Genomic DNA, 49,985 nt, shown 5'->3' on the forward strand with positions numbered 1-49,985 from the left:
TGTTCCGGCTCTCTTTTAGCTCTGCTTCTCTAAAAGCGAGTTCGAATCCATTTGAATTGCTGGATTTCTATTCCGGCACCCTGTCTAAGTTCCGAAGGGGACACGCTACTTCAACATAAACCAGGGCTTATCGTAGGAAGGATTCTTATAACCTAAAAATAGACTGAAGTGTTCAGCGTAGATAAGATATTTAGAGTGAACTGGATAAGGCGTCCAGAAAAATACTCGGAAAAATCTTGAAATTAATGCTCAGGAGAACACCTGAAATAAAATGTTCAGGCAGAACTATCCAACTTTGAATTTTTAAAAAGATAACGGGTTAGTAAAATGAAGAAAAGGGATCAGGCAGAAAGTGCCACAATGGCTTCTGCCAGATCTCCGTTTGAGTTCTTCAGGGCTTTTCTGGCATCTTCTTCGGAGACGCCGGTCTGCTCCATTACGAGTTTGATGTCTTCGGCAGGGATTTCCAGAGATTTTGGGACTTCCTTTGCATCACCTACAATCTGATATGTTTCCGAACCCTGGACTGTCATTATAGTGACATTTGCGTTCTCAATAATTATATTAGAGTTCGCAGTCTTTATAATAACCTCTTCAATGTCCTTAAGCTCCTTAACATCAATCCCCATCTGCTTCATCATCTGTTTCATTTTAGCCGGGTTCGTCCCTCGGCCTCCCATTCCTGGAAACATAAATTCCCTTCTCCTTTGTTTTCATTTTTTATTTGCTTCTTCAGGTTCGGGTATTTTTTCATGTCCCTGTGAGTTTTTTGCTTTTATTTAATGGCATCCACCACAGGTACCGCATCCGCCACCGGCACCGAGGTTGCGGATAAGGAAGCCTTTTCCGTTTTCATCTTCAACGTAATCAATGCTGCCTTCAGTGAAGCTGCTCTCGATGTCTTTTGCCATTACCAGCTTAATTCCGTTGCTTTCCATCGTCACATCGTCTTCCTTCACTTCATCATCAAGGGCAAGTCCGTACTGGACTCCACTGCAGGCTACTCCAGCAACAAAGACCCTGAGTGCAAGGTCAGATTTTCCTTCCTGTTCCAACAGTGTTTTCAGTTCTGCAGCAGCTTTTTCTGTTACTTCAATCATTTATATATACCTCTTTTTATTTTTGATAATTTTAAAATACTGAAGACCTTTATTTTCTATAAAATGTCATCCGTTACAGCTTATAGATAACTCATCAGCGTTATATAATCTTGCATCTAATACATATAACGCTTATGCGAGATGGCATCTCTTTTATCTGAAAAATTTTTATCAAATAAGTCTTCGAAGGGCAGATTCCTTCTCCTGGAAATCCGTTTTTCTCCCAAGACCTACATATATTTCATATCTTATATATTTTTCTTCCAATACTTTTTCTTCCAATCTTTTTCCAGGTCTCTCTTAAAGGAATTCAGCATCTTCATCTATAGGTTCTTCAAGCACGCTGGCATTATAAGCATTGATCTCAAGGGAATTCCTTTTACCCTTTACTTCCCACACAGGAATATATACCAGATCCATGTCAAGTTCTATTTCATCGGCTTTTGGGCTGATGCTCTTCTGTTCATAGATAATTGCCTGCCCTTCCAGATTGTTAAAGCGCATCTCACGTGTATTTTCCTGTATTATTAAATCAAGAAGGATCTTCTCTGCCTGTTTTTTATCTACATTAGGCCGCTTTACCTCATACTGCACTGCCGGAATCCTGGTCGGATTCCCAAGACCTTCTATATCAATATTTTCTTTTGACTTGTTCAGAGCATTAAGATAGCCATCCCCTTCTCCTGTAATGCTCATCACTTTTGATCTGAACCGTTTTTCTGCCTCAACACTGTAGGAATACTTCCAGAAAGGTACAAATTTCAAAACCGCGTCTTTAGGGCTGCTGATATAGGGTTTTGCAATGATAATTGCCTGATCTTTAGATATCCTGGGTTCTACAGATTGTATGTTCAGCATATCATACGGCTCAATTCTGGAAATTTCGCTGTTTTCCAGTCGCTGTAAAGGTTTTCTCTCCTCAACTGGCTTTGGCAGGGTTCTGGGCTCAAAAGAGATTTTTTCTGTTTCTCTCGCCATATCTTGAAGTGGTACAAGTCTTCCATCGGAGTAAAGCTCCTGTCTGAAGCCTTCCTCTCCCCAGTTTTCTCTGGTGAGTTCAGGGGTAGTTTCTACCTGGTTCTGGGATTCTTTTAAAGGTATTTCAGATTCCGTCTGATAAGCACTCGATTTTCTTTCCATATTTGCCAGAACTGCCCTTCCGATCTGGAGAGCTAGTTCGTCTCTGTCCCATATGTATATTCCGAGTTCAGCTGCGTAGTCATTCAATTTTCCCGACATTTTCTGGGTCATCACATAGATTCCGGTACAAGCTTCTATCTTTTCAGAAAAAGATTTTATCTCCTCGTAGTCTGGTTTCAGGGCGCACATGACATAAGCTTGATGCCCATTTTTCTCTACACGGATATCAGACTGGCTGGATATTATTACATTGTATCCGGATGATTTGAAGATATCAACAAGGATTTCTAAAAGGTCTTGATTCATGATTCTCACTTTTTTATGTCCTGTACAACTAAAATAGTTTATGTTTACAATTGAAATATAATTATCTTAAAACTTATTATACTGTATACTTCTTTCTATGTTTAAACCCCTCCTTCCAAACATACAACTATATAATAAATCAAATCCTAATCATGTATGTATGAGTGGGATCAGGCTTGGAGCAGATTCATTTTCTACTTATGAAGAAGGTATAAAAAAAGAATGGATTATAGGGAACGGGCTTGGAGGATATGCTTCATCAACAGTCATTGGAGCAGATACAAGGACTTATCACGGACTACTTGTAGCAGCTCCGGAAAATTCTCCAGGAAGGATTTTGTTACTTTCTTCTCTCGATGAGGAAATTTCTATCAATGAAGAAGTCTATCGACTTGCAACCCATAAATATCCAGGCACTGTTTCTCCTATGGGTTTTAATTATCTTTCCAAATTCATTCTTGCCCCCTTTCCCCTCTGGGTTTACCAGCCCGACGTTTTTACCGTGAAGAAAAAGGTCTTCATGGTTCATAATAATAATACGATCTGTATTGTTTATGATGTCAGATCCAGAAAAGAGGGAGCTTTGCTAAGAATTTTCCCTATGGTAAACTCAAGAGATTTCCATTCCACTACTCGCTCCGGAAACCTTTCCTTTTATCAGGAAGCCGATTCTACAGGATTAAAACTGGAAAGTTCGAATGGTTTTTCTTTCTCGCTTTTGTCTAATCTCCAGTACCATCGTAATCCAATGTGGTACTACAATTTTGAGTATGATGCTGAAAAGGATCGCGGACTTGCCTTCCAGGAAGACAACTTTAACCCCGGTTATTTCGAAAGCAAACTCAAATTGGGAACTTCCCGTTTTTTTATTGTTGCTTCAACCGAGCATATTTCTTCTCTTACTCTTGAGCAAGTTGAGGAACTCTATACAAGGGAGGTTTATCGACAGAATCTTTTTGCTTTTAATTCCAGGCTTACTGAACCTTTCGCCCTTAAGCTTCTCAGGGCAACTGACTCTTTTATTGTTAAGAATCCCTCTACAGGCAAGAAGTCGGTGATTGCTGGATATCATTGGTTTGCTGACTGGGGACGGGACACCATGATTTCTTTACCGGGTCTTCTTTTAGTTCCCCATCGATTCGATGAAGCCAGGTCCACTCTCAAAAACTTTGCAAGGCACTGCCGGAGGGGATTGGTTCCTAACACTTTCCCGGCTCTCGGAGGAGAGCCAGTATATAATACAGTGGATGCTTCTCTCTGGTTTATTCATGCCCTTGGCCGATATTTCGCATACACAAAAGATTTACTGTTTCTCTCTGATGTTTGGGATACTGTAGAGAGTATTATAGATAATTACCGTAAGGGTACAGATTTTGGAATTGGCATGGACTCTGATTATCTTATTCGACAGGGCCCTCAACTGACCTGGATGGATGCTAAAATAGGAGATAATCCGGTGACCCCAAGGGCAGGTAAAGCCTGTGAGATCAATGCCCTCTGGTATAATGCTCTGAAAACTGCTTCCAGACTCGGAGGTCTCCTTGGCAAAGAAACTGCTCCATATGAAACTCTTGCAGCCGGGGTGGCATCTAACTTTGAAGACGTTTTCTGGAATCCGGAGACTAACTGCCTCTATGATGTCGTGACTGAGGATGAGGCGGGAAATCATATTAAAGATCCGTCGATCCGCCCTAACCAGATTTTTGCAGTAGCGCTCCCTTACACAATGCTTTCTTCTGAGAAAGAAAAGGCTATTGTGGACAGGGTGGAAAAGGATCTGCTCACGCCTTTCGGGCTCAGGACACTTTCAATGGATAATCCCTCTTATAGGGGACGCTATCAGGGAGGGCCTCAAATAAGGGACATGGCCTACCACAACGGAACCGTCTGGCCCTGGCTTCTTGGGTCCTATGTCAAAGCCTACAGGAAAGTACACAACTACTCAAAAGAGAGCCTTGAAGCTATGCGTTCCCTCCTCAAAGGTTTTGATATGCATCTTGAAACGGCAGGTGTCGGCACTATTTCCGAGGTATTTGATGGGGATTTCCCTTACTCTCCCGGGGGCTGCATTGCCCAGGCCTGGAGTGTTGCAGAGATTTTAAGGGCGTATGTTGAGGACGTTCTTGGGATCAAACCGTGAGAACAGAACTTCTGGTTTTTTCAGAGTTTTTTTTTAAAAAGGAAATATTTTGTCCCTTTAAGGGACATGAATTTTGACCTACTTTCTTTTAGATGCTCATTTTTTTGGAGTTAAGAAGAATATGTTCCTGTTTCGGATATTTCTTCTCCGTCCCAAAGTATTTCAGGATGACTTACATCGTTGACTGTGAAGGTGAATCTCAAGGTGGTTCCTTTTATGTACTTGACCTCATCTGAGTATACTGTCACAGTTCCCTCGTTGTTTGTAATGTCAAAATCTATATCAGAGGTTGCCTCGCTCCACTTGCCTGATACGGTAGCTCCTTCTACAGTGGCAGGGGTTTCGTCTGTGGTTTTGATGGTAATGGTTGCCTTTGCGTAAACAAAGGTATTCTTTCCGGCTTTTCTGCTGATTGGTGTTATCTCAACACTGGAAACGCTGATTAATTTGTCATTTGTATCTGTTCCTATAGTTACGGTAGCTTCATCGGTATCTGTTGCTCCTCCGTCATCGGTTACGGTGAGGTTGACGGTATAGGTTCCATTAGTAGAGTAGAGGTGTTCTGGAGCCTCGCCTGAGCCCGTGCTTTCATCCCCGAAGTCCCATTCATATGATACAATATTCCCGTCAGAGTCAGATGAAGCTGAACCATTAAATGTTACTGCAGTTCCTATGGTTCCAGTGTACGGCCCTCCTGCTTCGGCTAATGGCTGGATGTTTACAGTCGGCTGGCCTTGAATGGAGTCAAGGGCAGCTTTTGCGTTTACAATCCCATATCCATAATACTTGTCCCAGCCCGAAGTGCCTAGATCTGTCGCCGTATTTTGTATTGCAGTCCTTACTTCATCAGGTCCGTTTGCTCCTTCAGATATCAATAGTGCGGCAACACCTGATACATGTGGAGTTGCCATGGATGTGCCCTGGAAGAACCAGTAGTTGAAGTCTATCGGGTCTTTAGTTGTGGTGTTGAATGTATTCTGAAGGATTCCGTCCTTGTACCCATCCCCGTTTTGGTCTACTGTCATGTCTCCCCCCGGGGCCATGACATCCAGAGCATAGCCATAATTTGAATAATATGCGCGCTTTCCATCATATCTCGTGGCCCCAACTGCGATGCATTTTTCATAAGCTGCTGGGTAGCTGACAACGCGAGTATTGTCATTTCCGGCTGCAGCAACGATGGTAACTCCATTGTTGTATGCGTAGTCGAGAGCAGCATCAAGGGCCGGGCCCGGATAGTAACTCGGGGGAAAACCCAGGCTCATGCTTATGACATCCGCGTTGTTATTGGTTGCGAAATATATCCCGTCAATAAGTTGCTGGAGGGCTCCACTTCCGGCTCCGTCAAGCACTTTAACAGGCATTATAGAGCAGTCATATGCTACACCTGCAACACCATCTTCATTGTTGGTACTCTGGGCTATGGTTCCGGTGACATGGGTTCCATGCCCGTTATCGTCGTTCGGGTGTTCATCGTTATTGACAAAGTCGTAACCTTGAACAAAATTTGTATTCGCAAGGTCCGGAGCTACAATATAAGGGTCGTTATTTTCATATGCAACTCCCGTGTCAAGTACTGCAACAATTGCTCCATCTCCTGTAGAGATGTCCCATGCAGGTTCAAGGTTGATCCCACCACCCACTCCGGTTTCGAAGGCTTTGAAATTCCACTGTAAATAGTAATATTCATCATTGGGTACCATAAATGCGCACATGATGGCGTTGGGTACGGCATATTCAACATTCGGGTTTTTGCTGTAGATCTCTGCCATCTCTTCAACGGTTTTTGTCTTTGGGATTTTCAATATCTTGAATCCCGCGTAAGGGCTGGTGTAAGTTGCCTGCGTCCCGTGTCCGGCATTGATGTTTTTTATCTTTTCTTCGGAGACGCCGGGATTGAACTTCACAAGGATTTCTCCGGGTACATATTTCTGGTCCCCCTGCACGTCGATAGTCAGCTTCTCATAAATATCGTAAGATTTGCTGTCCACTGTATCCAGTGCAGAGACTGGAATAATTGACCCTATAAGTAATCCGTATAGTACCAATAGGGGCACAATTTTACTCCTAAGTCTGAAACTCATCTTCTCATCCACGGGTTTTATATATAGTTGTTATAAATCTGTTTTTGTTATATATTGAGCTTGTTTCAAAACTACCTCTAATCCTTCCATGCCAATTTTTCGGAGTAAAGAAATCAAGATCATCAAGTCAAATGGAAAATCTGCTTTAGATAAAAACATGAATAATCGGGATTTTGAAACTAGCTCATTAAGTGCCAAACTTTGTTTCTTCCATAAACTTTTAAGCAGAATACAATATATATCTTCGCAAATTTTATTACTTGTTTTACATAATTGGAGTATTATCATCCTTAGTCAGAATTGGGGATTTATTCTCAGGATGGTAGACCTCTCTTTTTATACTAGTTTGGCAATCTATCCCCCATGATTGACTTTGATACCCTGAAATATGAAAACGGCCTGATCCTTGCCGTAGTTCAGGACCAGGTTAGCAGGGAGGTTCTGATGTGCGCCTATATGAACCGGGAAGCCCTTGAAAAGACTGTAGAGACAGGAATCGCTCATTTCTGGAGCCGTAGCCGGAAGCAACTCTGGAAAAAAGGGGAAACGTCGGGAAATTTGCAAAAAGTGAAGGAGATCCGGATCGATTGTGACATGGATTCCATTCTCCTGTTCGTTGAACAGATCGGAGGAGCCTGTCACATGGGGTACAGGTCATGTTTCTACCGAAATCTCGAAGGAGAGGTTGTAGGAGAAAAGGTCTTTGAGCCTGAGGACGTTTACTGAGCCTCCCTTATATTGTTTCCCTTATATTGCTTTCCTTATATTGCTTTCCTTATATTGCTTCAGTTTTTTTTTCTGAATGTAATATTCTATTTTTTCAATTTTTTACATTTTTCGTCCCTTGTTATGTTTGATTTTTTGAAACACCTATTGTCTTCCTTAAAACTCTGTTCTGAAATGTCTTCATCCTTAAATACAGTTATCTGTTATTCCTTTTTGAACTCACTCAGGACACGTTAACTTTCCTTTTTTCTCACATTTCTCGCCAGAAGAACTACGCTTTCCATGAGCTATTTCCTGGAAAAAATATTGGAGTATATTTTCAGGGGGTGTTGAATAAAAACATAGTTTTAAATAACTTATCATAATTTATCATAAAAAAGCTTTGAAGCCTGAAAACAGAGAGCCTGATTCGGGATAGAAATTCCAAACGGGATTCCGTGCGCATCCCCACATAAAAGAGGTAAAAAATGCATCTACCAAACCCCCATAAACAGCACCCAAGAGTCAGCAAAAAGGCATGGATATCCGAAACTGCAGTAATAATCGGAAACGTAAGTATTGCAGATGATGTATTCGTCGGGCCCAATGCAGTCCTCAGGGCAGACGAGCCCGGATCATCCATAACCGTTCACAGCGGCTGCAATGTACAGGACAATGTCGTGGTCCATTCCCTCTCACATTCCGAAGTGCTGATCGGCAAAAATACTTCCCTTGCCCACGGCTGCATTGTCCACGGGCCCTGCCTGATTGGAGAAAGTTGCTTCATAGGGTTCGGGGCAGTGGTGTTTGACTGCAATATTGGGAAAGATACGCTTATTCTCCACAAGGCCATTGTTCGTGGAGTAGAAATTTCTTCAGGCAGGATGGTACCTGATGGGGCCGTGGTCACCAGCCAGGACTGTGCTGATGTTCTTGAGGATATCACAAAAGACCTGACCGAGTTCAAAAGATCGGTTGTCAGGGCCAATATTGACCTTGTGGAAGGTTATCTAAGACTCAGAGAAGAGAGCTGAAGGAAAAATACTGTAAAAGGTAAAAATTATACCATCCGGAATTATCCCTTAGGAAGAAAAAGAAGTGGTTCAGATAGAATGTATCTGACCAAAATTAAAGGTATTTTCCCTCCAGCTTTTCCAGAATCTTTTTTCCTTTATCTGTAAGCATGTATTTTTTCCAGGTCGTTTTCTCAGGAGTCAGGCACTCGATTAAATCCCTTTCCTCAAGTTCTTTTAAAGCGCGACTGATATTTTGTGTAGACCTGCTTGCTTCATGGGCGATATCCGAAGCCCTCACTGCATTATGCCTTTTCATGGACTCCATAAGTATCAGGCGGCGGTCAACGCTGATAACCCACTTTATCAGTTCGTCTATAGAGTTTTCAGTCATGTAAGTCAGATTCTCCAGCAAAAGCTTCCTACTGAGATAAGCAGTCGCATAATATTTAAAATTTAATCACTCTGTCACGCAATCTAGACAAGTTCTTTTCTCTAATTTTAAAGCTTTTCTGCAAGCTCCCTGTTTTTCACTGCCATTAGCTGGACAGCTGGAATTGCGGCATTATCCCCTTCTTCCGATCTCCATGCAGGCGAGTGTAACAAAAAAGACGTAAGATGACAAATATCTGTTGCACAGAAATCCATAAAATAACAAAAAAGTAAAAACAAAAAAAAGAAAGGAGGAGTTCAGGCAAACTTTGCAAGAATTGCCTTAATATCCTCAAAGACCACATTTATATCCTTTGTACCATTAAGAGTGACAAGGATAACTTTTTCTTTATAGTAGTTGATAAGCGGCTGGGTCTGCTTTTTGTAGACATCCAGGCGGTTCTGGACGGCTTCTGCAGTATCATCGACGCGCTGGAAGATCTCGCTGCCGCAGCTGTCACATATGTTGTCTTTCTTTGGCGGGTTGGAGGTTACGTGGTAGCTTGCTCCACATTTGCACATCAAACGCCCGCTTATTCTTCCTACAAGCATTTCGTCAGGTACCTCAAGGTTGAGGACGACATCGATGGGCTTGTCAATTTCATCAAGGATTGCTTCCAGGGCATCAGCCTGGGGGACAGTCCTCGGGTATCCGTCAAGAATGAAACCTTTTTTGCAGTCTGCTTCTGTCAGGCGGTTTTTAATTATACCAATAAGCACCTGATCAGGGACAAGTTCTCCCTTGTCCATATATGCTTTGGCTGCAAGGCCCAGTTCCGTTCCTTCTCTAACATTTGCCCGCAGTATATCCCCTGTGGAAATCTGCGGAATTCCATAGAAATCAACCAGTTTTTTGGCCTGGGTACCTTTGCCAGCACCCGGGGGGCCGAAGAGTATTATGTTCATTCGAAGATCCCCTTTTTGTGTCCTTTTATTTGATTGTTTTCCTTTCTGACCGATCTTTTTCAGTTATCTCTGCAGTTAGAGGTTTACCCGCCCTTACTGCTCCCCGAAGAAGGAACGAATCATCGGGTGCATCTCCATCATCTGCTCGGAAGCGATATCCTCGTACAGACGGTACACAATGCTTACTGTAAGCAGCAGTCCGGTACCTCCGGCACTTCCGAGAGTACCGAGTAGACTTGCAACCAGGGTGAGAACCCCAATGAAAGCTCCTCCTATCACGGTAACCTTTGGAATATAGCGCTGCATAACCTTTTCAATACTGCCGATGTTCCGCCTGAAACCAGGGATCTGCATTCCGGAATTGAATATCTTCTGGGCTGTGGGCTTTGCACCCATGCCTGTGGTTTCTATCCAGAAGAGGGCAAATATAATCCCGCCTCCGATCAACATTATGGCATCCATGAGGACGTGAAGGGTAATCTGCCAGGTAGCTGGAGCAGCTACCCCATAGGCTGCAAAGGATTCCCTCACAAGGGACGGTATCCAGTCATATGGGCTGTGTATGGGAGCCAGGTAATACATGATTCCGTTCAGTGGCTTTGAGCCGCTGAATTCTCCGAGGAAGGTAATCCCTCTGCCGGAAAGGATGATCCCGACCATCTGAACGTTAGCCTGAAGAGCCCTGACAAGGATCATGGGCAGGACTGATGCGTATATGAGTTTGACAGGGAAGCGTCCCCTTGCCCCTCTAACCGCACTGTGGGCGAGAGGGATCTCAATTCTTGTACTCTCTACATATACAACAAGCAAGAAGATGAGAACCGTGCTCACGAGAGCGAGGATTCCTCCTCTGACCAGCAGGAACATCAGACCTTCACCGGAGAAGAGATAGTCTGCCCCGGTGTTCTGGGCAATGTAAATCCATTTGGGAATGAGTCCGACAGGAAGCCCTTCCTCAAGTTGCCAGTTAAAGATACCTGTAACGATCTGCTGGGAGATTCCTGCAACGATGAAAAGCCCAACTCCTGACCCGATACCCCACTTGGAAATCACTTCATCCATGAAGAGGATCAGCATGCCTCCGATAAAGATCTGGACAAGGAGCAGTAAAGTGATCACTCCCAGGCCTACACCAAGAGTAGAAGCAAGCCCCGGATCCGGCTGGATGTATCCGCCAAGAAGCTGCGGTAGAGCTTCCAGAAGGATCATGACAATGACAAGGAACTTCTGGGCTCCCTGAAAGAATGCCTGATCTTTGGGGTTAGAAAGGTCCATTTTTATAATGTCTGCCCCAACAAGAAGCTGCAGAATAATAGAAGCCGTGACAATTGGCCCGATACCGAGAAGGACTAAAGATCCAGAAGCCCCGGCAAAGAAGGCACGGTAAGATTCAAAAAGGTCAACAGAATCCTGAGACATTCCGAAGAGCGGCACATTTGCAAGAGCAAAGTACAGCACCAGAACTCCCAGAGTCCACCAGAGTTTATCCTTAAAGTGGACGTGTTTTTCCGGACTTGCTACTGCGGGTAACTTGTTAAAAAACGGTTCTAATGTATCCCTGAGAGTCATCGATTACACCATTCAAAATATACATTTATTTAGACTATAATAAATATTAGATTATGTTTTACCGTAAGATAAAAGGTATATAGCACATCTAATATAAAAAGTTACTAAAAGAATGAAATAAGTAGGGTCGGGATGACACTACTTATTCGGCATCGATGCAACTTCCACCAGCGTTTTCTATTTTTTCGCGGGCAGATGCTGAAAATTCCTCTGAAGTGACCACAAGGTTCTTCATGACACGTCCGCTTCCAAGTACCTTCTCGATTCCGAGATTTTCAAGGTTAATGTGGTATGCGCCGTCCTTAACTTCCGCAAGCCCTTCTTCAACAAGATAGGGGGCAAGTTCGTCGAGCTCTCCAACATTTACTATGGAAACGTCCTTTGATATTCCATCAGGGCGCTTGAATCCGTGCTTACCGTAGCTGTACCCACGCATCATAGCTCTTACGAAGTGGTGTTTACAGCCACCGGCTTTCCCACGGCCTCCGCGGTTTCCGGCTCCACGCCTGTTTTTATGGGTCCCGCCTCCGCAGGTCCTGGACCCTCTGAACTTCTTAGTATCCATTTAAACCACCTTATCTCATCTTGTGCAGAAGCACGTTGATATTTTCATCGTGGTTTCCGAGTACGCCACCCTGCTGTACTGTCCTCTTAATCCCAGCATGTCCTTTTCTGGCCGGGTGAAGCCTGAAAACAGGCTTCAGTTTTGGGACATCCTTAAGGGAGGCTTTTCCCTCGACAACGGCTTCTGCAAAGGCCTGTATGGAATCATAGTCCGTGTTTTCACGGATGTATTCTTCTGTGAGGCGGGTGTCGCCTTCAAGCCTTCCGCGGTTTTCAAGGACTTCTGCAAGGATTTTTGCATCAATCTTTCCGTATGCAACGTAGTCCTTCACTTTCTGGACCATACCATTGTAATGAGGGTTTTCCGGCACAAACACACAGTGGTTAATTTTGTGCAGGCGGAGCATCTTCATGGTATCCTCAATGGTATAGCGTACGTTGACCGGACCTCTCATTCTCACAACTGCATACATCTTAGACTTCCTCCTTACCGTAGTACACAGGCAGCCTTATAATGTTGACCTGGTTGAGGGCATCGTAGGTAGCCTTTGCGAAGTTGAGGGTTGTCCTGGTAGTTCCGAAGGTCTTGGTCCATACGTCTTTAATACCGGCTTTCTCGAGCACTTTGGTTGCAGTGTTTCCTGCGGCAATCCCGAGTCCTCTTGGAGCGGGGATGAGGGTCACACTTACACTGCCTGCCTTCCCTGTAACCTCGTAAGGTACGGTGTGCGGCAGCCCACAGGCACATTCCCAGGAACCGCAGCCTCTGCGGATATAGGTAATGTTAAGTTTTGCAGCGTCGATTGCCTTGCGGATTGCAGGTCCGACCTGCACGTCCTTTGCCTGTCCAAGCCCTACATAGCCGTTTCTGTTTCCTACGATTACGGTTGCTCTAAACTTTACACGACGTCCGGAGTCAGTCATCCTCTGGACCATGTTGATGTCGAGCACCTCGTCTTCCAGGTCAGGAAGCAGCATATCAATTATCTGGGGTTCCCTGATAGGCAGGCCTGACTTGATCGCCTCGTCCATGGAAGCAACCTGTCCTTCAACGACTAATTTTCCAAGCCTGGTTTTCGGAACCCATTCTTGATCGAATGCCATTTAATCACCTTAACTAAACTCAGCAAAGATTTTCTCTTTGGTTGCTTCAAACTGCTCTGGCAGGTCTGAGCTCTCTTCTCTGTATTCGGCTATGTGCTCTCCGCGGATCCTCTCGTCCGATGGGAACACTTCCGGGCTGCAGGGGATTTCAAAACCAGCGTCTACCATCCCTTTGAGGGCGGCATAGACTCTGGAACCTGCAGAGGAAGCCTGGAGGCCTATGTCCAGAATTCCACTTTCATAGCCCTTCTGCAAACTCTTCAGCCCAAATAAGAGCCCTGTAAGGTATGCAGCCGTTGTGTTTCCGGTAGCTCCTTTGTAACCGTACTTTGCAAGTTCACTCGAAACGGCTGAGGAATAAGTTATGTCCCCATCGAGAGTTGGAGCTATTAACTGGATCTGAACGTTTCTTGCACTCTTTCTGACAACCACACGGTCCTGCTTTGAGATTAATAATTTAAGGCGGAGGTGGTAGTTGGTGCGTCCTTCTCTTCTTCTTCTAAAAGGAACCTTATATCTTGGTCCTGTTGCCATCTTCAGCTCCTCCTGATTATTCTTTCTTTAATAGTTTTTCGGACTCAAGGTGGGAGTTAAGGTGGGAAACGCTTCTGTATTCTCCGCCTTTTGCCTTTCTGTAGAGTCTACAATACACTGACTTATCAAGTGCTCCGTCTGTACGCAGCTCCTTGAGTCTGTTTCTAAGAGCCCGGATCTTTTTCATCCACAGCTCTTTACTTGGGGTACGGGCTCCTTTCTTACCCTTTCTGGACCCATGTCCCTTGCAGTGCCCATACTTACGTTTGACATCACGAGCTCTGGCTCTGCCTCTGCTGACTCCTTTTACAGGCTTTGCCTTAATGGTGCCTTTCTCAATGAGTCCGCGGATATCTTCTCTTGTGATTGCGGAGGCGATTTCTTCGGATGCTTCGGGGTTAAGCCATACCCTGTCAAGCCCGCATTCAAGAACTTTGGAAGCCAGCTTCCTCTGGTTGAACAGGTCTGACATTTTATTCACTCCTTCCAGGGTTCAGCACTTTAATCCCCAATTCTTCAGCTTTTGCGAGAATAATGGCTTTCTTTTGTGCGCCTATTGTCCTTGCTATCCTGATAGCCTCGAAAGACGGGTCAACAAGCTCAAGCTCCGCAATGCTGGAAATAAGAACATCAGAATAACCCGAGGGGTGCAGACCTTTGACTGCAGCAGGGCTTCCGTATCCTACCTGGGCATGAGCACCTTTTGAGACATACTTTCTGCGCTGTTTGCCCTGCAAACCTCTCGGACGCCTCCAGTTGCTGTCAAGCCTTTTGAACTTGTGGCTACAGGTTCTCTTGAACTGGGGCTTCTTCCCCTTCTGAACCTTTCTCACATTGAATAAGCGCTTGGATTCAGGATCCATATCAAGGGCGGAAACTGAAGTACTTTCAACTTCATTGAATTCTTCTGCCATCATAACCACCTCAGGGCTTCTGCACTATGTAGATTCCATCCTGGAAGATCCTTGGATCGAATCTCTTAATCTTGGTTTTCTGTTCTATGTTTGCGGCAGTCTGCCCGACATCTTCCTTGTTGATTCCGGTAACTATGACCTCGCTCCCGCTTACCTTAACCTTTGTCTCGCCAAGTATCTTAGCAACTCTTGGTTTCTTTTCTCCAAGGAAGTTCCCGATTACGAAGGTTTTACCTTCAACTTTTACCTGCATCGGGAAGTGAGCGTACACAATGGTCATCTTACACTCAAAGCCTTCATTCACGCCTGTGATCAGGTTTTTGATGTGAGAGGTAAAAGTACCTACCATGGCTTTCTGCTCTTTCCTGGAGGATTCTGCATCCACCAGTACTTCTTCTTCCCTGACTTCTATCCTGATTCCGGGGTACCACAACTTTCTTTCGACAGTTCCCTTCGGACCCCTGGCAGTGAAGACATCCCGAGAGAGAGAGACGGAAACTCCTTCAGGAATCTCTATTTTTCTTGCAATTTCCTTAACCATTTCCTGTTCCCTCCTCAGTACACATAAGCAAGAAGCTGCCCACCGATCTTCTTGTCACGGGCCTCGTACTGAGACATGACCCCGCTTGAAGTGGTTACTATAAGGGCACCAAAGTTCTTTGCTGGCAGGAACTGCTTTTCCCAGCGTTCAAAGCTGGCAGTTCCGACGGAGTAACGCGGCTTTATTGCACCGCACTTGTTGATTCTTCCCACAAGGGCAACGCTATAGATTCCGGCTTTTCCATCGTCGATAAACTCGAAATCGCCAATGTAGCCGAGATCCTGCATAACCTTCAGGACGTTACCAATGTTTTTTGAAGCAGGCCTGATAATACAGGAGCTCTTCCCAATGACTTCTGCATTCTTGATGGTGGAAAGGGCGTTTGCAAGAGGATCAAGTAATACCATTTAAATCACCTTACGAATACTTCTCAAAGCCCATCTCGTGGGCAATCTCTCTGAAACAGTGCCTGCAGAGGTAAATGTCGTATTTGCGGACGAGCCCCTGTTTTCTTCCACACCGTTTGCATTCGTTTACTCCTCTTCCGGACTTGTTTATTGTATCTGTCATTTACATGACCTCCACGCCATAACTTTCGTTAAGGAAGGTGATCGCATCGTCCACCGTGACCCTGTGGCCAGTCGGGATCTTCCGGAGTGCAATTCTCCTCTTGCAGATCCTTTCTCCCGGGCGCTTGAGTACAACAGTTACATCCATTCCGAAAACCCCTATGTTAGGGTCGTATCTCATACCCGGAAAGTCAGTATGTTCTTCAATTCCGAAAGAGACGTTTCCGAGGGAATCAAACTGGGACCTGCTCAGGGTCTTCTCGATGATTCCGAGAGAGGTCTCAAGGAACTTCTGGGCTGTCTGGCCCCTAAGGGTTACCTTGCAGCCGATGGGTTCGCCTTTTTTGATTGCGAAAGCAGGAAGAGTCCTTTTGGCAAAGCACCTTATGACTCCCTGCCCTGTGATGGTCCGGAGGATTTCTTCGGCATTTACCAGGTGCTGGCCACTTTCTCCAACACCCATGTGGACAATTACCTTTTCGACAACCGGTGTGCGCATAGGATTACTCACTCAGCTCACCGCCAAGCCGGATTTCAGGTTTGTCCTTGCCAATAACGATTACGTAGTCTTCGATTGTTTCGAAATCGGTTTCTCCGGAAATCATTACTGTGTTGTGCCTGGAACTCTTAACTTCCCGGATCTCCATAATCTTTCCGGTTTCTCCTGAGTGCTGGCCACCTACAACCATTGCAAGGTTTCCTACCTCAAACTTCAGGTGTTTTACTACCTGTTTGTCAGGAATGGAAAGAATCAGGGAGTCCTTTGTCCCGTATTCATTGGAGCCAATGATGTTGGTTCCGTCATTGAGGTTAAGCTGTACTTTTCCTCCCTTGACGGTTGCCTTGTTGTTGATCCTGCAAAGCTTGTTTACGTTAGTTTCGTTGAGCTTGTGGAGGGTCAGACGTCCCTTTTCATCCTGGAGCATCCTGTATGCTTCATTTACGAGAGGGAGTGTAATTACATCAAAGAGACCTACCGGGAACCTGAGGTCTTTCCGGGGAATTCCATCTACAAGGACTTTTCCTTCGGAGAGAACCCTTTTACCTTCTCTGCTGTTGTCAACAAGTTTGAGGATGTCACGGATGATGATCCCGAGCGGAAGACTGCGTGCCTGGCTGTGAGGCCCTGGGCGGGTAGTGGAGATCCACTTATTGCCTTTCTTCCCGACCTTCCAGCTCTTTGGAACTGATAATCTTTTCTGGTGTGTCACAAAATCACCTGCCTCACTTCTTAATGCTTGACGCTCTGCGCCCGTCCTTCATTTCCAGTTTTGTGATCATGACGTTTGAGGGATTTACGGGCCTTGGGACTTCGGTACCATCCACTTTTGTGGAAATAACTCCGTCCACTGTGATTGTGCCGTCCATAAGGGATACGGACTGGACTTTTCCTTCAGTGCCCTTGAAGTCTCCGCGCATGACCTTTACTGTGTCACCAGTGATGACTGCAGCACTTCTTGTGCCGTACTGTTTGGTAAGTCCCTCACTGAGTCTTGCACCCATGTATTTCTGCCTGATATGGAGAGGTGCGGTGTATCTTGCCTTTCTCTGTTTTCTTGGCTGTTTGGATACCATTGCAATCACCTCAGACAATAATGGATGCTGTAGTCCCGATCTTTGGGAACCTCTCAGCTACTTCCCTTGCCACTGGACCTTTTATGTCCGTGCCTTTGGGAATTCCGTCTTCGTCCGTGATTACCATGGCGTTGTCCTCAAAGGACACGTGTAGCCCGTCAGGACGGCGGAATTCCTGCTTCTGGCGAACCACCACTGCGAGGAGAACCTGTTTCCTCATCTCGGGTGTGCCTTTCTTTACAGAGACGACGCACATGTCTCCAATTCCTGCGCAGGGCATTCTGTTTTTGACCCCTCTGTACTTCTTGACAGAGATAATCTCAACGACCTTGGCTCCGGTGTTGTCCACACACGGAATCTTGGCGCCTGCGTTTAGAGCCCTTGGGATGCTTGAGCGTATGCCTTTCATTTGGGCACCTCCGCTTTGACCACCACATAGGACTTGGTCTTGCTGATACGCCTGCATTCTGCGATCGTGACGATATCGCCAACTTTTGCGGAAATGCAAGGCGGGTTGTGTGCGTGAACCTTCGAGCGTCTCTTCTCGTATCTCTGGTATTTCGGCACCATTTTCATGTATTGCCTTTCAATGACTACCGTATTGTCCATCTTGCTGCTGACCACGGTACCCACAAGGATCTGACCTCTTACAGGAAGTGTTCCGTGGAAGGGACAGTATAAGTCTTCACATTCTTCTGATGGCGCCGGTATATTCAATCCAATGTCTCTTGCCATGAGTTTAGCCCCATTTACGTAACTTTTTGATGTTCTTGATCCGATTTTCGGGCTGTGAGAGCAGCAGGTTTCCCTGAATATTTACGAATGTATCGGATCTGCGGCCTTTTTCGGAGAGCTCGGCAGGGATCCGGAAGATAAATTCCGAATCCGCCTTGGGAATCTTCAGTTCCCGGGACTGGGAGTTTTCTACAACAAGCATATTTTTCGTCTCGTTGATGACTCTGCCCCGGATTCCTGTCAATGATGGATTAGTGGAGTAAATCACCTTAATCTCGAGCCCTATCAATTCGTGATAGATAAGGGTCGAAGGCAGGATTTCCACTTTAGATATCATTTAGCTCGTGCTGAATTGTCTTTATACGGGCAATCGTTCTCCTGATCTCTCCGATTCTACCCGGATTGTCAGGAGCCCCGCCCGCAGAGGTAAGAGCTCTTTCCCGGATAAGTTCGTTGCTCAGGTTTTCGAGTTCGTCAGCCCGTTCTTCGATTGTCATAGTCCGGATTTCGTTGGTCCTGAGGATTGCCATTATTCCTTAGCCTCCTTGTGGACCCTTGCCATGGGGTGCCAGTAGTCATAGCTCTCATGCTTGTGCTGCCAGACCCCATTGACCTGTCTTCGGACTTCTTCTGAGCCTTCAACATAGATAAGTTCAGCTTCTTCAAAGTCTTCGGATACCTCAGGCTGGGTTTCTTCCTCAGCTTCTTCAGGTTCTGCGACTTCGACTACCTCTACTGCTTTCTCAGGTGCTGCTGCAGGAGCTTTAGGTTTTGCCGCGATTTCCTTTTTAGGGGCTTCAGCGGGTTTCTCAACCGGTTTCTCTACAGGCTTTTCAGCGGCGGGCTCAGCGATAATCTCGCTTGCTTCCTTAACCCTGAAGGAGTCAGGCAGGACAATGTCAGGTTGAATGATCCTGACTTTGCAGCCAAGGGTTCCGAGCTTTTTAACTGCTACTGCAAACCCTTCGTCTACTACTTCTTGTACAGGGTGTCCGGAATGCTTTACGTGCCCGTTAACGAATTTTTCGACTCTTGACCTTGCTCCGGTAAGCTTTCCGGAGATTACGACTTCACAGCCAAGGGCACCTGCGCTCATGACTGCTCTGAGGGTGTTGTGTCCAGCTTTCCTGAAGTACCAGCCTCTCTCAATGGAAGATGCAAGCCTGGATGCCATCATCTGGGCATTAAGTTCAGGTCTCTTGACTTCCTGAGCGTCAATCTGCGGGTTTTCGAGGTTGTATTTGGTTGCAACGTCACGGGTAAGTTTTCTGATGACCTTCCCGGCTTTCCCGATTACCATTCCCGGCTTTTCGGAGTAAATAATAATCTGGGTGCCCATGGGGGTCCTGTTGAGCTCCATGCCGCCGTATCCAGCCCTGTTCAGCTGTTCTGCAAAATACTCGTCCATGGAGGCTTTAACATACCCGTCATTTACGAACTTTCTCTCTATTGCCATTTAGCGCACCTCGGAGAGGATCATCTCGATGTTTACAGTTTCCGTGTCTTTGGGCGTTGCTCTTCCTCTTGCCCTCGGCATGAACCCATGAATTACTCTTCCGCGCTGAATAGCAGCATGGACGATGTACATGTTTGCAGGTTCAAGGCCCTTGTACTCGGCGTTACTCTCCGCATTTTTGAGAACCTTTAAGATCTCTTTTGAAGCGCTGATAGGGTATCTCCCTCCAGCCATGGGACCTTTCCTGTGACCGGCCCCTTCGGAGTGTCTCTTGAAGGGTACTGCTTGCTTCAGGGCAATTACGTCCTCAAGGAATTTCCTTGCTTCAGCGGCTTTCATGCCCTTAATCTTGCTACAAACCTCACGGGACTTCTTCGGGGAAATATGAAGTTCAGAACCCATTGATTTAGAGGTAGTTTCAGGGTCTCCATTGATTGAATAGTTTATTCTTGCCATTCCCTTCACCTCATTTCAGCGGTACGAACTTGCTTGAACGGGTTGCTCCCACACCGGCACTGCCGTGGTTAACTTTTGGTCTTGTGGGTGCGAATTCTCCGAAGCGGTGCCCGATCATTTCAGGCTGAAGTTCCACACCTACAAACTGTTTCCCGTTGTGGATTTCGATAGCTGTTCCAATCATTTCTGGAAGGATGATCATGTCCCTGTGATGGGTTCTGACGTTCTTTCCTTCCTTGAAATCGTGCAGGACTTTTTTCTGCCCGTCTGTGAACCCGCGTTTGATGCTCCTGCGCTCTCTGGAAGGCAGAAGTTCTGCAAACTCTTCAAGACTCAGTTCCTGAAGTTCTGAGACGGTTTTCCCGCGGTAGGTGAATTCACCCTTTCTCTTCGGTAACCTTGATGATGATTTTTTTACCATAACGAATACCCCTCATCAGCGCTTCATTCCGGTCCTTCTTGCTGCAATCAGTCCTACCTTTCTTCCGGGTGGGGCGTTTCTGCTAACAGTTGTGGGCTTTCCAGGGTGCTTCCAGGCACCTCCACCGAACGGGTGGTCACGTGGGTTCATAGCAACACCTGAAACCCTTGGGTACTTTGCAGCCCTGGTTTTCATCTTGTGGTACTTTTTCCCGGCTTTGAGCCAGGGCCTGTCCACTCTGCCACCGCCGGCAACAATCCCGACTACTGCCCTGCATTTGGGGTTAAGCCACTTTATGTTACCGGAGGGCATAGCCACCGCAGTCCTGGTTGGTTCGTGAGTCACAACGGTTGCATATACTCCGGAGGAACGGACAAATTTGCCGCCGTCGTTTGGCTTTGATTCGATGTTGCAGATGAAGAAACCTTCAGGCACATTTCCGATAGGTACAATGTTCCCTGGCTTAACCTCGGCATCGTCTCCGCACTCGATGATGTTCCCTACTGCAATGCCTTCGGAAGCAAGAAGGAAAAGTTCCTCTCCGTTTTCAAAGGCAACTTTTGCGATAGGGGCTGAACGGGCAGGGTCGTGCTCGATGTTTATGATTTCTCCCATGATGGAGGTGTTTTCATCCACACGCGGGTGCCTCAGGTCTGCCTTATACTTGTGAGAAGGAGCTCTGTAGGTCGGAGTACCTCTACCCCTATTCTGTGATATGATTCTTTTACCCATGGATCACACCTCACATAAGTCCTATCCGGGTTGCAATCTCATGTGCCGATTCAGGCTCTTCAAATGCAAGGATGGCTTTCTTTGTACCCTTCATTGTGGTCATGGTCCGCACGGATTTTACTTTGAATCCGTACAGCTTCTCAACATCTTCCACGATCTGCTTTTTGTTTGATCTGGTATCAACGATAAACTGAAGCTTGTTTTCATCAAGCAGCATCATCGCTTTTTCAGTAACAAAAGGATAATTGATGGAACTCATTGGAATGCGCCCTCCAGTTTTCCAATTGCAGATTCTGTCCAGACAGTAAGGCGACCTGCGTGTGTACCCGGTGCGAGTACTTCAGTATTCAGTGAGTCTACCGTTACGACGTCTACTCCGGAAAGGTTTCTTGCAGCTTTCTGGATAGGAGAGTTTTCTCCTGCGACAATCAAGACGCTCTTTTTATGCTTGTATTTCCTGCCTCTGAGTTTTCCACGGCCGGCTCTGATGTGCCTTCCGTATTTTGCCCTGAGGACATCCTCATACAGACCAGCAGCTTCAAGGAATTCTATTACCTGCTTTGTCCTTTCGAGGTTTTCAAGAGCATTTTCCGCAACAATCGGAAGTTCAGCTTCAAAGATGTGACCCCTCAGGCTTACAAGGGTAGGGTCAATGGTTGCTGCGATTGCTGAGCGGATTGCATAGCGGCGCTCTTTTGTGTTAACCTTCTCGCTCCTGTCAGTTTCCGGTTTTGGTGGGTGAGCTCTTCTTCCGCCCCTTGCGTGCGGGACTCTTGCAGCCCTGCTGCTGTTTACGAGCCTGGGAATCTGGGATACACCCCTTCCGGAGCCCCAGCCTCTTGCGGAAGTCTCCATGCCTGCGTAGAGGCGGGGACCATAGGGCTGAAGCCTGTTTGCCTGTGCTGCGAGTACTGCCTTTTTAATCAGGTCAGGGCGGTAGTCTGCATCAAACACTGATGGAAGTTCGATTTCCCCGATTACCTTTCCTGTAAGGTCTATGGTTTTTGCTGTAGCCATCTTAGATTACCCCTGCTTGGATTCCCTGCTTATGTACAGGATGTTGGGTTCGCCAAGGTCGGCTTTCTTTGCCCTGATCGGGTCTCTGAGCCTTATAAGCCTCTTGGAAGGTCCTGGAACACTGCCTTTAATCAGCACATAGTCTCCGCGGATAAGGCCATAGTTAATGAACCCGCCTTCAGGAGTGATTTCTGTTCCGTCGGCTCCGATCTTGAGGATGCGCTTGTTAAACTCAGTTCTCTGGTGGTATCCTGTCTGACCCATCTGGGGAACTCTCCAGGAAACGCGAGCCGGGTGGAAGGGACCAAGGGTACCGACCTGCCTGAGGCTTCCCTGACGGGAGTGCTTTCCCTTCTGCAGCTGAATACCCCAGCGCTTTACAGGACCCTGAGTACCTTTACCTATGGTAATTGCGGCGGTGTCAACAAGTGTTCCGTTCTTGAAAACATCGGTAAAGCTTACAAGGGTACCGAGGATTGACTTTGCGTATTCGAATTTGGTGTTGAGGTCTCTTGCATTGATCCCGGTTTCCATGATATCTGGAACCTTTTTGGGGACACCGGTAAGGCTCTTTGGAAGGGTGTAGGTGACTGATTTGATGTCGCTTACTCTGCCTTCTTCGATCAGTTTCCCGATAGTTTCAAGGGCTTCAGCCTGGTTCTCTGCTGCCGGAATGGGGATCCTGCGTTTGAGTTCAGGATCAAGGTCTGCTGCCCATACCTCGGCAATTGCCTTTTCCCCGGTGCTGTCTTCGGTGTAAGCCCGGATAGCTGCGACCCTGATTGCAGGAGTTTCGAGTACAGTCACCGGTACGGAGATTTCCATACCCTGGGTAAGGCTGTTCTTTATATCATCAACCATGATCACGTGGGTCATACCCACCTTATAACCTGCAAAACTCTGCAGCTTTGGTTCGCCCGTGGCTTCCGGCCAGGCTCTGAACCGTGGAATGTGGCTCTTAGCCCTCTTGCGCGGACTGAATGCAAGGGAACCTCGTTTTGGTCGGTGTATGCTTGCCATATTTCTACTCCGTAAACTTCAATTGAAATACCAGCCCCTCCGGTCGAAACAACACAAGTGACAAAAGAGAAGTGCACTGGATTCCCCGAACGCTACCAGGTGGGGGAGGGATGTCGTTCAGACCTGCCGGCGGAAAGCCTCGAGCAGACCGGAGCTTTATGCTCCTGGTACCCTACATTCCTTCAGGCATCTGCAGATATTCGGTTCCCTTTTGCTCCTGCCTCAGCAGGAAACATCTGATTTAAGAACCGACCTTACGATCCTGGCAGACCCAAATCCAGGCACTCGGCCCTGATTTGAAACATATAGCAATCTGATTTTGAAACTTCAGTATTCAGTAACCTGATCTGTAACTCAGTAATCTGATTTACTCAGTAACCTGATTTGAAACTTCAGTATTCAGCAACTGCAACCGCGACTCATCGAAAACCTGAACAGTTCCGTGCGATTTTAGACGTCTTCGCGACGCCAAAAGCGGGCGTTTCAAAGCATTGGCCCTTTGACACTCATGTTGATCCGACTTTTCTCACTGGTTTATATTCTATGCAGGAAATTCAACCGTAAAAACGGTAGAAGGCCCTTACTTCCGGAGATTTCCGGGAGTTAGCATTAAGCATCACATTGATCTGATTAAACAGTTCCAAGCACCATAATGCCTGAAACCTCACATCTCTGATGTACTTTGCCTTTAAATAGCACATCTCATATATAAAACCTTTGCAGGGAGCGAGGAATTCTAAAAAAGAAGAATCAATGACAGGGGAGAATAAATATAATAAATTTTAAAGTTTGGGCCTGTCAAAGATTGTACCGAAGCCCTAATTGCGCCTCGGGATCTCAGGAAATCGGATCTTTTCTGGGAGTTGCACAGCAAGTGCAACAGTATGCTGTCCTTTTCGCTACGCTCAAGAGGACTAAGCTGCAAAATTACAGTCTTTCCATGCGTTCCGTGTTTCATCTTTTTGAGCTTGGGTCGGAATTCTGGTATATATCCTATATAATACATTGGTGGCAACAAACTCAGGAGTACTGCCTCTATTCAGGACAACATTCCTGTCCTGTTTACAGGTTTTCGGGAAGAGACTTAAGGAAGTAGAAACATCTTGAAAATCCTGGGACATATTAACTCTTTTGGCCCTGTGCCTTCATTCAAAGATTCCAATTCCCATTTCTCGAAGATTCAGTTAAAATAATAATTGCAGATTTTGGAGTGATTCTCCAAAAACAACAGCAAGAAAAATGCTATTTTTTTGAAAACATCTGCGTGAGGTCAGTTTAGCCATCCCTGCCGCGACTACAGTCTGGTTCTCCATTATTTTAAGGAAACCTTTCGGTAGTATGAAATATTTTATTGAATATTTTAGTTAGGGCTGGCTTGCTCGGTAATCTGTCATCTTAACTCAATAATCGATTCCGTAAATTCGTAGAAACGAGGTTCAAGCCCGTAGGTCAGAAGAGAAATGGGTTTGTCATTAGTAACCACATTTCTTGCAGTCACATTACCGTCAGCATCCGTGGTCTCTTCAATATACATTACAATGCTTCCGGCATCAAGCTGGGTTGCTGCAAGAGTTTGGGCAACCTGCACAGAATTCATGTCCAGAGCGATCTGCCCCTCTTCAATCGCCAGGGCCATTTCTCAAATCATGTCCCCAAAGGGAACGTTCAATAGTTCCTGACCGACACTTTCCATATCATTTATCTCCTTTAACTAAACGACTACTATGTAAATAAATTTGCCAACGGATCGTATAAACTCACTTTGTAACTAAAATAGCAATCTTTTTTGAAAATTATTATTGAGTGACTGTCCTGACACACACTGAACTTTATTCAAGAACCGAATCTATCGAATTTCAAAGAGATAACTTTATTAATAATAAAGGAGAATGTTGATTAAAAATTTAAAAAAGATAACTGGAAATAAATCATACTGTTTACTATGAAACAATATCATCTTATACAGTTATTAAAGAGGAACTTCTCTCCCTTTTCATCTTCCCCTGAGATGCTGAAAGGCACTCAAGCGTACAGTAGATTGCCTTTTCCTCGACCTTTTTCAGGACTACAAACTTACTCCCACAAATCGGACAGGTTTTTCTTACGTACTCCATTAAATATCACCCACTTGTTTTAGTTTCCAGTTTCAACAATGTTTTTTGACAGGCAGTAACTACGTATTTTATTCCTCAATAAGGAATTAAATGCGCAGGGGATTCTTATTACTCAATTGCATATATTAAGTAATATATTATGCCACCATATCAATATATTTCCAAAATTTTACTCCAACCCACCTATTTAATCGTAACATACGATTGTACATAGCTAGATATTAGATGAGTAAATAACTTTAGGAAACATAGTTTCTGAATATTGGTGCCGAAGAAGTGGGGGAGTTCATGGAGAACCTGCAGGGTTTTCAAAAATGAAATCAACAAAAATTTAGGCCATTCGCGGTTTTCTGTGGGTTGAAGATAATTGCTTAGTTATAAAATAGCCGGACCAAAAAGAGAAATATCAAGCTTGAATATGATTTTCAACAACAAATGTTTCTAAATTTTAGATATGTTACTTTGACATTTTGGAGCTGAATGTAAGTTACTCCTTCGAAACAGTGATGAACCGAAATTTATCATTAATTTCCCCTTCCTCTCTTTTTCTGAATATTGTCTTCTGTTCTTCAAGTTTTAGGTCATGGACTTCATATAAATATAATAACCTATTTCCCAACTTTCTTTTTCCACATTTGATTAGCCTATCATGAGATATGAATTCTTCATTAAGGTGTATTCTTGTGTCGTAATAATGACTATTTCTTTTCGTTGGTAACACAAGTTTGACCTGGTTTTCCTCTCGACGTTAAGAACCTTTTCGGAGAAAAACCACGATCAAGAAGAAACAACTTATTGCTAATATCCAATTCTTCAATTCATAAGTCCTATTGTATGGGGAACATGTAGGTAAATAATTTACTATTTTATATGATTCTCTTGAGGGTGAAAATAAGCTAGATAATGCGGAATTATAGGGCATATTCCCTATAGGATCGTAAAGTTAAGGCAGGGGAACTAATGTGAAAAATTTATGTAGAATTCTCCACACAATGATAATTAGATAACCACTTCGATAAACACCCCTCTCTATCTAATTTTGCTGAATGTTATCACTGAAAACTGGCAAAACCGCTGTATTATTTCCACATGTTTGAAAGTAAATCTGAATACTAATATATACAAAGATACGGCTTGAATATCTATGTCACATAGTGATCATTTACTTTTATCTATTTTTTTAAAAAATGTAGATTTATAAAAGTGTTCTAAATTTCAATTTCGATCTGCTTGCCCTTGGAAATATGGACACAATAAAAGTTGTAAAAAACAGACGCGGGGTGAAAAATGGATGGCTATTAAAATAGGTGATCATAACAAGACCGATAACGTACATACAACTAAAAGTATTGAACTTAAATCCGATTTATACGTCATACATGATGAAAAATATTGGTCAAAGACTAATATAAGTAATAAAGACGATTCGATATATAAAAATACGCTATGTGTAGCTATGGTCTGTGCATTAGTGCTCACGATATCAATTGTTATTGCAATTCAAACTGAAGGTGAACCACTACATAATCTTTTGTTCGGCGAGGCTTCTATATTAGATGCGTCAGAGACTATTCACGTATTACAAGCGGCTCAAAATAATGGTGTTACTATTGGAATGCATGGGTGGGCACACGAAAATTATTCCGTGCTCTCGAAGGCTCAAATAAAAGAGAATATTGTGAAGAGTCAGAAAGTTTTCAGAAAGGCAGGTTTTAAAGGTAATTTGTTTGTTCCTCCTTATAAAATTTTAAACGTTCCAATGGATGACGCAACCAAAAAAGCCATTGAATCCACTGGTGTACATATAAATGTGTATGCGACGTCGGCTAATGAATATACGTGGAGATGGCGTAATATGAAGAGTTTCAACGATCCTGAATTTATTGAGGCTCGAAAACAAATAACTCTGGAAAATCCGGAAACTATAATACTTCACGCACAGGATTGGAATCAATTTACTAAACAATTTGTGCTTGATTATCTCAATAGCACGGATAGAACTGATGTCATCATACAAATGGATGATATAGATGCAAATACACCGACGAGTACAATTAATGATTTGTCAGCACTTAAAAATCATAAAGTTGTAGCTGGTGTTATTCTTGCTGTGATTCCAGCAAGCGCGCCTGATAGCGGTGATCCCGGTATATTAGGTGTGCCAATATCTAGCATAATGAGATTGTATTTTATATTATTCATTACGACTGTTCTATTTCCAATGTCACTTATCATCACTTGGAAATTATTTTCCGATTGGTATATAGCAAGACAGAAATCTAAACACTCAAATATAAAATCAGTGAAGCAACCAGAGCTCGTATCTGTAATTGTGCCTGCATATAACGAGGAAAAAGCTATCGAGAGATGTATAAATGCATTGCTTAATCAGGATTATACTGGTGCAGTTGAGATCATAGTAGTGAATGATGGCTCAACAGATAGGACTGCTGAGATTGTATCAAAAATGCCAGTAAAATTTATTAACCTCGCAAAAAATATTAGTAAAGCAAATGCCCTTAATGTAGCAATTGAGGTTGCTAAGGGTGATATTGTTTTATTCTCAGATGGTGACTCAAATATGGAAAGAGGCGCATTGCGCTCTATAGTAAAAACACTCATCGAGGAGCCAGATGTTGATATAGTAACTGGAACTGTACTTATCAATCCGACAACTAAAAAAGGGATATTTAAAAATATTTTTATGTATTGTCAGGTGATCGAATATCACCTGGAACAAGAAGTAGCGCGTGGTTTACAGGCACTAAATGGGAAAGTATTGGTGTGCCCCGGCCCGATAACTGCAGTGAAGCGTGCTGTGTTATCTGATGTTAAATTCAGTGACGATACCATAGTTGAAGATGCAGATTTTACGGTTACTGCGCTCGAAAAATCAATGAAGGTTATCCGGGATAGGGATGCAAAAGTCTATACTGATGCGCCAGAAACTATTACCGAATGGATTAAGCAAAGGAACAGATGGTGGTATGGAAGTCTACAGGTGTGGAGGAAACACAAGAAATGGGCAATTAGCAATCCGTGGATGCTTTACAACTACATGGGATATATAACGTCGATCATAGCAATTACCACTACTGTAACTATTCCAATACTACTAATGCAATATGGAAATCGGAATGCAGCCGCAACGAACGCGGTGATGTATATGTTTATTCCAGTGGTACTATATATGATATTCAACGCAATATTCCTGACTCACAATAAAAAGCTAATACCCGTGTTAGTTGTGTATATGTTATTTTATACGATGCTTCGGCTTTTTGTGTGTAGCTACCTCTATATCTTCTATATAACCGATAGAGGATTAAATACCCAATTTGGCGCCAGAAAGACCAAGGTAAAATAATGCCAATCTATGAAAAGCTTCGATGATCCTGGTGTCGCGTCAATCCTCAAAGATTGAAATATTCTGAATGGTTGTAATCTATTTTATACGATATTTTACTGCTGAAGCGACACGATATTCCAGGCAGCCTCTATAGAAATAAGAAAACATAACCCTACAGGCTGCCTGGAATTTTGAGTTTTACAATTGAGTAATATCCCTTTCATTTTTTAGTTTTGTTTCATTTCGACAAAAATAGGTCAATTTTCACAGATCAACATATATTATTCAATTTCTTAATAAATTTATTTCCATTCTTGAACCAATTTCTCTGTGGTTTTTAATGCATCTTCTTCTCAGAAAAAGTCCTACTCTTTCTGTTTTTTAAAAGCCTTGTCTGCTTTTTCAACCTCGTTGTCAAGCTTTATACTGAGAGTTTTCCTCTTTCTTCTCTTTCATCTTGTGAGAAAGCAACAGAAACCACTTTTGCTTGATTGACATGAGAGTATTTTCAAAAAATATTTTTTATGTTTCTGCTAATTTTTGGATTGACTAAGTCTTTTAATTTTAGTTTTTTTCGATTAATAAATTAATTCATGGGGATGTGTGCAAAAAATATTTATAAATGTATCAACTATTCTTAATCATTGACTTTTCTAACTAATTTGTGGGACTCGGAGGTATATCTTTGTATTTCTGTAATATGGTTTCAATTTTAACTTAGTTTGAAATTACAGAATAGTCGCTACAACCCTATTATATGGACACACATTGATATTATTATTTTTTAGAAAATTTAAAGCATACAATACTTATTAACACAATACATAAATTTAAACTATATACTGAGAAAAAAATGTAAAAAACGTTCTTGAATATATAAAAATATACATCCTGTAATACCGGGGGGTAATTCTGGAGTATATTTTCATTACCAAAAAGGATTGAATTTAATCTCTGTAATCTTTGAAACTATTATTCTTCTGTGAATGCTCTGGGAGAAGTATACACTTTTTCAGATTTGATCACAGGATTGCCCCCCGGTCTATTAAACGTCGGATAAAATGATTGGGGGAAAAATGACGTGAAAACAGATAAATATTTGATATTGTTTATTGCACTGTTTGTTGTGATGGTTTCGGTTATGCCCATAAGAGCTACTGATTACCCGTCTAATGGGGAAATTAACTGGAAAGGTCAAACCTGGGATGTCAGATCAGGAACCGGGCAACCAGGGAACAATTACTGGAATAATGAAGGTGTATGGGTCGATGATAAAAATAGAATGCACTTAACAATTGTAAATGATAACGGAAAATGGAAATGCACAGAAATCGACAGCCGGAATAAATTCTTATACGGAACTTTTACATGGAAGGTAGCATCTCCGGTTTTCACTTATGACAAGAATAGCGTAGTTGGATTGTTTACATACCTCGATGATTCCCAGGAATTAGACATTGAAATGGCAAGATGGGGGCAATCAAATGGCAATCAGTTATGGAATTCTGTACAGCCTTACAGTATCAGTGGAAATAGTAAAGGTGCACTGATTCCCTCCCGCATCACGGGAACAAACACAATTCATAAGATTGATTGGCAGCCTACATACATCAGATTCACGTCCACAACGAAAGGCGGAAAAGTTCTTTCCGATTTCAATTATACTAATGTAAATGGTATTCCTACAAATCCCGAATACGTAATAATGAATCTCTGGTTACAGGGTGCTCCATCTGATGGAAAGAATATTGAGCTTATAATCAGTGATTTCTCTTATACTCCATATAAACAATAAATATAATCTACAACTGTTATGAAGAAGCATAAAAAGGAAAGCTTGAGCTTTCCTCTGTTTAGCTTTTATCGACTTTTTTCCTCCCCATCTCAAAAGCCCTTAAATTAATCTCAACTGTCTTCTGCGGCACGAGGGCTTTAACACTCTCGATCAGAGTCTCTTTCGGAATGGGCAGGTAGCCAGAGACTGCCCCGACCATTGCCACGTTCATTGCAAGCCTGTTTCCGGCTTCATAAGCCAGTTCGTCCGCATTAAAGGCTTTTACTATATATTTTTCAGAAAGGACGTCCAGGATTTCCTGGAAATCAGGGTACTTTGCAAGGCCCGATGTGACGGTTACAGGGATGATTGTCTGAGTGTTTACTATAATTACTCCGCCGTCCTTCAGGAAATCAAGATACCGGACTGCCTCCATGGGCTCAAGGGCAAGCATGATGTCTGCGCCTTTTTTAGGGATCATTGATCCGAGATCTGAACCCAGCCTTATGTGATTTACAACCGAGCCTCCGCGCTGCGCCATGCCGTGGGTCTCTGCTGCCCGGATGGGAAGCCCTGAAATTACTGCGGCTTTTCCGATGATGTCCGAAGCAAGGATTGCTCCCTGTCCCCCGACTCCCGTGATAAGGAGATCGAGCTTCTTCTCTCCTTTTACCTGACTCATCTCTTCACCTCCCGGATAGCTTCAAACTTGCAGATCTGCGCGCAGACCCCACATCCGCTGCACAGGGCAGTAATTACAGCGCATTTCTTTTCCTCATCAAATTCGATTGCCGGGCAGCCGAACTTGACGCACTGCTTACAGCCTTCACACTTTTCAGGGTCGACGATGTACGGGACCCGCCTGATCCCTGCTCTCTTTCCTGAGATCACACAGGGCTGCCTTGCTATGACTACAGATGTGCCTTCGAAGTCCTTTGCGGCTTTGAAAGCTTCCTGGGTTGCTTCAAGGTTGTAGGGGTCAACAACAGTTACAAATCCGGCTCCCATAGCCCCGCAGAGTTCGGCAAGCGAGACCTCTACAGTTGGTTCACCGGTAACTGTAAAGCCAACCCCGGGATTTGGCTGGTGCCCGGTCATGGCTGTGATGCGGTTGTCGAGAATGGTGACCGTAATATTGGCTTTGTTGAAGACCGCGTTCAGGAGAGAATTCATACCTGTATGGAAAAAGGTTGAGTCCCCGATAGAACAGCAGATAGGGCGCTTTTCCCCTGCATGGTAAAGCCCGGAAGCTATGCTGATGCTTGAGCCCATGCAGAGCGTGGTCTCAACAGTCCCGCTCTGGATCCCGAGGGTATAACAGCCGATATCACTTGGGTAGATAGCATCCTTTCCAAAGACCTTTCTCATGGAATAGAAGGTTGCTCTGTGAGAACAGCCGGCACAGAGGGCAGGCGGGCGGGGAGCAAGTTCAAGGGGCATTTTTTCAGTTTCTGGTTCGGCATCCAGATCAAAAGTTCTCTTCAAGGCTTCAAGGAAGGCGCTTATGTCCAGTTCTCCTTCTCGCGGGACAAAACCACCCGTTTTCCCGAGAATCGAGACCTCAAGCCCGGCTTCCTGTGCAAGCATCCTTACCTGCTCTTCGACAATCGGCTCAAGCTCTTCGAAGATGAGAATAGTATCAACTGTGTTCAGCAGTTTCAGAATAAGCTTTTTCGGGACAGGATAGGTCCCTATCTTCAGGAAAGAAGCTTCAAGCCCAAGTTCCTGCATGGCCTCTTTTGCGTATACCGAAGCAATGCCTGCACCTATTACCCCGAACTTTGCATCTGGTATTAGTTCCAGGGAGTTCCAGGGAGATTCTGCAAGCTCATCTTCCATTGGCTGCTGGATAGAAAGGATATGGGTATGGCGGGTGCGTGCATTCTTGGGCAGCATGACCCAGCGGTCGAGAAGTTTTTCGAAATGGGGAATCGCTTTTTCTACAGGGATTTCCCCGAGCTCGATATCTGATTTACCGTGCGAAATCCGGGTGGTGGGCCTGAAGATGACAGGGATTTCGAACTTTTCAGAGAACTCAAACGCATATGGAAGCATATCTTTGGCTTCCTGGGGAGTTGAAGGGTCAAAACAGGGCACAAGGGCAAATTGGGCATAGCGCCGTGTATCCTGCTCGTTCTGGGAGGAATGACAGGAAGGGTCATCAGCCACAATGGCAATAAGCCCGCCTTTTGTCCCTGCATAGGCAAGGGTCATGAAGGGGTCGGCTGCAACGTTTAACCCGACGTGTTTCATTGTCACGACAGACCGGACTCCTGCCCAGGCGGCTCCGACTGCCACTTCCATTGCCACCTTTTCATTCACGGACCATTCAATATAGTAGTCCCGGTCCTTCCGGGCCGCAAGGGTATCGATGATCTCCGAAGAAGGAGTCCCGGGGTAGCCTGTAGCCACCTGTACGCCGCCTTCCAAAAGGCCCCGGGCAATTGCCACGTTTCCAAGCATGTACTCGCGTGTAGTCATTTTATGTTCTCCAGCGTTTTAATAATGAAAATATAACTCCAACATCCAAATATTTCATACCTTTCAAACATTTCAAACATAGTTTTGATCAATAAGTTAATGAATAGAAATTCCGGAAAAGGACAACTCCGGTAAACAAAACATGCTGTCCGCAAACCACGTAAAACTTTTGCATTATTCAAATAACACGATCAATAATATACTTTCGGATAATTGTCCGGAATTTTCTCATTCAGGGCTGCAGCCCCAGCTAATTGAAGGCGTTAAAAATGAAAAAGCTGCAGGGAGATCAAAAATACCCATCAGTTGCCCAAAACCTATGAATCAATGAATGGATCAATGAGTCAATGAATCAATGAATGGATCAATGAGTCAATGAGTCAATGAGTCAATGAGTCAATGAACCAATGAATCGGATTTTCCCCGAAACTCTGCAAGAAACTCTGCAAGCTTTGCAATCTCTTCCAGCTCAAGGTCGAGTTCTTCGCCTTTCAGGGACGCTTTGAAAAGTTCTCTTTTTGCAGGGATCTCAGCCACGACATTCACGCAATTCACGGAAGCCAGCATCTCTTCCCTGATATCCGGCTCAACCCTGTTAAGCACAAAATAGACTTTACACCCGCACTGTCCTCCAAAATCTTCAAATTTCTTTGAAAGTTTGAGGGATTCGTAGGAAGGATCGATAACTACCAGGATCAGGTCAAAGCCTTTATCAACGCCGCGCCCGAAATGTTCCGTGCCGGCTTCAGTGTCAACAATTACTACATCGTCTTTTCCGAGGTCGAGGTTTTCGAGAAACTCTCTTGTCAGGACTCCCATAGGACAGGCACATCCCTCTCCGAAATCATGGATCTTGCCAACAGCCATCAACCGGAGATTCCCCTTCTTTTCCACAAACTCCGAAGGCAGGTCGGAAAAACTCCACCTTTTCTTAAAGAAGCGAGATTGCTGCTGATTTCCTGAAGCCCCTGGAACGGTAAGCCCTCCGAGAGGAGAGGTCTTCGGAGCCTTCTGCATTTTCTTGAAATCCTGTTTTCCTCCGAAGTACTCCATGAGGTCTCCGGGGGCTGCCATCCCGAGCTGGCTGTGCAGCCCGTAGTTGGACTCATCGATGTCAAGTACCAGGACGTTCTTTGTTTTTGCCATCTGCTTTGCCAGGAGGGCGGAAATCGTACTTTTACCACTTCCTCCTTTCCCACATACTGCGATTCTCATATCCGGTTCACCTACCACAGTAATTTATCTAACTGCCTTTAAAGTTATTTCCTGCCAGATATTGTCCTTACGATAAAGTTTCCTTATTCGTAGGCAAACCCTGAAACTACCTTATGCCTCTAAGGATTTGAAGTTAATAGAAAGTTTTGAAGTTAATAATATCAAGCATCAGGAACAAATTAACAGGATGTAACGGGATGAAACCGGGCGAATTTTTTATTCAAGGGGATTGCGAAGGCTAAAAGGAAAAAGAAAAAATTAAAGGAATTATAGAGGGGGAAAAGAAGCTGAGCTATTTATCCCAGATTTTTGGGGACTATCTGGTGAGCATTATTACGGTGGCAGTTACCCTTTTTCTGATTTTTGCAGTTGACCGCCTGCTTGTCAGGACAAAGATAATTCACACAGACGTGAAATTCGCAAAGCACCTAATTCAGTTCGTCATCCTCAGCATCGGCCTCATTTTTGTCGTGTTCAGCCTCCCAATTGCAGCCCAGTACAAAGAATCGATTCTCAGCCTGCTCGGGATCATTGCCGGGGCTGCAGTTGCACTTTCCTCCACCACTTTTATTGCCAACGCGATGTCCGGGATCATGCTGCGGATCATAAAGCCCTTCAGGGTAGGGGATTACATTGAAAGTGGGAACGTCTTCGGGAGAGTCACCGACATTCATATCCTTCACACGGAAGTCCAGTCGATAAACAGGGACCTGGTAACCTTCCCTAACCTCAAACTGGTCTCAAACCCCTTAAAAACGATCAGGACATCGGGGACCATCATCTTCACCTGCGTCTCCCTGGGCTACGATGTCCCCCGCCAGAAAATCGAAAAAAACCTGCTCCTGGCTGCAGAAAAAACCGGGCTTGAAAACCCTTTCGTCCACGTCCTGGAACTCGGGGACTTTTCGGTTACATACAAGGTTGGAGGGCTCTTAAAGAACATTGAGAGCTTGATCACGGCCCGATCGGATTTCAAAAAAGCCGTTCTTGACGCCCTTCACGAAGCTGATGTAGAAATCGTCTCCCCCAACTTCATGAACCAGAGGATCCTGAAAGAAGGGACCGTTTTCATCCCCCCAAAAGAGCCCCTAAAAGTCGAAATGCCTGAAAAGCCTCCGGAAAAGAAACCTGAAGAAATCATCTTTGACAAAGCAATAGAAGCCGAGATTCTGGGAAGGATAGGGTATGTCCTGGAAGTTTTAGATAAGAAGGAAAAAGAACTTGAACAGCAGGTCAGCAGCGTACCTGAAGAGGATAAGAAAGCAGATTTAAAAACAAAACTGGGATTCATTAAAAGCAAAAAAGAAGAAGTAAAAACCGAATTAGAAACCATGAAAAAACAAATCGGAGAAACCGAAGAAAATATAGAGCCGGAAATACGCTCAAGGAAACTTCAAAGTCTTAACCTGAAAGCTGACCATCTGGACATCCAGAGGAAACAACTGGAAAAAGAACTTGAGAATATTCTGGGGAGCGAAAACCTGGGAAAGGTTTGAAATTTACAGGGTTTGGAATTTTTAGACGAGTTGGAATTTACATGAGTTAAAACTTTTAGAGGCAATGTAACTGAAGTTCTGTAAATTCGAAATGCTCTGTATCCCGTTTCTTCAAAAAAACAGAATTTTCTTTTTCATCTATGCATAGGTTTTTACTTCAAATTTTGAAGTAAATATGACCTCAAAACTCTTAAAACATAGAGGTCTTATTCTAATCTCAGTGTTTCACTAATATCGTTATCGATTTTCCTGATAGGCTCTTAGTTGTCAAATTTCCTTTTTATCAACTCATCTGAAAACTTCTCTCCACGCCCACATGCTCACGAAGTGAGCAGATATCGGGCGGTCACTGGCAAAAAAGAAGAAAAATTGGCTCTAAGCCTTCGGGAAAATCAATAACGACATCAGTAAGGCACTGTTTTAACATAAGTGTTTAACCCATTTTTATTTATTATCTATGTACAGTACTCGTTATTAGATATAGGGGGAACAACACTATTCGGATAGGCTCTATAATAATAGCAATATATTCAAAAAAATCTTTGAAATGAATGCAATAAATCCTCCAAAGTGTACTGATCTTGATTACGAGCTCATCCCAAAACCCATTTTTAATCTCACTTATCAGAATTATTCAGGATTGCTTTAATAATCGAAAGCCAGATTTGTTACTCAAGTACGTGACCCAAAGAAGCAAATTTTGAGTTTTGGGATAGGCTCATAATGAATACAATATTATTTCAATGTGATCTGCAGAAAACAATTCAACCGCGTAAGTGCTATTTATTTAATACTCAATATTAAATAGATATCCGTGGTTATAGTTGTTGAATATTGAATTGGAATAAGTTCTTCAGGGATAGAACTATTAGTAATGATTAAGGGGGGAAATATAGCCAGAATAGGAGTCGTAAGACCTAAAGTAACGAACTTCCAGGATTGGAAAGGAAAATTTGACAAGAGGATGACGGTTTGATAGAATAGCGATGGACTTTACATGAGCTGTATTATGATGAATCCTATTAAGAGGCTTATGTCGTTCATACCGAGCTAGTTTCAAAATCCCGATTATTCATGTTTTTATCTAAAGCAGATTTTCCATTTGACTTGATGATCTTGATTTCTTTACTCCGAAAAATTGGCATGGAAGGATTAGAGGTAGTTTTGAAACAAGCTCACCTTGAAAGATGAAAAATTGGACATGGCAAAACAGCATGTAAGAATTTCAAGCTTTTGGAAAGCGGACCGAAATTAGTCTCTCTGGCAATCGACACTCAATTCTTCCAGGAGGAGACAAGATTGAAGAGATTGCATACTGGAGATTTGGTCTTGAATTTTTATCAATGTGGGGGTAGGTAATGTTATGACTGACGACAGAAAGAACCCTGAAACGGTCAGAGCAGACAAACAAGAAACCGGTAGAGTCATGTCGAACCGCGACTGGTGGCCAAACCAGTTGAAGCTCGAGATCCTTCACCAGCATTCTTCCAGGTCCAACCCTATGGGCGAGGACTTCAACTACGCGAAAGAGTTCAAGAGCCTCGACCTGGCGGCTGTGAAGAAAGATCTCGCGGCGCTGATTACCGATTCGAAGGACTGGTGGCCGGCGGACTTCGGTCACTATGGCCCTTTGTTCATTCGCATGGCGTGGCACAGCGCCGGCACCTACCGCGCCGGTGACGGCCGCGGCGGTGGCGGTAGAGGTCAGCAACGCTTTTCGCCGCTTAACAGTTGGCCGGACAACTGCAATCTGGACAAGGCGCGCCGCTTGCTCTGGCCGATCAAGCAGAAGTATGGCCGTAAAATTTCATGGGCCGACCTCATGATTCTTGCGGGCAACGTCGCCCTGGAAACGATGGGATTCAAAACGTTCGGTTTTGGAGGCGGTCGCGAGGACGTCTGGGAGCCGGACAAGGATGTCTATTGGGGCTCTGAGGACACATGGTTGGGCGGTGATAAACGCTACTCCGGTGACCGGGACCTCGAAAATCCGCTCGCTGCCGTGCAGATGGGGCTGATCTACGTCAATCCGGAAGGCCCGGACGGCAACCCGGATCCGATCGCGGCGGCCAGGGATATCCGCGACATTTTCGCTCGCATGTCCATGAACGATGAAGAGACCGTTGCGCTCATCGCTGGCGGTCACGCTTTCGGCAAAACCCACGGCGCCGGCCCTGCGTCCCATGTCGGGCCTGAACCGGAAGCGGCCAGTATCGAGGAGCAAGGCCTCGGTTGGAAGAGCAGCTTCGGCACCGGCAAAGGCGGTGACACGATCACCAGTGGGCTGGAGGTCACCTGGACCAACACGCCGACGAGGTGGAGCAACAACTTCTTCAGGATTCTGTTCGGCTATGAATGGGAATTGACGAAGAGTCCGGCCGGTGCACATCAGTGGCAACCGAAAGGTGGCGCAGGCGCCGGCACGATTCCTGATGCCCACGACCCGTCCAGGCGTCACGCGCCAAGCATGCTGACCACTGACCTTTCCTTGAGGTTCGACCCTGACTATGAAAAGATTTCAAGGCGCTTCTATGAGAACCCGGATCAATTAGCGGAAGCATTCACACGCGCGTGGTTCAAGCTGACGCACCGAGACATGGGTCCGCGCGCACGCTATCTCGGTCCGGAGGTTCCTGCCGAAGAGCTCATCTGGCAAGACCCCATCCCCGCGGTCAATCATAAGTTGATCGATGAGAAGGACATTGCCTTTCTCAAGGGCAAGGTCCTTACCTCAGGGCTGTCGATCTCGCAACTGGTTTCGACCGCCTGGGCGTCGGCGTCTACCTTCCGTGGCTCCGACAAGCGCGGCGGTGCGAACGGCGCACGAATTCGTCTCGCGCCGCAGAAGGATTGGGAAGTCAACCAGCCAGCCGAGCTGGCGAAAGTGCTGAACACTCTCGAAGGTATCCAGAACGAGTTCAACAGCGCGGCTTCTGGCGGTAAGAAGGTCTCGCTTGCTGACCTGATCGTTCTGGCTGGTTGTGCAGGCATCGAGCAGGCTGCGAAGAATACTGGTCACGATGTGACGGTCCCCTTCTCTCCAGGGCGCATGGATGCCTTGCAGGAGCAGACCGATGTGGACTCCTTTGCCTTACTCGAACCGATTGCGGATGGTTTCCGCAACTACCTCAAGGCCAAATACACCGTATCAGCCGAGGCATTGCTGGTTGACAAGGCGCAATTGCTGACGCTGACCGCACCCGAGATGACGGTGCTCGTTGGCGGCATGCGCGTGCTGAATACCAATTTTGGACAGACCCGGCACGGCGTTTTTACCCGAAAGCCGGAAGCGCTAACAAACGACTTCTTCGTGAACCTGCTCGACATGGGTACGGAGTGGAAGGAGGTATCGGACGCCTGGGACATGTTTGAAGGGCGCGATCGCAACACTGGGAAAGTCAAGTGGACCGGTACGCGTGTCGATCTTATCTTCGGTTCGAACTCCCAGCTCCGAGCTCTGGCCGAGGTCTACGGAAGTGCGGACGCGCAGGAGAAGTTTGTCCAGGACTTCGTGGCGGCCTGGACCAGGGTGATGAACCTTGATCGCTTCGACCTCGCTTGACCGAGTCTAAATGTCTTCAAGAGCCTGAAGATCTTCAAAACAAACGACTTTGCTCAGTCTGGAGAAAGGTTTCGGTCACTTGATAAAACAGGGCAGGAAAATATGATTGGCAACCCTGTGGCCAACGTGAGACGTGTCACCATTCCAGCTATTCAGAAAAGTGCAATCGAAAACTTGCTGCAGGCTGATGAGACTTTGGAAGCATCTGTAGAGTCAGAAGGAGTTCGAGGATATATTGAAATAAAGAAGGCTACCCTCGAATTCTCTATTTTTTATCGCGGAATTGCACATTGATTGCTTTCATTTTGACTTTTGGATTGCCTGATTGTTATGCGAGATTACTATTTCCGCAAATTAAGAATCTCTATTAATCAACGAACTCACTCATTCCAGGCCCCACTTCTTCCTGAACTCGAGCTTCTGCTGGCTGTTCATCCAGTGGCTGCCGTCACAGTAGGGCTTGTTCTCCGACTTCCCGCAGCGGCAGAGGGTTACTCTGTTCCGGGATTCGTACATGCTGCCATCTGCGGATTCAATGGGGATACCACCTCGAACCCAGAGGGGACCTTCACAACCTTTTTGTTTGTCGTGAACCAGTACAATAGAAGGTTCAAATTCTTTTTCAAAGGGTTTGCCTGTCTTCTTGTCCCACAGGACCAGCCGTCCTGACGGGCAGACCATGGCTTCCTCTATGGCGGTTTGTCTGGCTTCCGGATCGTCGGATTTTTGTATGAGATCCCTTATTCCTCCAGCCCGCTGGCAGAAACGAGAATGATCGCAGAGCTCGTAGACATCGGTGAGTTTTAGATCAGGACCTTCAAACGTTTCCGCTTTTTCCAGGTAAGGCTTTCTGCTGGCTGTTTCGCTCCCGTCAAAACCGATCTTGCGGTGGGTCCCATCACAGAAGGGCTTATTTTCGGATGAGCCGCAGCGGCATAAAATATAGGATTCCCGCCGGGGGTATTCCTTTATATCAATTAATTCTCTGGTGTGGCCGACGTCATCGGTGACAATTACCTGTTCGAAAAGCGGCACTCCGCCTGTAACCCGATACGGTCCGTCTTTGATTATCTTAATCCTCATTTCTTTCTCATTGACTGCCATAATCATAATCCCCCATTACCTCTTATAATGCAGTACTGGATGTTTAGTCTGACTATTCACCTCTTTGATAATTTCTATAGTTTTCCGACCCACACTCTCTAAAATAAAATGGCATGTAATAGGATTGATCAAATCCTCAACCAGGCAATAAGATGGTTACTGCTGCGGACATATTCGATAGCTATCAGCTCAACTGAGGGTTTCAAGACTGAGGGAGAGGGATCAGAGACAGACGATGATTACGGATTTATATATCTCACTTCTCCACTGGAGATAAAATAAGGTTTATCAAGTCTAAGGGTGCTGGGTGAAACAAAAAATCTTTTAACTTTTCAAAACATATAAGGAAGCGTGAACAATGACAGCGCAATCATTGGTTCTGGCACAGGAGAAATAGAAGTTACGAGTCATGCTGTAACAACGAGTCATGCAGAATTTTCGAGTCATGCTGTAACATTATATGGGATACCGGTTGTTTACATTGTTATTGGAGCATTATTTGTATTATTTATTTTATATTTATACTGTAGAATGACAAGAAAAGAAAGACACTGTATGAGTAAATCGAGTTACTTAAAATTGTTTTTTGCTTTATTTATCCCGCTATTTTTTTATAATCTGTATAATATGTATAACAGTTCCTGGTTTTACAATGTCTATGCCAAATCGTGGTGTAATACTTTCTGGTTTACCCATACTATTTTTATTATTATGAATGCAAGTACTGTATCTATATTGGAATCTATCTTTCCGTATTTATTCATAACTCTGAGTATATTAATAATAAACTGCTATCGTAAACCAGCTTAGAGAGGGGCTTGAAATTAAACTTTTATTGCAAAAACATTTGTTTAATCTGTCATACACGGATATAACGCTAATAATTTCAACGGTGAAAATAGGACCGTTTTAGGTGTAAAGATCCCGCAGCACCTTATTAACTCTGAAGGAGTTATCAAATCTCTTTTTAAATAAATATCTTAAAACTTCCCTCCACGCCCGCATGCTCACCTCATGTTTACAAAATTTTTCAAACATTTCATTGCGATTATGATTAGTAAATGTTTACTAATTTTACAACGCTCATCCTCAGTTTCCGTGAGTGAAGCTTCATGGAACACCTGATTTCTAACAATATAAATACAATTGGTTGCACATTCTATTATTTTTTTATAATTTGAATTCGTAGAGTTTCTTATGGATTTCAGTTTCTCGTTACACTTTACTTCTTTACCTGATTTTTCATATCGAATGATATCAAAAGATTGCAATGAATCGAATAGATTAGAATAATTACTGACTATTGCTTCAGCCTCTTTTTCATTTAATAATTCATTAATAGTGTGTTTCCACTTAGCTTGGTCGCCTATACGACAATTTTGTGGTGGGTTATAGCGGGAAAATAGACTATATAATCCATTAAACGCAATCCATGCCAAAATGAAACTGATGTTATCGTTTTGTTTCTCCGCTAAACCAAACCAATTTGCTATTCTATAAACCTCTTCTTCTAAAGTTTTTTTCTTTTGGATATCAGTTTCAAACTTGAATCCAGATTTCCAGAAATCAGAACTAGCTTTTAGTGAATCATCCTCATCTAAAATATCATTTTTAGATTCAAATGTTATAGTTAAACGAGGCTGTCTATCAAATCCTTCTATCCCTAGACATTTAACTTCGAGAGAATAAACTACTTTTAAGTAAATCATCCTTTGAAGCAATAGTTTTTTTATTTTAGATTGATGTCTGAGGGCACATGTTATTTCAGCAAATTCATCTTCATGATGTCTATCTTTTAGTTTTTCGTTTATTTCTGAAGTTTCGTAAAAAATATCCACATATGTTTTTCCATTTTCATCATCATTTTTAAAATCATACCCGTTAATAATTTCGGACTTTAATAACGGAGGAATAATTTCAAAACGAACACGCCATTTATACATATTTTATCTCTTCCAACTGAGTTTTTATGCTACTTTTTTCAAGATTGCTATACTATGGCCAATTATTATTTCCTATGAAGAATTGATGCCTCTTTTCATACTTAATGCATGTATCCAAAATTCTCGAGCTTTTCTTAGGATATGCTCAGTTGGCTAAAAGGTGTTCATAATATTTTGCAACATTGAAGTAAATATAAAATTAGATTCTCAGCTTCCTCTCTGGGAAACTACTGGATTAGAAGGACTTGGAAACGGAGGATAACCACAAAGCCGGAGTGATTGAGCTCACAAGAGCACCACAAATAGGAAGATGTGGATTCTGAGGAATTTCCTGGTTCATGGAATCATTTTGGGGATGAGAACCAGCCCCGTACTCGGTGTAGATAACGCCGATAATTTCAATGCTAAAAAAGAAACGTTTAGGCGTAAGGATCCCTTAAAGCCTTATTGACACCGAAATTCCTGCGCTCCTCTAGCTTCTTCCTGTTCTTGTCGATCTTTTCCTTCGTGACGAGTTCGAGGCCGGGTCTGGCCTCTTCTATGGGCTTCGTCTCGAACATGCCTGCAGCGGCCGCCTTTGACCAGATATCGTTTCCCTTCCTGGTGCGGATAAATACCGTCGACCAGCCGTCCGGGCTTCCGACTGAACCGGTTGAGATGTCTGCGAGGTTCGAGACATAATCGAGGCAGATGTGGCAGCCGGGCTGCTCGTATTTATGAGTCGCTTTTACTTCTTTGTGAGGAACTGAGAAAAAAGAAGGATTTGAAACGAAAACAAAGAAAGTTTCAGACTTATTTTGAAAAAAACAATTTTCGTGCCTCAGAACTCATAGGGCTCATCATGAAATCAGCCGATTTTTTCATCACAGGCACTTAATTGAGATTATAAATGTATTTTAGAGAAACTTAGAGAAACTTTCTCTTTCATATCAAAATGTCCTTCAGTATTCTCCGCGAAGCTCAGCTTGAATTTCCTCCGCAATCTCACGTGCAGCTTCTTTAGGAGACTCTGCTTTGTAGATGCTTCTGCCTACAATCACCCAGTCTGCCCCTGCAGCAATAACGTCCGAGGCTCTTCCTCCCTGGGCGCCTACGCCGGGAGAGATAATAGTGAGTTTGTCCCCGACGATCTTCCGGATTTTCTTCACTCTTTCGGGCCGCGTGGCTGGTGCGACAAGTCCGAAGGCTCCTGCTTCAAGCGCCATCTTTGCAATTGCTTCTGCAATCGGCTGCATGAAATCAGCGCCACCGGGGTGGCTCATTTCGCTTACAACAAAAACGTCCTTTCGGTATTCGGAAGCAATTTCTATACAGGCATCAAGGCTGTCCCTGCCTGTAAATCCCTGCACAATGACTGCATCGGCTCCGGCTTCAAAGACCTGATCGCAGATTAGGCGGTTAGTGTTGGGGATATCGGCAACCTTGAAATCTGCTATAACCGGGGCGAATTCGGCAAGTTCCCTGATTATGTCAAGCCCTGTAGCAAGTATCAGAGGGTAGCCCACCTTTATTGCGTCCACGAATTCCCAGATGTCTTCTGCAATCTTCAGCGCTTCTTCCCTGTCAGTCACGTCCAGGGCAACGATCATACCGGTATTCCTTTCCATCAAATCACCTCTTTGAAAGGCGTGTCCTCACAGCTGACACAATAAGCGGAAGAGTAATAGTCGCATCTGCGTAGACTGTCACTGATTTTGCATCTTCGCCGACCTTTCCCCAGGACCGGGCTTCGTCAAGAGTTGCCCCGCTCAGCCCGCCGGTTTCCGGATGGTCCATTGTTAGCTGGATTGCGTAGTCAAAAGACCTGGGAGTTATAAGCATAGACTGCAGGATATAGTTCTTGGGGACCCCGCCTCCAAGCAGCATAGCGCCTGCACTTTCAGCCCCATAGCAGATATCTATGAACTCGTGCATATCCGCAAAAGCATCCACATGCAGAGGGTTTCCTTCCTTATAGAGCCAGGCCTGAAGTCCTATTACTGAGTCCTGAAGAGCAGGGCAGTAGACCGGCACACCCATTTCGGCTGCAGTCTTAAGGATGGAGGAGTCATCGTCCAGATTCTTTCCAATTTCGGTAAGAACCTGCCGGATTGAGAGTTTTTCCTGTGGAAGCCCTGCATAAACGCCCTGTAGAAATTCTTCAAGGTCGGTGAAGTGCTGGTCCGGGAGGTAGACATCATAGATCCTGTCAATACATTCATGCCTGAGCTGAATATCATTTGCGCAATCTGAACCTTTATAATGGTGAAGGCCAAGAGCCTCAACCGTGTCATGAACCATATTGGCTCCGGTTGTGACAAGCACATCGATATGACCGTCGCGGATCAGGTCTGCAACAATATTCCTCATGCCTGCAGGCGTCATCGCCCCCGCAAGCCCGAAAAACTTCGTAGTTTTCTCTGAAGCCAGCATCTCATAATAGATATCTACAGCCTCAGCTAGCCTGCCTGCTCCAAAGGCACAGCCGCTGTACTCCCTTACCAGCTCATCTACGGTCATATTCGGAACTATCTTTGCCCCTTTGACCGGATTTGTAAGATCTTTAGCAGAAGCTTCAAAGTCCATTTTTTTTTCCTCATAGATTATAAAACTCTTAAGACGTAACTATAACAAAAATATAAACATTTTTAATAGTTGTTATGTTAAAACGTAGAGATTCTAATATATAATTATTTATATAATTTTCTTAATGCATAAGCGTGTTGAAATAAGTATACAGGCATATAGGAGGTCTGTGAAGTTTGTCGCCTAATAGACTGGCATGAGACACTGAGGTAAGCGTTCCATGTTCAGCATTTTGTTTGAAGTTTTTCTATCCTGCAAGTAACTATGTGAAACTGATTATATGAATTAATTTATGTGAACACCTTGGTATAGATAAACTTTCTCTTAAGGGGACTGCAGGGAAGAACACTTTTCTACAAAAAGGAAAGAAAAAAGCAAAAACCTGCAGGATAAATATATAAATAAATATGGAAAGTTAAAAGATCCAGAGAGTTGAAAGATCCAGAGAGTGGAACGATTCGAGGCAAAAGATGCATGACGAAATAATAAGGTATGAAAACACGGGCATATATTTCGACAGCAAAAAAGTGCTTTCTGGTTTTTCTCTATGCATTCTGAAAGGTAAAAAGATCCTGTTAAAAGGTAAATCGGGAACTGGAAAATCCACTCTACTTAAAATAATTCTTGGATTTGAAAAACCTTCTGAAGGCTCAGTCTATTACAGAGGCGTGCCCTTAAGCCCTCGGGTGGCCTGGCAGGTTCGAAAAGATGTGGCCTATGTTTCTCAGGATATGGATCTCGGCGAGGGACCTGTAAGTGACCTGCTTGATGAGGTCCGTTCTTATCACTCCAACAGGGAGAAAATCGACCCTGAAAAGCTGCATATTTTTATGAGGGAACTCGAGCTGGAAAAAGACATACTTGAGAAAAACTTTGAAAACCTTTCCGGAGGAGAAAAACAAAGGATCGGAATTCTTATAGCCCTGCTGCTTGAAAGAGAGATTTTCCTGCTTGACGAGGCAACCTCAGCTCTCGATTCCGAGCTTAAAAAAAAGGTTGTTGACCATTTCCTTAAACACAGCCACTGGACACTTTTTGTAATTTCACATGATACCGAATGGGAAAGGGATGGAGTGGAGATTATGACTATAGGAAATAATGGATCTGATTGAAAAACTATCCCTAAGGAACAATTTATCGGACTGAAAAACCATCTCGGGAAGTGTTGCGTCCGTCTGTAAGAAGCTAAATGAGTTAAATCTTAAAAAAGGATGGATAAAGAGCCGAATAAAAAGAACTGCACGAAAATAACAAGAGGAATTTTCAGATGGTAAGCCCCGATATATCGATACCTTCCCTTATACTCTGCTTTCTACTGCTTGTGATTCCTCTGGCAATCAGTTACAGGATAAAGCTCCAGATCTCCCGGACAACTATAGATTCTGTTGTCCGCATGACGGTCCAGCTGGGAATGGTAGGCGTGTTTTTGACCTACGTCTTCGATCTGAACAATGGGGCTTTGAACCTGGCCTGGGTTCTGGGAATGGTTACAATTGCAAGCTACACAACCATACGCAATGTAGAACTCAAAATGGAAAAACTGCTTCTACCGGTGATACTTTCCTTTACGGCAGCAAATTTAAGCGTGCTGCTGTACTTCAACGAATTCGTGCTTGACCTTGGAAACCTTCTGGAAGCCCGCTACCTGATCCCAATAGGGGGCATGATTCTTGGGAACTCACTCAGGGGCAACATCGTGGGCATGGGAGATTTTTATGAGGATATCCGCAGAAACGAAAACAGATACCTTTACAGCCTCTCTCTCGGGGCAAGCAGGTATGAAGCCCTCATACCCTATATTCGAAAATGCCTTCGCTCCGCACTCAGGCCTACCCTTGCTAATATCGCAACTGCAGGGGTTGTCTTCCTTCCCGGAATGATGACAGGGCAGATCCTCGGAGGTGCAAGCCCTATCCTTGCAATCAAGTATCAGATTTCAATCATGGTTGCTCTTTATGTGTCCACAGCCATGAGCACTACCTTTAGCATCCTTAGCACTATCCATACCACTTTTGACGAGTATGGGCTGGTAAATAAAGAAATATACAGGGAAAAAGGTACGAGAAAAGGAAAAGGAAAAAAGAAGAACAGGACACATTGGGCTTGACCTTCAGGTTATACATATCCTGTGATGTCCTGCCCTACCGGAGTGCTTTTTCTTACGCATTCCTCACCATACTGGACCATATCCCTGACCGCGTTCTTCAGGATGGAAGGATAGATCTGGCCTACCTGTTCCCACACAGGTTTTCCACGGCAGAAAAACTTGAACGTGGGTGTGCCCTGGACCCCATATCTTTCTGCAGTCCAGGGGTTTGTTGCCACATTTAGCCTGGCAAAAACTGCCGAAGCCCCGTATTCTTTTGCATACTCCGCAAAATACGGTTCCATAGCTTTACAATACGGGCAGGAAGGGCTGTAAAACATTACAATAACAGGTTTCTCAGAACCTTCCACCTGCTGTCCCCAGGTCGCATCCTCAATTTCAAGCACATAATTCTCGTCCAATCAATTACCCCCTTAAAAGAAATTATGAGATAAATGAATTAAATTCAGGAATGAATCCGCTCTTTAAGTTTGAAGAAATATGTGGTTTTTTACGCTAACAGTACTTTATGCTTTAATTAAAGCAATATTTATGTCTTCATGGAATTAAAGTTCACGCATCGGTGGATTCAAGGTTATGAAAACCTGCTGTTTGCAGCCTCTCTATTCCGTAAAACAGGATCTGAAAAATAAAAACACGAAGGTTAAATGGAGTCTGCTAAAAAAATTTGTGTTAGTTTTCCGGTCAGTAAAGAATGAAGTTCGCAAGATATTAAAAGAAATGGAGGAAAGATTAAGAAAAAGCTGGTGAACAGAACTGGAGGAACAGTTCTGTCTTTTTTCGGATACAGTAATTCGTCGGGCAGTTACATCCGGCTTTTTACCCATTGGTGAACTACTTCTAGCTAAAGCATTTGAGCTTCCTGCTTCATACCTCGGAGCAACCTCCACAAGTCCACAGGCCCTACTCGCTGTCCCAGAGGTGAAAATCAAATACTATTTTTTGTTCCTGTTATCCTGTACTTGGTTATCGTGTAGGATTTCAGTACATTCTGATAGGTTTGAAGAATATAATGGTAGTTGATGACGAAAAGAATGTTGGGAAAGTTAACGGGATTCATCTCCAAGCTAAAGCATAGGAGCTTTCTCCCTTCTTTCTCGTAAAAACTTCATGATGGGTCAGAGAACAGAATTCTGCCGGTCAGTTTTTCTGTTCAGACTTCCTTTTTTTCATACTCCGGGTTCATAGTCTCGTCGAAACATGTGCTGCAGATATATTTGTCATCGAGGCATGTTTCTTTGAAATCTACTCTGGGACCACCCGGTTTTGTGGTTGCTTCCTTAAATACATAGAATTTTTCGTTAAACTCTATTGGCTGTCCGCACCTTGTACATACAAAGGGTGGGTTCTCAACCGAATCAATTGCACATTCAATGCATATCAGATCGGACTTCTCCCCGTGAACATCCCTGAATGTGATTGGTTTCATGTCTAGACTGGTGTCCACAACCAGCACATCTTCCTGCAGTTCCCGACCACAGATATTGCAATACTCTTTCATTGTGTCGCCTCCCTTCATCAGAGGATTCCTCACAAAACCCTGTGCTGAGCCTACAAAAGGTTTTATACTTTCCGTGTTTGCACTCATTTAATTCCCCATTTTTAGCCTATTTATCCATATCATACCAGACCGGTCCATTTTTCAGTATTTCTACTCCGGTTCAGTATCTTTCACACCTTTGATCTGAATTTTCACCCTGCCAGATAATATTTAAGCTGCCGGCATTTCAGCCAGAGAAGTCCTGTCCCAAACTGAGATAAAAGCGATAAGGAAGATCACATATTTATTTTTATTCAAATGTGTTCCCGGAAATACTTTACGCACTCAGGCAATAACAATCCGAGAAAACAATATGCAAAATATGTTTCAAACCGCTTTTCAGCTTATGGCTTAAACTTCCCTATGTAAATATAGGTTTTAAGAGTATATACAGTTATTCATTTTGATCGAAATTCAATGAATAATTACACAAATAATAGTTATGGATAGGTTAACTCTTAACTAAAGAATCAGGGGTTTCCTGCTGAGGGTTTATGAATAAAATAAACCTGAAGGAAGAGAACAAAAATAAGCCTGAAGGAAGAGAACAAAAATAAGCCTGAGGAAAGAGAACTAAAATAAGCCTGAGGAAAGAGAACAAAAGTACAATATAGGAACAAAAAATACGTTAATGAGGAAAGTTCAGTACGCAGGGGTAGGAGAGGGGAAATTAAACAAAGAATTTTATTGCTCCTTGATCAATACATAATAAGGGTAAAGAATACTATAAAAGGACTCGAAAAAATGCTTAAGCAGAGATTCGTGCTGGATACTACAGCACTAACGGATCTGCAGACCCGGGAGGTTATGGGCTATACATCCCTTTGTGAGGGGATGAAATCAATACTTGACCTTATAGCCGATGCTCGTCTGCAGTTTGGGATCAGTTGTTATGTTCCCTATCCATCAGTGTACAAGGAGATGTACGAATTTGCAAGCCATAACGGCTGTGACAGGGAGGTTATAGCAAAGATAGATACCTGGCTTGTGAAAAAAGCTCCTGACCGCTATAGAGTCGATGTAACCTCACAGATATTCCACGAATACGTATCTTACATGAGGGAACGGATTAACCGGGGAATGGGGGTTGCAGAAGATGCAATATGGGAGGCAGCAACCGAATGCCTTTTCATGGAAAACCCGCAAAACAAGAAAAAAGAGTATAGGGAAGAAGTTGAAAGAGAAGTTATTGGGGGGATAATCGGCAAATTCAGGAATAAATACAGGGCAGCTCTAAGGTATGGCATCCTTGACAGCGCGCCGGATATTGATGTCCTGATCCTTGCCAAAGAACTTGATGCAGCTGTCGTTGCAAGCGATTACGGAATTGAAAAATGGGCCGAGCAGCTTGGAGTTCGCTTCGTGCCTGCAAACACCTTTCCGATGATGATCAAAGAATATCTTAGGCATACTCCGGAAGGTGAAAAAGAAAAGGGGGATGGGGATAAAAAGAAAAAGGGTCATTCAGAGGAAGCAGAATTTATTTAACAGGCTCAATGGGCCCTGAAAGCTGACAGCTTTAAGGATCTGGACTGCCCTGGTCAGTTTTAGTTTTATATTACGAAGCGTAAAATCCCTGAGTCTTTAGCTCAGGGGATATAAACGTCAACCTAAACTGTTAACCGTTATTGATTCTGTCAATTGTTAAATATTTTCAAAACCTTTGTAATATTAGATTTTGCTGTCACCACAACCTCACAGT

At 44.1% G+C, this 49,985-nt stretch carries 54 protein-coding genes and 1 pseudogene; 12 read left to right on the plus strand and 43 right to left on the minus strand.

The window, feature by feature from the left end; genetic code table 11:
• Positions 1-341: 341 nt before the first annotated feature.
• From EO92_RS13950 to EO92_RS13960, 3 genes are all read right to left on the minus strand, one after another.
• Positions 342-692, minus strand: a complete 351-nt coding sequence (locus EO92_RS13950) for a nascent polypeptide-associated complex protein (protein ID WP_048133924.1) — start codon at positions 690-692, stop codon at positions 342-344.
• An 87-nt stretch (positions 693-779) separates the two neighbouring features.
• On the minus strand, positions 780-1,100 hold the full coding sequence (locus EO92_RS13955; protein ID WP_048133923.1) for an iron-sulfur cluster assembly accessory protein: 321 nt from the start codon (positions 1,098-1,100) through the stop codon (positions 780-782).
• A 300-nt stretch (positions 1,101-1,400) separates the two neighbouring features.
• The gene (locus EO92_RS13960) at positions 1,401-2,546 is read right to left on the minus strand and encodes a hypothetical protein (RefSeq protein ID WP_048172495.1); all 1,146 of its coding nucleotides are present in this window, start codon (positions 2,544-2,546) and stop codon (positions 1,401-1,403) included.
• Positions 2,547-2,706: 160 nt separating this feature from the next.
• On the opposite strand from EO92_RS13960, the gene EO92_RS13965 reads away from it, so the two are divergent.
• On the plus strand, positions 2,707-4,686 hold the full coding sequence (locus EO92_RS13965; protein ID WP_048172497.1) for an amylo-alpha-1,6-glucosidase: 1,980 nt from the start codon (positions 2,707-2,709) through the stop codon (positions 4,684-4,686).
• Between the two features lie 110 nt (positions 4,687-4,796).
• Here EO92_RS13965 and EO92_RS16805 read toward each other — a convergent pair whose 3' ends face one another.
• On the minus strand, positions 4,797-6,743 hold the full coding sequence (locus tag EO92_RS16805; protein WP_156165841.1) for a S8 family serine peptidase: 1,947 nt from the start codon (positions 6,741-6,743) through the stop codon (positions 4,797-4,799).
• Positions 6,744-7,133: 390 nt separating this feature from the next.
• Between EO92_RS16805 and hisI the strand changes: the two genes are divergently transcribed.
• Both hisI and EO92_RS13985 read left to right on the plus strand, forming a co-directional pair.
• Positions 7,134-7,496 (plus strand): phosphoribosyl-AMP cyclohydrolase, encoded by a 363-nt coding sequence (gene hisI, locus EO92_RS13980; protein WP_048133917.1) that lies wholly within the window; start codon positions 7,134-7,136, stop codon positions 7,494-7,496.
• Positions 7,497-7,963: 467 nt separating this feature from the next.
• The gene (locus tag EO92_RS13985; RefSeq protein ID WP_048172502.1) at positions 7,964-8,509 is read left to right on the plus strand and encodes a carbonate dehydratase; all 546 of its coding nucleotides are present in this window, start codon (positions 7,964-7,966) and stop codon (positions 8,507-8,509) included.
• Positions 8,510-8,603: 94 nt separating this feature from the next.
• Here the strand turns inward: EO92_RS13985 and EO92_RS13990 are convergent, their stop codons facing one another.
• The 26 genes from EO92_RS13990 to rpl3p form a co-directional block, all read right to left on the minus strand.
• Positions 8,604-8,882 carry a winged helix-turn-helix domain-containing protein gene (locus EO92_RS13990; protein ID WP_048133914.1) on the minus strand — a complete coding sequence of 93 codons (279 nt, stop codon included), beginning with the start codon at positions 8,880-8,882 and terminating at the stop codon, positions 8,604-8,606.
• Positions 8,883-9,178: 296 nt separating this feature from the next.
• Positions 9,179-9,826, minus strand: coding sequence for an adenylate kinase (locus tag EO92_RS13995; protein ID WP_048172503.1), 648 nt, complete (start codon positions 9,824-9,826; stop codon positions 9,179-9,181).
• A gap of 93 nt (positions 9,827-9,919) precedes the next feature.
• Entirely contained in the window at positions 9,920-11,395 is a 1,476-nt protein-coding gene (gene secY / locus EO92_RS14000; protein WP_048172505.1) for a preprotein translocase subunit SecY, read from the minus strand.
• 142 nt (positions 11,396-11,537) lie between these two features.
• Complete coding sequence (locus EO92_RS14005) at positions 11,538-11,960, minus strand: uL15m family ribosomal protein (protein WP_048133909.1); 423 nt, start codon at positions 11,958-11,960, stop codon at positions 11,538-11,540.
• Positions 11,961-11,970: 10 nt separating this feature from the next.
• Complete coding sequence (locus EO92_RS14010; protein ID WP_048133908.1) at positions 11,971-12,432, minus strand: 50S ribosomal protein L30; 462 nt, start codon at positions 12,430-12,432, stop codon at positions 11,971-11,973.
• A gap of 1 nt (position 12,433) precedes the next feature.
• The gene (locus EO92_RS14015) at positions 12,434-13,063 is read right to left on the minus strand and encodes a 30S ribosomal protein S5 (protein WP_048172506.1); all 630 of its coding nucleotides are present in this window, start codon (positions 13,061-13,063) and stop codon (positions 12,434-12,436) included.
• Between the two features lie 9 nt (positions 13,064-13,072).
• Positions 13,073-13,597: a 50S ribosomal protein L18 gene (locus EO92_RS14020; protein ID WP_048172508.1), complete on the minus strand. Its 525-nt coding sequence runs from the start codon at positions 13,595-13,597 to the stop codon at positions 13,073-13,075.
• 16 nt (positions 13,598-13,613) lie between these two features.
• Complete coding sequence (locus EO92_RS14025; protein ID WP_048172510.1) at positions 13,614-14,069, minus strand: 50S ribosomal protein L19e; 456 nt, start codon at positions 14,067-14,069, stop codon at positions 13,614-13,616.
• Position 14,070: 1 nt separating this feature from the next.
• The gene (locus EO92_RS14030; protein ID WP_048138524.1) at positions 14,071-14,511 is read right to left on the minus strand and encodes a 50S ribosomal protein L32e; all 441 of its coding nucleotides are present in this window, start codon (positions 14,509-14,511) and stop codon (positions 14,071-14,073) included.
• Positions 14,512-14,521: 10 nt separating this feature from the next.
• Positions 14,522-15,052, minus strand: coding sequence for a 50S ribosomal protein L6 (locus EO92_RS14035; protein ID WP_048172512.1), 531 nt, complete (start codon positions 15,050-15,052; stop codon positions 14,522-14,524).
• A 14-nt stretch (positions 15,053-15,066) separates the two neighbouring features.
• Positions 15,067-15,459, minus strand: coding sequence for a 30S ribosomal protein S8 (locus tag EO92_RS14040; protein WP_048133901.1), 393 nt, complete (start codon positions 15,457-15,459; stop codon positions 15,067-15,069).
• Between the two features lie 10 nt (positions 15,460-15,469).
• Positions 15,470-15,622, minus strand: a complete 153-nt coding sequence (locus tag EO92_RS14045; RefSeq protein WP_048127632.1) for a 30S ribosomal protein S14 — start codon at positions 15,620-15,622, stop codon at positions 15,470-15,472.
• The gene (locus tag EO92_RS14050) at positions 15,623-16,120 is read right to left on the minus strand and encodes a 50S ribosomal protein L5 (protein ID WP_048138488.1); all 498 of its coding nucleotides are present in this window, start codon (positions 16,118-16,120) and stop codon (positions 15,623-15,625) included.
• Between the two features lie 4 nt (positions 16,121-16,124).
• Positions 16,125-16,832 carry a 30S ribosomal protein S4e gene (locus tag EO92_RS14055; RefSeq protein WP_048133898.1) on the minus strand — a complete coding sequence of 236 codons (708 nt, stop codon included), beginning with the start codon at positions 16,830-16,832 and terminating at the stop codon, positions 16,125-16,127.
• Between the two features lie 13 nt (positions 16,833-16,845).
• Positions 16,846-17,196 carry a 50S ribosomal protein L24 gene (gene rplX, locus EO92_RS14060; protein ID WP_048161320.1) on the minus strand — a complete coding sequence of 117 codons (351 nt, stop codon included), beginning with the start codon at positions 17,194-17,196 and terminating at the stop codon, positions 16,846-16,848.
• Between the two features lie 10 nt (positions 17,197-17,206).
• Positions 17,207-17,605 carry a 50S ribosomal protein L14 gene (gene rpl14p / locus EO92_RS14065; RefSeq protein WP_048133897.1) on the minus strand — a complete coding sequence of 133 codons (399 nt, stop codon included), beginning with the start codon at positions 17,603-17,605 and terminating at the stop codon, positions 17,207-17,209.
• A complete protein-coding gene (locus EO92_RS14070) occupies positions 17,602-17,931 on the minus strand; it encodes a 30S ribosomal protein S17 (RefSeq protein WP_048133896.1) in 330 nt (109 codons plus the stop codon). The genes rpl14p and EO92_RS14070 overlap by 4 nt, the downstream gene beginning before the upstream one ends.
• A 4-nt stretch (positions 17,932-17,935) precedes the next feature.
• Positions 17,936-18,268 (minus strand): ribonuclease P protein component 1, encoded by a 333-nt coding sequence (gene rnp1, locus EO92_RS14075; RefSeq protein ID WP_048133892.1) that lies wholly within the window; start codon positions 18,266-18,268, stop codon positions 17,936-17,938.
• Entirely contained in the window at positions 18,258-18,461 is a 204-nt protein-coding gene (gene rpmC / locus EO92_RS14080) for a 50S ribosomal protein L29 (protein WP_048133890.1), read from the minus strand. Before rpmC ends, rnp1 begins: the two co-directional genes overlap by 11 nt.
• The gene (locus EO92_RS14085) at positions 18,461-19,387 is read right to left on the minus strand and encodes a 30S ribosomal protein S3 (protein ID WP_048172514.1); all 927 of its coding nucleotides are present in this window, start codon (positions 19,385-19,387) and stop codon (positions 18,461-18,463) included. The genes rpmC and EO92_RS14085 overlap by 1 nt, the downstream gene beginning before the upstream one ends.
• The gene (locus EO92_RS14090; protein ID WP_048133886.1) at positions 19,388-19,843 is read right to left on the minus strand and encodes a 50S ribosomal protein L22; all 456 of its coding nucleotides are present in this window, start codon (positions 19,841-19,843) and stop codon (positions 19,388-19,390) included. It abuts the gene before it with no gap.
• 10 nt (positions 19,844-19,853) lie between these two features.
• Positions 19,854-20,264: a 30S ribosomal protein S19 gene (locus tag EO92_RS14095; RefSeq protein WP_048133884.1), complete on the minus strand. Its 411-nt coding sequence runs from the start codon at positions 20,262-20,264 to the stop codon at positions 19,854-19,856.
• 15 nt (positions 20,265-20,279) lie between these two features.
• The gene (locus tag EO92_RS14100) at positions 20,280-20,996 is read right to left on the minus strand and encodes a 50S ribosomal protein L2 (RefSeq protein ID WP_048133882.1); all 717 of its coding nucleotides are present in this window, start codon (positions 20,994-20,996) and stop codon (positions 20,280-20,282) included.
• Between the two features lie 10 nt (positions 20,997-21,006).
• Positions 21,007-21,255 (minus strand): 50S ribosomal protein L23, encoded by a 249-nt coding sequence (locus tag EO92_RS14105; RefSeq protein WP_048133881.1) that lies wholly within the window; start codon positions 21,253-21,255, stop codon positions 21,007-21,009.
• Positions 21,252-22,013 carry a 50S ribosomal protein L4 gene (gene rpl4p, locus EO92_RS14110; protein ID WP_048172516.1) on the minus strand — a complete coding sequence of 254 codons (762 nt, stop codon included), beginning with the start codon at positions 22,011-22,013 and terminating at the stop codon, positions 21,252-21,254. The genes EO92_RS14105 and rpl4p overlap by 4 nt, the downstream gene beginning before the upstream one ends.
• Positions 22,014-22,019: 6 nt before the next feature.
• On the minus strand, positions 22,020-23,033 hold the full coding sequence (rpl3p, locus tag EO92_RS14115) for a 50S ribosomal protein L3 (RefSeq protein ID WP_048172518.1): 1,014 nt from the start codon (positions 23,031-23,033) through the stop codon (positions 22,020-22,022).
• A 57-nt stretch (positions 23,034-23,090) separates the two neighbouring features.
• Between rpl3p and EO92_RS14120 the strand changes: the two genes are divergently transcribed.
• Positions 23,091-23,273, plus strand: coding sequence for a hypothetical protein (locus tag EO92_RS14120; RefSeq protein ID WP_048172520.1), 183 nt, complete (start codon positions 23,091-23,093; stop codon positions 23,271-23,273).
• 1,150 nt (positions 23,274-24,423) lie between these two features.
• On the opposite strand, the gene EO92_RS14125 is transcribed toward EO92_RS14120, so the two are convergent.
• Together EO92_RS14125 and EO92_RS18325 are read right to left on the minus strand one after the other, a co-directional pair.
• Positions 24,424-24,669, minus strand: a complete 246-nt coding sequence (locus tag EO92_RS14125) for a hypothetical protein (RefSeq protein WP_235283346.1) — start codon at positions 24,667-24,669, stop codon at positions 24,424-24,426.
• A 322-nt stretch (positions 24,670-24,991) separates the two neighbouring features.
• Positions 24,992-25,147, minus strand: a complete 156-nt coding sequence (locus tag EO92_RS18325; RefSeq protein ID WP_200896783.1) for a hypothetical protein — start codon at positions 25,145-25,147, stop codon at positions 24,992-24,994.
• Positions 25,148-26,438: 1,291 nt separating this feature from the next.
• Between EO92_RS18325 and EO92_RS14135 the strand changes: the two genes are divergently transcribed.
• The gene (locus EO92_RS14135) at positions 26,439-28,514 is read left to right on the plus strand and encodes a bifunctional polysaccharide deacetylase/glycosyltransferase family 2 protein (protein WP_052734373.1); all 2,076 of its coding nucleotides are present in this window, start codon (positions 26,439-26,441) and stop codon (positions 28,512-28,514) included.
• Between the two features lie 1,063 nt (positions 28,515-29,577).
• Complete coding sequence (locus tag EO92_RS16810; protein WP_052734374.1) at positions 29,578-30,291, plus strand: glycoside hydrolase family 16 protein; 714 nt, start codon at positions 29,578-29,580, stop codon at positions 30,289-30,291.
• A gap of 58 nt (positions 30,292-30,349) precedes the next feature.
• On the opposite strand, the gene EO92_RS14145 is transcribed toward EO92_RS16810, so the two are convergent.
• From EO92_RS14145 to EO92_RS14155, 3 genes are all read right to left on the minus strand, one after another.
• On the minus strand, positions 30,350-30,952 hold the full coding sequence (locus EO92_RS14145) for an indolepyruvate oxidoreductase subunit beta (RefSeq protein ID WP_048172526.1): 603 nt from the start codon (positions 30,950-30,952) through the stop codon (positions 30,350-30,352).
• Positions 30,949-32,751, minus strand: a complete 1,803-nt coding sequence (gene iorA / locus EO92_RS14150) for an indolepyruvate ferredoxin oxidoreductase subunit alpha (RefSeq protein ID WP_048172527.1) — start codon at positions 32,749-32,751, stop codon at positions 30,949-30,951. The genes EO92_RS14145 and iorA overlap by 4 nt, the downstream gene beginning before the upstream one ends.
• Before the next feature lie 396 nt (positions 32,752-33,147).
• Positions 33,148-33,966, minus strand: a complete 819-nt coding sequence (locus EO92_RS14155; protein ID WP_048172548.1) for an ATP-binding protein — start codon at positions 33,964-33,966, stop codon at positions 33,148-33,150.
• A 323-nt stretch (positions 33,967-34,289) separates the two neighbouring features.
• Here EO92_RS14155 and EO92_RS14160 point away from each other — a divergent pair, with 323 nt between their 5' ends.
• The 3 genes from EO92_RS14160 (at position 34,290) to EO92_RS14170 (ending at position 39,318) form a co-directional block, all read left to right on the plus strand.
• On the plus strand, positions 34,290-35,462 hold the full coding sequence (locus EO92_RS14160; RefSeq protein ID WP_048172528.1) for a mechanosensitive ion channel domain-containing protein: 1,173 nt from the start codon (positions 34,290-34,292) through the stop codon (positions 35,460-35,462).
• A gap of 1,363 nt (positions 35,463-36,825) precedes the next feature.
• Positions 36,826-39,024 carry a catalase/peroxidase HPI gene (katG, locus tag EO92_RS14165; protein WP_048172551.1) on the plus strand — a complete coding sequence of 733 codons (2,199 nt, stop codon included), beginning with the start codon at positions 36,826-36,828 and terminating at the stop codon, positions 39,022-39,024.
• Between the two features lie 30 nt (positions 39,025-39,054).
• Positions 39,055-39,318: a catalase-related domain-containing protein gene (locus tag EO92_RS14170; protein ID WP_235283349.1), complete on the plus strand. Its 264-nt coding sequence runs from the start codon at positions 39,055-39,057 to the stop codon at positions 39,316-39,318.
• A 90-nt stretch (positions 39,319-39,408) separates the two neighbouring features.
• Here EO92_RS14170 and EO92_RS14175 read toward each other — a convergent pair whose 3' ends face one another.
• From EO92_RS14175 to EO92_RS14195, 6 genes and pseudogenes are all read right to left on the minus strand, one after another.
• Positions 39,409-40,128, minus strand: coding sequence for a CDGSH iron-sulfur domain-containing protein (locus EO92_RS14175; RefSeq protein WP_235283347.1), 720 nt, complete (start codon positions 40,126-40,128; stop codon positions 39,409-39,411).
• 1,007 nt (positions 40,129-41,135) lie between these two features.
• Positions 41,136-42,071: a hypothetical protein gene (locus tag EO92_RS14180; protein WP_048172533.1), complete on the minus strand. Its 936-nt coding sequence runs from the start codon at positions 42,069-42,071 to the stop codon at positions 41,136-41,138.
• 419 nt (positions 42,072-42,490) lie between these two features.
• Entirely contained in the window at positions 42,491-42,631 is a 141-nt protein-coding gene (locus EO92_RS19000) for a hypothetical protein (protein ID WP_235283348.1), read from the minus strand.
• A 33-nt stretch (positions 42,632-42,664) separates the two neighbouring features.
• Positions 42,665-42,895, minus strand: a pseudogene (locus EO92_RS19005) (Coenzyme F420 hydrogenase/dehydrogenase, beta subunit C-terminal domain); the annotation flags it as partial.
• A gap of 117 nt (positions 42,896-43,012) precedes the next feature.
• Positions 43,013-43,678: an orotidine-5'-phosphate decarboxylase gene (pyrF, locus tag EO92_RS14190; RefSeq protein ID WP_048172536.1), complete on the minus strand. Its 666-nt coding sequence runs from the start codon at positions 43,676-43,678 to the stop codon at positions 43,013-43,015.
• Positions 43,679-43,682: 4 nt separating this feature from the next.
• Entirely contained in the window at positions 43,683-44,636 is a 954-nt protein-coding gene (locus EO92_RS14195) for a deoxyhypusine synthase (RefSeq protein ID WP_048135059.1), read from the minus strand.
• Positions 44,637-45,106: 470 nt separating this feature from the next.
• On the opposite strand from EO92_RS14195, the gene EO92_RS14200 reads away from it, so the two are divergent.
• Both EO92_RS14200 and EO92_RS14205 read left to right on the plus strand, forming a co-directional pair.
• Positions 45,107-45,748: an ATP-binding cassette domain-containing protein gene (locus EO92_RS14200; protein WP_048172537.1), complete on the plus strand. Its 642-nt coding sequence runs from the start codon at positions 45,107-45,109 to the stop codon at positions 45,746-45,748.
• A gap of 155 nt (positions 45,749-45,903) precedes the next feature.
• Entirely contained in the window at positions 45,904-46,743 is an 840-nt protein-coding gene (locus tag EO92_RS14205) for an ABC transporter permease (RefSeq protein WP_048172540.1), read from the plus strand.
• An 8-nt stretch (positions 46,744-46,751) separates the two neighbouring features.
• Here the strand turns inward: EO92_RS14205 and EO92_RS14210 are convergent, their stop codons facing one another.
• Both EO92_RS14210 and EO92_RS14215 read right to left on the minus strand, forming a co-directional pair.
• A complete protein-coding gene (locus EO92_RS14210) occupies positions 46,752-47,144 on the minus strand; it encodes a co-chaperone YbbN (RefSeq protein WP_048133304.1) in 393 nt (130 codons plus the stop codon).
• A 752-nt stretch (positions 47,145-47,896) separates the two neighbouring features.
• Positions 47,897-48,331, minus strand: coding sequence for a hypothetical protein (locus EO92_RS14215; protein WP_200895011.1), 435 nt, complete (start codon positions 48,329-48,331; stop codon positions 47,897-47,899).
• Positions 48,332-49,027: 696 nt separating this feature from the next.
• Here EO92_RS14215 and EO92_RS14220 point away from each other — a divergent pair.
• Positions 49,028-49,771, plus strand: coding sequence for an RNA ligase partner protein (locus EO92_RS14220; RefSeq protein ID WP_048133309.1), 744 nt, complete (start codon positions 49,028-49,030; stop codon positions 49,769-49,771).
• Positions 49,772-49,985 lie beyond the last annotated feature (214 nt).

Origin of the sequence: Methanosarcina sp. 2.H.A.1B.4, assembly GCF_000979385.1 — an archaeon.
GTDB lineage: Archaea > Halobacteriota > Methanosarcinia > Methanosarcinales > Methanosarcinaceae > Methanosarcina.

Excerpts from the sequence above, each read along its gene's own strand:
- EO92_RS13950 (WP_048133924.1), bottom strand. The coding sequence starts at position 692 with ATGTTTCCAGGAATGGGAGGCCGAGGGACGAACCCGGCTAAAATGAAA.
- EO92_RS13955 (WP_048133923.1), bottom strand. The coding sequence starts at position 1,100 with ATGATTGAAGTAACAGAAAAAGCTGCTGCAGAACTGAAAACACTGTTG.
- EO92_RS13960 (WP_048172495.1), bottom strand. The coding sequence starts at position 2,546 with ATGAATCAAGACCTTTTAGAAATCCTTGTTGATATCTTCAAATCATCC.
- EO92_RS13965 (WP_048172497.1), top strand. The coding sequence starts at position 2,707 with ATGAGTGGGATCAGGCTTGGAGCAGATTCATTTTCTACTTATGAAGAA.
- hisI (WP_048133917.1), top strand. The coding sequence starts at position 7,134 with ATGATTGACTTTGATACCCTGAAATATGAAAACGGCCTGATCCTTGCC.
- EO92_RS13985 (WP_048172502.1), top strand. The coding sequence starts at position 7,964 with ATGCATCTACCAAACCCCCATAAACAGCACCCAAGAGTCAGCAAAAAG.
- EO92_RS13990 (WP_048133914.1), bottom strand. The coding sequence starts at position 8,882 with ATGACTGAAAACTCTATAGACGAACTGATAAAGTGGGTTATCAGCGTT.
- EO92_RS13995 (WP_048172503.1), bottom strand. The coding sequence starts at position 9,826 with ATGAACATAATACTCTTCGGCCCCCCGGGTGCTGGCAAAGGTACCCAG.
- secY (WP_048172505.1), bottom strand. The coding sequence starts at position 11,395 with ATGACTCTCAGGGATACATTAGAACCGTTTTTTAACAAGTTACCCGCA.
- EO92_RS14005 (WP_048133909.1), bottom strand. The coding sequence starts at position 11,960 with ATGGATACTAAGAAGTTCAGAGGGTCCAGGACCTGCGGAGGCGGGACC.
- EO92_RS14010 (WP_048133908.1), bottom strand. The coding sequence starts at position 12,432 with ATGTATGCAGTTGTGAGAATGAGAGGTCCGGTCAACGTACGCTATACC.
- EO92_RS14015 (WP_048172506.1), bottom strand. The coding sequence starts at position 13,063 with ATGGCATTCGATCAAGAATGGGTTCCGAAAACCAGGCTTGGAAAATTA.
- EO92_RS14020 (WP_048172508.1), bottom strand. The coding sequence starts at position 13,597 with ATGGCAACAGGACCAAGATATAAGGTTCCTTTTAGAAGAAGAAGAGAA.
- EO92_RS14025 (WP_048172510.1), bottom strand. The coding sequence starts at position 14,069 with ATGTCAGACCTGTTCAACCAGAGGAAGCTGGCTTCCAAAGTTCTTGAA.
- EO92_RS14030 (WP_048138524.1), bottom strand. The coding sequence starts at position 14,511 with ATGGCAGAAGAATTCAATGAAGTTGAAAGTACTTCAGTTTCCGCCCTT.
- EO92_RS14035 (WP_048172512.1), bottom strand. The coding sequence starts at position 15,052 with ATGGTTAAGGAAATTGCAAGAAAAATAGAGATTCCTGAAGGAGTTTCC.
- EO92_RS14040 (WP_048133901.1), bottom strand. The coding sequence starts at position 15,459 with ATGGTATTACTTGATCCTCTTGCAAACGCCCTTTCCACCATCAAGAAT.
- EO92_RS14045 (WP_048127632.1), bottom strand. The coding sequence starts at position 15,622 with ATGACAGATACAATAAACAAGTCCGGAAGAGGAGTAAACGAATGCAAA.
- EO92_RS14050 (WP_048138488.1), bottom strand. The coding sequence starts at position 16,120 with ATGCGCACACCGGTTGTCGAAAAGGTAATTGTCCACATGGGTGTTGGA.
- rplX (WP_048161320.1), bottom strand. The coding sequence starts at position 17,196 with ATGGTATCCAAACAGCCAAGAAAACAGAGAAAGGCAAGATACACCGCA.
- rpl14p (WP_048133897.1), bottom strand. The coding sequence starts at position 17,605 with ATGAAAGGCATACGCTCAAGCATCCCAAGGGCTCTAAACGCAGGCGCC.
- EO92_RS14070 (WP_048133896.1), bottom strand. The coding sequence starts at position 17,931 with ATGGCAAGAGACATTGGATTGAATATACCGGCGCCATCAGAAGAATGT.
- rnp1 (WP_048133892.1), bottom strand. The coding sequence starts at position 18,268 with ATGATATCTAAAGTGGAAATCCTGCCTTCGACCCTTATCTATCACGAA.
- rpmC (WP_048133890.1), bottom strand. The coding sequence starts at position 18,461 with ATGGCAATCCTCAGGACCAACGAAATCCGGACTATGACAATCGAAGAA.
- EO92_RS14085 (WP_048172514.1), bottom strand. The coding sequence starts at position 19,387 with ATGGCAATAGAGAGAAAGTTCGTAAATGACGGGTATGTTAAAGCCTCC.
- EO92_RS14090 (WP_048133886.1), bottom strand. The coding sequence starts at position 19,843 with ATGGCAAGAATAAACTATTCAATCAATGGAGACCCTGAAACTACCTCT.
- EO92_RS14095 (WP_048133884.1), bottom strand. The coding sequence starts at position 20,264 with ATGGTAAAAAAATCATCATCAAGGTTACCGAAGAGAAAGGGTGAATTC.
- EO92_RS14100 (WP_048133882.1), bottom strand. The coding sequence starts at position 20,996 with ATGGGTAAAAGAATCATATCACAGAATAGGGGTAGAGGTACTCCGACC.
- EO92_RS14105 (WP_048133881.1), bottom strand. The coding sequence starts at position 21,255 with ATGAGTTCCATCAATTATCCTTTTGTTACTGAAAAAGCGATGATGCTG.
- rpl4p (WP_048172516.1), bottom strand. The coding sequence starts at position 22,013 with ATGGCTACAGCAAAAACCATAGACCTTACAGGAAAGGTAATCGGGGAA.
- rpl3p (WP_048172518.1), bottom strand. The coding sequence starts at position 23,033 with ATGGCAAGCATACACCGACCAAAACGAGGTTCCCTTGCATTCAGTCCG.
- EO92_RS14125 (WP_235283346.1), bottom strand. The coding sequence starts at position 24,669 with ATGGCCCTGGCGATTGAAGAGGGGCAGATCGCTCTGGACATGAATTCT.
- EO92_RS18325 (WP_200896783.1), bottom strand. The coding sequence starts at position 25,147 with ATGGAGTACGTAAGAAAAACCTGTCCGATTTGTGGGAGTAAGTTTGTA.
- EO92_RS14135 (WP_052734373.1), top strand. The coding sequence starts at position 26,439 with ATGGCTATTAAAATAGGTGATCATAACAAGACCGATAACGTACATACA.
- EO92_RS14145 (WP_048172526.1), bottom strand. The coding sequence starts at position 30,952 with ATGAGTCAGGTAAAAGGAGAGAAGAAGCTCGATCTCCTTATCACGGGA.
- iorA (WP_048172527.1), bottom strand. The coding sequence starts at position 32,751 with ATGACTACACGCGAGTACATGCTTGGAAACGTGGCAATTGCCCGGGGC.
- EO92_RS14155 (WP_048172548.1), bottom strand. The coding sequence starts at position 33,966 with ATGAGAATCGCAGTATGTGGGAAAGGAGGAAGTGGTAAAAGTACGATT.
- katG (WP_048172551.1), top strand. The coding sequence starts at position 36,826 with ATGACTGACGACAGAAAGAACCCTGAAACGGTCAGAGCAGACAAACAA.
- EO92_RS14175 (WP_235283347.1), bottom strand. The coding sequence starts at position 40,128 with ATGGCAGTCAATGAGAAAGAAATGAGGATTAAGATAATCAAAGACGGA.
- EO92_RS14180 (WP_048172533.1), bottom strand. The coding sequence starts at position 42,071 with ATGTATAAATGGCGTGTTCGTTTTGAAATTATTCCTCCGTTATTAAAG.
- EO92_RS19000 (WP_235283348.1), bottom strand. The coding sequence starts at position 42,631 with ATGTTCGAGACGAAGCCCATAGAAGAGGCCAGACCCGGCCTCGAACTC.
- pyrF (WP_048172536.1), bottom strand. The coding sequence starts at position 43,678 with ATGGAAAGGAATACCGGTATGATCGTTGCCCTGGACGTGACTGACAGG.
- EO92_RS14195 (WP_048135059.1), bottom strand. The coding sequence starts at position 44,636 with ATGGACTTTGAAGCTTCTGCTAAAGATCTTACAAATCCGGTCAAAGGG.
- EO92_RS14200 (WP_048172537.1), top strand. The coding sequence starts at position 45,107 with ATGCATGACGAAATAATAAGGTATGAAAACACGGGCATATATTTCGAC.
- EO92_RS14205 (WP_048172540.1), top strand. The coding sequence starts at position 45,904 with ATGGTAAGCCCCGATATATCGATACCTTCCCTTATACTCTGCTTTCTA.
- EO92_RS14215 (WP_200895011.1), bottom strand. The coding sequence starts at position 48,331 with ATGAGTGCAAACACGGAAAGTATAAAACCTTTTGTAGGCTCAGCACAG.
- EO92_RS14220 (WP_048133309.1), top strand. The coding sequence starts at position 49,028 with ATGCTTAAGCAGAGATTCGTGCTGGATACTACAGCACTAACGGATCTG.